This is a genomic window from Actinomadura soli, assembly GCF_005889715.1.
GTDB lineage: Bacteria > Actinomycetota > Actinomycetes > Streptosporangiales > Streptosporangiaceae > Spirillospora > Spirillospora soli.
The window spans coordinates 1-46,625 of sequence record NZ_VCKW01000036.1 but is presented as its reverse complement, the minus strand read 5'-3'; the positions used below and the strand labels follow the sequence as shown (position 1 = coordinate 46,625).

43 protein-coding genes and 1 tRNA gene are annotated in these 46,625 nt (G+C 71.2%); 31 read left to right on the top strand and 13 right to left on the bottom strand.

Going from position 1 to position 46,625, the window contains the following annotated elements:
- The 5 genes from ETD83_RS09845 to ETD83_RS09820 form a co-directional block, all read left to right on the top strand.
- Positions 1 to 156, top strand: a 156-nt coding sequence (locus ETD83_RS09845; protein ID WP_138644753.1) for an integrase core domain-containing protein, incomplete at its 5' end; no start/stop codon positions are given.
- Between the two features lie 173 nt (positions 157 to 329).
- On the top strand, positions 330 to 779 hold the full coding sequence (locus ETD83_RS09835) for an RHS repeat domain-containing protein (RefSeq protein WP_171064111.1): 450 nt from the start codon (positions 330 to 332) through the stop codon (positions 777 to 779).
- A gap of 816 nt (positions 780 to 1,595) precedes the next feature.
- Positions 1,596 to 1,763: an RHS repeat-associated core domain-containing protein gene (locus ETD83_RS45915; RefSeq protein ID WP_138644751.1), complete on the top strand. Its 168-nt coding sequence runs from the start codon at positions 1,596 to 1,598 to the stop codon at positions 1,761 to 1,763.
- Positions 1,764 to 1,768: 5 nt separating this feature from the next.
- On the top strand, positions 1,769 to 1,990 hold the full coding sequence (locus tag ETD83_RS45910) for an RNase A-like domain-containing protein (RefSeq protein ID WP_171064110.1): 222 nt from the start codon (positions 1,769 to 1,771) through the stop codon (positions 1,988 to 1,990).
- A gap of 59 nt (positions 1,991 to 2,049) precedes the next feature.
- The gene (locus tag ETD83_RS09820) at positions 2,050 to 2,397 is read left to right on the top strand and encodes a hypothetical protein (RefSeq protein ID WP_138644750.1); all 348 of its coding nucleotides are present in this window, start codon (positions 2,050 to 2,052) and stop codon (positions 2,395 to 2,397) included.
- A 258-nt stretch (positions 2,398 to 2,655) separates the two neighbouring features.
- Here the strand turns inward: ETD83_RS09820 and ETD83_RS09815 are convergent, their stop codons facing one another.
- Both ETD83_RS09815 and moeZ read right to left on the bottom strand, forming a co-directional pair.
- Positions 2,656 to 3,051 (bottom strand): nuclear transport factor 2 family protein, encoded by a 396-nt coding sequence (locus ETD83_RS09815; protein WP_171064109.1) that lies wholly within the window; start codon positions 3,049 to 3,051, stop codon positions 2,656 to 2,658.
- A 68-nt stretch (positions 3,052 to 3,119) separates the two neighbouring features.
- Entirely contained in the window at positions 3,120 to 4,301 is a 1,182-nt protein-coding gene (gene moeZ / locus ETD83_RS09810) for an adenylyltransferase/sulfurtransferase MoeZ (RefSeq protein ID WP_138644749.1), read from the bottom strand.
- A gap of 359 nt (positions 4,302 to 4,660) precedes the next feature.
- Between moeZ and ETD83_RS09805 the strand changes: the two genes are divergently transcribed.
- The 7 genes from ETD83_RS09805 to ETD83_RS09775 all read left to right on the top strand — a co-directional run bounded on the left by ETD83_RS09805 (position 4,661) and on the right by ETD83_RS09775 (position 15,586).
- On the top strand, positions 4,661 to 5,440 hold the full coding sequence (locus ETD83_RS09805) for a hypothetical protein (RefSeq protein ID WP_171064108.1): 780 nt from the start codon (positions 4,661 to 4,663) through the stop codon (positions 5,438 to 5,440).
- 11 nt (positions 5,441 to 5,451) lie between these two features.
- On the top strand, positions 5,452 to 7,017 hold the full coding sequence (locus tag ETD83_RS09800) for a S8 family serine peptidase (protein WP_230420794.1): 1,566 nt from the start codon (positions 5,452 to 5,454) through the stop codon (positions 7,015 to 7,017).
- Positions 7,018 to 7,035: 18 nt separating this feature from the next.
- Entirely contained in the window at positions 7,036 to 7,386 is a 351-nt protein-coding gene (locus tag ETD83_RS09795) for an MGMT family protein (protein ID WP_138644747.1), read from the top strand.
- A 93-nt stretch (positions 7,387 to 7,479) separates the two neighbouring features.
- Positions 7,480 to 10,653: an ATP-dependent helicase gene (locus ETD83_RS09790; protein WP_138644746.1), complete on the top strand. Its 3,174-nt coding sequence runs from the start codon at positions 7,480 to 7,482 to the stop codon at positions 10,651 to 10,653.
- A 151-nt stretch (positions 10,654 to 10,804) separates the two neighbouring features.
- A complete protein-coding gene (locus ETD83_RS09785; protein WP_138644745.1) occupies positions 10,805 to 14,245 on the top strand; it encodes an ATP-dependent helicase in 3,441 nt (1,146 codons plus the stop codon).
- Positions 14,246 to 14,403: 158 nt separating this feature from the next.
- On the top strand, positions 14,404 to 15,183 hold the full coding sequence (locus tag ETD83_RS09780; RefSeq protein ID WP_138644744.1) for a class I SAM-dependent methyltransferase: 780 nt from the start codon (positions 14,404 to 14,406) through the stop codon (positions 15,181 to 15,183).
- A 94-nt stretch (positions 15,184 to 15,277) separates the two neighbouring features.
- Complete coding sequence (locus ETD83_RS09775; protein ID WP_138644743.1) at positions 15,278 to 15,586, top strand: hypothetical protein; 309 nt, start codon at positions 15,278 to 15,280, stop codon at positions 15,584 to 15,586.
- Positions 15,587 to 15,675: 89 nt separating this feature from the next.
- Here ETD83_RS09775 and ETD83_RS09770 read toward each other — a convergent pair whose 3' ends face one another.
- Entirely contained in the window at positions 15,676 to 17,286 is a 1,611-nt protein-coding gene (locus tag ETD83_RS09770; RefSeq protein ID WP_230420793.1) for an AMP-binding protein, read from the bottom strand.
- A 145-nt stretch (positions 17,287 to 17,431) separates the two neighbouring features.
- Here ETD83_RS09770 and ETD83_RS09765 point away from each other — a divergent pair, with 145 nt between their 5' ends.
- The gene (locus tag ETD83_RS09765) at positions 17,432 to 18,079 is read left to right on the top strand and encodes a DinB family protein (RefSeq protein WP_138644742.1); all 648 of its coding nucleotides are present in this window, start codon (positions 17,432 to 17,434) and stop codon (positions 18,077 to 18,079) included.
- Entirely contained in the window at positions 18,076 to 18,438 is a 363-nt protein-coding gene (locus tag ETD83_RS09760; protein ID WP_138644741.1) for a hypothetical protein, read from the top strand. The genes ETD83_RS09765 and ETD83_RS09760 overlap by 4 nt, the downstream gene beginning before the upstream one ends.
- Here the strand turns inward: ETD83_RS09760 and ETD83_RS09755 are convergent.
- The 4 genes from ETD83_RS09755 to ETD83_RS09740 all read right to left on the bottom strand — a co-directional run bounded on the left by ETD83_RS09755 (position 18,426) and on the right by ETD83_RS09740 (position 23,846).
- Positions 18,426 to 19,502: an alanine racemase gene (locus ETD83_RS09755; protein ID WP_138644740.1), complete on the bottom strand. Its 1,077-nt coding sequence runs from the start codon at positions 19,500 to 19,502 to the stop codon at positions 18,426 to 18,428. The genes ETD83_RS09760 and ETD83_RS09755 overlap by 13 nt on opposite strands.
- Positions 19,499 to 20,953 (bottom strand): IucA/IucC family protein, encoded by a 1,455-nt coding sequence (locus tag ETD83_RS09750; RefSeq protein WP_230420792.1) that lies wholly within the window; start codon positions 20,951 to 20,953, stop codon positions 19,499 to 19,501. Before ETD83_RS09750 ends, ETD83_RS09755 begins: the two co-directional genes overlap by 4 nt.
- A 182-nt stretch (positions 20,954 to 21,135) precedes the next feature.
- Positions 21,136 to 22,725, bottom strand: coding sequence for an IucA/IucC family protein (locus tag ETD83_RS09745; RefSeq protein ID WP_138644738.1), 1,590 nt, complete (start codon positions 22,723 to 22,725; stop codon positions 21,136 to 21,138).
- Entirely contained in the window at positions 22,722 to 23,846 is a 1,125-nt protein-coding gene (locus ETD83_RS09740) for an ATP-grasp domain-containing protein (protein ID WP_230420791.1), read from the bottom strand. The genes ETD83_RS09745 and ETD83_RS09740 overlap by 4 nt, the downstream gene beginning before the upstream one ends.
- Before the next feature lie 211 nt (positions 23,847 to 24,057).
- On the opposite strand from ETD83_RS09740, the gene ETD83_RS09735 reads away from it, so the two are divergent.
- The 3 genes from ETD83_RS09735 to nudC all read left to right on the top strand — a co-directional run bounded on the left by ETD83_RS09735 (position 24,058) and on the right by nudC (position 27,233).
- A complete protein-coding gene (locus ETD83_RS09735) occupies positions 24,058 to 24,669 on the top strand; it encodes an HD domain-containing protein (protein WP_138644737.1) in 612 nt (203 codons plus the stop codon).
- A gap of 141 nt (positions 24,670 to 24,810) precedes the next feature.
- Positions 24,811 to 26,196 (top strand): dipeptidase, encoded by a 1,386-nt coding sequence (locus ETD83_RS09730; protein WP_230420790.1) that lies wholly within the window; start codon positions 24,811 to 24,813, stop codon positions 26,194 to 26,196.
- A gap of 122 nt (positions 26,197 to 26,318) precedes the next feature.
- Positions 26,319 to 27,233, top strand: coding sequence for an NAD(+) diphosphatase (gene nudC, locus ETD83_RS09725; RefSeq protein WP_138644758.1), 915 nt, complete (start codon positions 26,319 to 26,321; stop codon positions 27,231 to 27,233).
- Positions 27,234 to 27,261: 28 nt separating this feature from the next.
- Here the strand turns inward: nudC and ETD83_RS09720 are convergent, their stop codons facing one another.
- A complete protein-coding gene (locus ETD83_RS09720; protein WP_138644735.1) occupies positions 27,262 to 27,543 on the bottom strand; it encodes a mycoredoxin in 282 nt (93 codons plus the stop codon).
- Positions 27,544 to 27,675: 132 nt separating this feature from the next.
- Between ETD83_RS09720 and ETD83_RS09715 the strand changes: the two genes are divergently transcribed.
- The 6 genes from ETD83_RS09715 (at position 27,676) to ETD83_RS09690 (ending at position 34,117) form a co-directional block, all read left to right on the top strand.
- Positions 27,676 to 29,742: an ATP-dependent DNA helicase UvrD2 gene (locus tag ETD83_RS09715; RefSeq protein ID WP_138644734.1), complete on the top strand. Its 2,067-nt coding sequence runs from the start codon at positions 27,676 to 27,678 to the stop codon at positions 29,740 to 29,742.
- A 76-nt stretch (positions 29,743 to 29,818) separates the two neighbouring features.
- The gene (gene tesB, locus ETD83_RS09710; protein WP_138644733.1) at positions 29,819 to 30,682 is read left to right on the top strand and encodes an acyl-CoA thioesterase II; all 864 of its coding nucleotides are present in this window, start codon (positions 29,819 to 29,821) and stop codon (positions 30,680 to 30,682) included.
- A 243-nt stretch (positions 30,683 to 30,925) separates the two neighbouring features.
- Positions 30,926 to 32,737 carry an alpha/beta hydrolase gene (locus ETD83_RS09705; protein ID WP_138644732.1) on the top strand — a complete coding sequence of 604 codons (1,812 nt, stop codon included), beginning with the start codon at positions 30,926 to 30,928 and terminating at the stop codon, positions 32,735 to 32,737.
- A gap of 380 nt (positions 32,738 to 33,117) precedes the next feature.
- On the top strand, positions 33,118 to 33,426 hold the full coding sequence (locus ETD83_RS09700) for a hypothetical protein (RefSeq protein ID WP_138644731.1): 309 nt from the start codon (positions 33,118 to 33,120) through the stop codon (positions 33,424 to 33,426).
- Positions 33,427 to 33,548: 122 nt separating this feature from the next.
- A complete protein-coding gene (locus ETD83_RS09695; protein WP_131877072.1) occupies positions 33,549 to 33,827 on the top strand; it encodes a WhiB family transcriptional regulator in 279 nt (92 codons plus the stop codon).
- Positions 33,828 to 33,928: 101 nt separating this feature from the next.
- Positions 33,929 to 34,117 (top strand): hypothetical protein, encoded by a 189-nt coding sequence (locus ETD83_RS09690; RefSeq protein ID WP_138644730.1) that lies wholly within the window; start codon positions 33,929 to 33,931, stop codon positions 34,115 to 34,117.
- A gap of 195 nt (positions 34,118 to 34,312) precedes the next feature.
- Here the strand turns inward: ETD83_RS09690 and ETD83_RS09685 are convergent, their stop codons facing one another.
- Positions 34,313 to 35,644, bottom strand: a complete 1,332-nt coding sequence (locus tag ETD83_RS09685; RefSeq protein ID WP_230420789.1) for an ABC1 kinase family protein — start codon at positions 35,642 to 35,644, stop codon at positions 34,313 to 34,315.
- 175 nt (positions 35,645 to 35,819) lie between these two features.
- On the opposite strand from ETD83_RS09685, the gene ETD83_RS09680 reads away from it, so the two are divergent.
- From ETD83_RS09680 to ETD83_RS09670, 3 genes are all read left to right on the top strand, one after another.
- Positions 35,820 to 36,608, top strand: a complete 789-nt coding sequence (locus tag ETD83_RS09680; RefSeq protein ID WP_138644729.1) for an enoyl-CoA hydratase/isomerase family protein — start codon at positions 35,820 to 35,822, stop codon at positions 36,606 to 36,608.
- A gap of 133 nt (positions 36,609 to 36,741) precedes the next feature.
- The gene (locus ETD83_RS09675; RefSeq protein ID WP_138644728.1) at positions 36,742 to 37,275 is read left to right on the top strand and encodes a M48 metallopeptidase family protein; all 534 of its coding nucleotides are present in this window, start codon (positions 36,742 to 36,744) and stop codon (positions 37,273 to 37,275) included.
- Positions 37,272 to 37,940 carry a nucleotidyltransferase family protein gene (locus ETD83_RS09670; protein WP_230420788.1) on the top strand — a complete coding sequence of 223 codons (669 nt, stop codon included), beginning with the start codon at positions 37,272 to 37,274 and terminating at the stop codon, positions 37,938 to 37,940. Before ETD83_RS09675 ends, ETD83_RS09670 begins: the two co-directional genes overlap by 4 nt.
- Here ETD83_RS09670 and ETD83_RS09665 read toward each other — a convergent pair.
- The 3 genes from ETD83_RS09665 to ETD83_RS09655 are packed head-to-tail and all read right to left on the bottom strand — an operon-like array spanning position 37,922 to position 40,106.
- Positions 37,922 to 38,473 (bottom strand): NUDIX hydrolase, encoded by a 552-nt coding sequence (locus ETD83_RS09665; protein WP_230420787.1) that lies wholly within the window; start codon positions 38,471 to 38,473, stop codon positions 37,922 to 37,924. The genes ETD83_RS09670 and ETD83_RS09665 overlap by 19 nt on opposite strands.
- Positions 38,474 to 38,481: 8 nt before the next feature.
- Positions 38,482 to 38,676 (bottom strand): hypothetical protein, encoded by a 195-nt coding sequence (locus ETD83_RS09660; protein ID WP_138644727.1) that lies wholly within the window; start codon positions 38,674 to 38,676, stop codon positions 38,482 to 38,484.
- Positions 38,673 to 40,106 carry a zinc-dependent metalloprotease gene (locus ETD83_RS09655; protein WP_138644726.1) on the bottom strand — a complete coding sequence of 478 codons (1,434 nt, stop codon included), beginning with the start codon at positions 40,104 to 40,106 and terminating at the stop codon, positions 38,673 to 38,675. The genes ETD83_RS09660 and ETD83_RS09655 overlap by 4 nt, the downstream gene beginning before the upstream one ends.
- Before the next feature lie 89 nt (positions 40,107 to 40,195).
- Here ETD83_RS09655 and ETD83_RS09650 point away from each other — a divergent pair, with 89 nt between their 5' ends.
- Positions 40,196 to 41,278 carry an NAD-dependent epimerase/dehydratase family protein gene (locus tag ETD83_RS09650; protein WP_138644725.1) on the top strand — a complete coding sequence of 361 codons (1,083 nt, stop codon included), beginning with the start codon at positions 40,196 to 40,198 and terminating at the stop codon, positions 41,276 to 41,278.
- 33 nt (positions 41,279 to 41,311) lie between these two features.
- Here ETD83_RS09650 and ETD83_RS09645 read toward each other — a convergent pair whose 3' ends face one another.
- Entirely contained in the window at positions 41,312 to 44,254 is a 2,943-nt protein-coding gene (locus ETD83_RS09645; protein ID WP_138644724.1) for a UPF0182 family membrane protein, read from the bottom strand.
- A gap of 109 nt (positions 44,255 to 44,363) precedes the next feature.
- Here ETD83_RS09645 and ETD83_RS09640 point away from each other — a divergent pair, with 109 nt between their 5' ends.
- The 4 genes from ETD83_RS09640 (at position 44,364) to ETD83_RS09625 (ending at position 46,540) form a co-directional block, all read left to right on the top strand.
- Entirely contained in the window at positions 44,364 to 44,900 is a 537-nt protein-coding gene (locus tag ETD83_RS09640) for a PPA1309 family protein (protein ID WP_138644723.1), read from the top strand.
- 10 nt (positions 44,901 to 44,910) lie between these two features.
- Positions 44,911 to 45,342, top strand: coding sequence for a molybdenum cofactor biosynthesis protein MoaE (locus ETD83_RS09635; RefSeq protein WP_230420786.1), 432 nt, complete (start codon positions 44,911 to 44,913; stop codon positions 45,340 to 45,342).
- Positions 45,343 to 45,369: 27 nt separating this feature from the next.
- Positions 45,370 to 46,416 (top strand): YlbL family protein, encoded by a 1,047-nt coding sequence (locus tag ETD83_RS09630; RefSeq protein ID WP_138644722.1) that lies wholly within the window; start codon positions 45,370 to 45,372, stop codon positions 46,414 to 46,416.
- Positions 46,417 to 46,466: 50 nt separating this feature from the next.
- Positions 46,467 to 46,540 (top strand) — tRNA-Met (locus ETD83_RS09625).
- Positions 46,541 to 46,625: the final 85 nt, after the last annotated feature.

The following is a 46,625-nucleotide window of genomic DNA, read 5'->3' as shown; positions in this document are numbered from 1 at the left end:
ATGGATGTGACGATGGCCACCATGGAATGGGTTGCTTGGTACAATTCTGAAAGGCTACATTCTTACTGCGGGAACGTCCCTCCGGCCGAGTACGAGGAGACGTTCCACCGATCGCCCGCCGGCACTGACCTGGCGATCGAGGACCAAGCGATCTAGCCTCCAACTTCGCCGGGGCGGTCCAACCAGCTACGCGCCCGCGACGCCGGCCACAACGCCGCCCTCCGCCAGGTCGGCAACCGGCTCGTCGGCATCCTGCACGACTGCCTCAAAACCGGCACCAACTACAACCAGGCAACCGCATGGTCGCATCGTCAACACGACCTCGCCGCTTGACATCCAAGCTCCAGGGATGTCTAACCCTCACCTCCCACGGCGGCTACACCCTCGCCGACCCGTATTCGGCCCGGACTCTGCATTTCCCGGCGCCGGGTGAGGAGACGGGCTGGTCGCGGTTGCCGTTGACTGCGGTCACCGACCGGAACGGCAACCGCATCGACCTGGTATACGAGGACCAGATCCTGACCGAGGTGCGCCATTCCGGCGGCTACCGGATCCTTGTCGACACCGCCCCGACCGATACCGGCGACCGCCGCATCACCGCGCTGCGTACCCCGGACGGGACGGTCCTGGTCCGGTTCGGCTACGACGACGCCGGTGACTTGACCGAGGTCTACGACTCCTCGAACGTCCCACAGCGCTTCAGCTACGACGACGAGCATCGGCTTACCGGTTGGGTGGACCGTAAGGGGCACGCTGCATCGGCACCACCACAGCCCTGAGCCAGCAATGGGACCCGGCGAGCCGCCTCACGGCGCAGACCCTCTGGGCAGCCCCCACTCCGGGCACCGACCAGGCCCGGCTCCTGCAGCACCGCACTTACACCTACCGCCCGGACGGCAACCTGACCGGCATCACCGACCGCCTTACCGGCAACCGCGCCTACACCCTCGACACCCGCGGACGCCTCACCGGCGTCACCGCCCAGGGCTGGACCGAACGCTACGCCTACGACGACACCGGCAACCTGACCCACGCGGACTATCCCGACCCGCAGGGCACCGCCGAAACCGGCGCCCGCGAACACACCGGAACCATCATCCGCGCCGCCGGGCGCACCCGCTATGAACACGACGCCCAAGGCCGCGTCGTCCTACGCGAACGCGTCACACTCTCGGGCAAACGCCGCACCTGGCGGTTCCACTGGGACGCCGACGACCGCCTGATCACCCTCGACGTCCCTGGTGGCGCGCGATGGCGATACCAGTACGACCCGCTCGGCCGCCGCATCGCCAAGCACCAGTACGACCGTGACGGGACCCGCGTCCAGAGCTACACCTACAGGTGGGACGGCACCCGCCTCGCCGAACAAACCCACCAAATCCATGCGCAAGACCACGCCCCCCGCACGACGACCTGGACCTACCAGCCCGGCACTCCCACACCGCTCACCCAAACCGAGCGTGTTCCCGCCGCAACGGCTCCGCAGGAATGGATCGACCGGCAGTTCCACGCCATCGTCACCGACCTGATCGGCGCCCCCGCCGAACTCATCGACCCGAACGGCGCCATCGCCACGACCAGGACCAACCCGTGGGGTGCGCCCACCTCCGGCGGTTCTCCTTGCCCTGAGACTCCCCGGCCAATACCACGACCCCGAATCCGGCCTTCACTACAACTACCACCGCTACTACGACCCGGTGACGGGCGGTTTCATCAGCCCTGACCCCTTGGGCCTGACACCTCAACCCAATCCTCATGCCTAATCTCGTTGCAGGCGAATCAGGCCAAAGTCGACGCATTCCTCGCCGACCCGGCGGCGAAGCAGGTCACCCTGTATGGTCCGATAGACAGCGGAGCCGGGAGAGTGTTCAATCCAAGTACCAATGAGTTCGTCACTCCCACTAATAGCTTGACCATCCTCAAAAAGGTTCCGGATTCCCCGACCGGCTACCGGATTTTCAACTCATACCCTGCTTATAATGTGAGATGAGAGCGCCGAGGGTTATCTTACCGGCCGCGCATGATTTCCATTGTGGTACTGTCTGAGACATGAGTGCAGCAGGGCGAATTCAGGAGTTGCTCGGCCCGCTGGGCGACGACGAAAACGCGTATCTTCGCGTTCGGGTCGGGAGCGATCCCGAACTATCTCCCGCTGAACTCCTGTATCCCATGATATTTGATCCTTCATTCGACCGGGGCCCTCATGTGCATCTTGAGCCGTCACCGCCGGGAACTCTGGAGGAGCTGGCCGGAGCGCTGCGCCCCGTTCAGGTGAGCGCACAACAGATGGCCTCGTTCCTGGTGTACGTGTGTACGACGGACATCGCCTATCGTGCAGATCGCGGGCCATGGACGCCGGAAACCGCTCGACCGGTTCTTGAGAGCGTCATCCGTTAGCTGCAGCCCAACGTTCAGTGGTGGAGCAACGTTAACTATTCGGCAAGCGCCTGGGAAGAAGGCGAGTTCCTCTATGAGAGCTTCTCGTCGACTCCGGTCACCGGGCACATGCTCGATTGCGCATTGATCGGTATTGCCGCGAGGCAACGGTGGTCTTCCTCGCCTACGGTGATTCTTAGTTGGCGGTCTGAGGCGCCGTACCGGGGCGAGTGAGGTGCTGCGGCTGTTCATGCTGGTTCAGGAGGACGGCGAGGTCTCCTAGTGGAGGGTGAAGACCTCGGATAGGGCTTCGGGGTCGTAGCCGTCCACGTGGAACCAGGCTTCGGCGATCTTGCCCTCGGTGATGCGGTAGATGGCGATCTCGTTGCCTGCCACGTGGGTTTCGCCTCGGCTGGCTGACCAGCGGATCTTGGCTACCACGTGCTCGTGGGTCGTTAGGAAGCCCGTGGGTGCGAGGGTGAAGGTTCCGTTGGTTGCGCGCTGGAGGTCGTCCAGCAACGTGAGTACGGTTTCGCGGCCTTGGTGAGTGCCTGAGTAGTCCTCGTCGCCTGGTTCGTGCCAGCGGACGTCTAGGGCGAGCAGGTCGCGGAGGGTATGGGTGTCGCCGTTGCTGCGGGCTGTGTAGAACGAGCGGATTACGTCGTCGTGGGCCACGTCGTCCCTGCCGGGGTGTGGGAAGGCCCCGAACCCGGTGCGTGGCGGGTTCGGGGCCTCGGGTGGGCTTAGTAGGTGGGCTGGGACGGGTCTATCTGGTTGACCCAGGCCAGGACGCCGCCGCCTACGTGGACGGCGTCGGAGAAGCCCGCGTTCTTGACCACGGCCAGGGCCTCGGCGGAGCGGGCGCCTGACTTGCAGTGCAGGACGATCTTCTTGTCCTGTGGGAGGCGCTCCAGGGCCGAGCCGTTCAGGAAATCGCCCTTCGGGATGAGCGTCGCGCCGGGGATCGAGACGATCTCGTACTCGTTGGGCTCGCGGACGTCCACCAGGAAGATGTCGTCCTTGCGGTCCTGCATGGCCTTGAGGTCGATGACGGTGATGGTGGAGTTCTGCGCGGCCTCGGTGGCCTCTTCGGAGATGGCGCCGCAGAACGCCTCGTAGTCTTCGAGGAGCTCGGTCTGCGTCGGGTTCTTGCCGCACAGGGGGCACTCCGGGTCCTTGCGGACCTTGACGGAGCGGTACGTCATCTCCAGGGCGTCGTAGATCATCAAGCGGCCGACGAGGGGCTCGCCGATGCCGGTGAGGAGCTTGATGGCCTCGTTCACCTGGATGGAGCCGATCGACGCGCAAAGGACGCCCAGGACGCCGCCCTCGGCGCAGGACGGGACCATGCCCGGCGGCGGCGGCTCCGGGTAGAGGCAGCGGTAGCACGGGCCGTGCTCGGCCCAGAAGACCGAAGCCTGGCCGTCGAAGCGGTAGATCGAACCCCAGACGTACGGCTTGCCCAGGAGGACGGCGGCGTCGTTCACCATGTAGCGGGTGGCGAAGTTGTCGGTGCCGTCCACGATCAGGTCGTAGCCGGAGAAGATGTCCATGATGTTGTCGCGGTCGAGTGCGGTGTTGTGCACGACCACGTCGATCAGCGGGTTGATCTCACGGACGGTCTCGGCGGCGGACTCCACCTTCGGCTTGCCCAGCGACGACTGGCGGTGGATGATCTGCCGCTGCAGGTTGGACTCGTCGACGACGTCGAAGTCGATGACGCCGAGCGTCCCCACGCCGGCGGCGGCGAGGTAGAGGAGGGCGGGGGAGCCGAGTCCGCCCGCGCCCACGACCAGGACTTTGGCGTTCTTGAGGCGCTTCTGCCCGGACATGCCCACATCGGGGATGATCAGGTGCCGCGAGTAGCGGTTGACCTCGTCGCGGGTGAGCTCCGCTGCGGGCTCGACCAAAGGTGGCAACGACACGGTGGGTGCTCCTGTGCTGACGCGTGTTAGGGCGGGGACGTCTTCGTCCTCTTCACCGCACAACCTTGCCATGCGCTGCGGCATTCCCGCGCTTCCGGCGCCCCGGACGGTCTCCTCACTGGAATGTCAGGGCGGAATGTCGTGAAGCAACGATAATCTTGGCTGTTGTGGCGTTCCTGCCCCCCTCCCAGCAGCCGCACCCGCCGCGGCCCCCGCACCAGCCCGGCATGCCCGCCGGGCGTCCGCCCGGCATGCCTGCCGGTGGTCCCGTTGGTATGCCTGACGGGCGTCCCGGCATGCCCCCTGGCGGGCCTTCCGGGATGCGCGGCGGGCCTGCTCGGCCTCCGGGCATGCCTTTCATGGGGCCGCCGGGTCCGCCGGGGCCGCCGCCTGTGACGGTGCTCGGCCTGCGCGGACGGCAGTGGATGATCGTCGCGTTCGCCGTCGCCTGCTGCTACCTGATCACCACCGGCATCTCGCTCACCGGCGCATGGACGACCCTCAACCGCGACCCCACCAACGCCGAGCTGCAACTGGCCGCGAACAAAGAGGTGGCGCGCCGCTGGCAGGCATGGCCCGCGGGACGCATCTTCCCCGAACAGGTCAGCTACCGCCCGGAGACGGGCCAGAGCGAGTACGCCACCAGGACGGGCATCGTCCCCGACATCGCCTGCGCGCAGGCCGTCGACGAGGAGATCGCGACGACGATCGGCAGGCACGGATGCCGGGCCGTGCTGCGCGCCACGTACGTTGATCAGTTGCAGGGCGTCGTCGTCACGGTCGGCGTGGTGGCGTTCGCCGATCCGTGGAAGGCCGACAAGGCGTACAAGGAACTGCCCGGTTCGCAGGGGCCTGACGGGCAGGGCGGGGTGCGTCCGGCGCTGCACGCGGCGGCGTTCCCCGGGACGGCGTCCGCCCGGTTCAACGACGAGGCCCGGCAGGACCGGACCATCGACCGCGGCGGTCCCTACGTCGTGCTGACGACATCGGGACAGGCCGACGGGCGTCCCGCCGCGGCGCTCAAGAAGGCGCGGCCGGGCGCGCCGTTCGCCCTCGCGCCGCAGGTCGGGCACGCGATCGCGCGGTCGCTGGCCGCGAAGTCCCTGCCCGACTGCGACGAACCCGAGTGGGAATGCTGACGGGAGCGCGGATGCCAGGGCGCCGGGCGCGGGTGGTGGCGGCGGTGTTCGCGGCGGCGTTGGGCGGGACGTGGCTGATGCCCGTGCCCGCGCAGGCCGACATCGTCCGCGACCGGCAGAAGCCCATCCTGAACATGCTCGGCATGGACGCCGCGTGGCGGATCACCAAGGGCAAGGGTGTGACGGTCGCGGTCGTCGACTCGGGCGTCGACGCGGGGCAGGCCGATCTCGTCGGCTCGGTGACCACCGGGCCCAACATGCTCGCCGAGGTCGACGCCGGGACGAAGCCGGTCCGGCGGCACGGCACCGGGATGGCGTCCCTGATCGCGGGCCATGGCCACGGCGCCGGAGGCGGTTCCGGTGTCATCGGGGTCGCGCCGGAGTCCCGCATCCTCGCGATCCGGGCGATCGGCGAGCCGGAGGACGCGAGCTACCGCCGCTACCGGACGTCCGAGCGGGCCGACACCGCCGTGGCGCGCGGCATCCGCTACGCCGCCGACCACGGCGCCGACGTCATCAACCTCTCGCTCGGCAAGGACGAGGAGGTCCCGGAGGAGCGCGCCGCCATCGGGTACGCCGTCGGCAGGGGCGTCGTCGTGGTCTCCGCGGTCGGCAACGACGGCGACGACCCGGGCGCCCTCGACGGCGACGGGTACGCGCCGTACTCCTACCCGGCGTCCTATCCGGGCGTCATCGCGGTCGCCGCGACCGAGCCCGGGCACGCCCGCGCGCCGTTCTCCAACCGCAACTACTCGGTGCTGCTGTCCGCGCCCGGCGTGGACGTTCCCGTCGCGTCCCCCGGCGGAAAGTACTTCTCCAGCGGCGGGACGAGCGACTCCAGCGCCCTCGTGTCCGGGATCGCCGCGCTGATCCGCGCGAAGCACCCGAAGATGGCGCCGACGCTGGTCTCGCAGGCGCTGATCCAGAGCGCCCGGCACGCGCCGTCCGGCGGCTACAACGCCGACATCGGGTTCGGCGAGGTCCACGCGGGCCGCGCGCTGTCGGCGGCCGATGCGCTGGCCTCCTCCGGCGGGTCGGGCAAGCGCGCCGGAAAGCCGTCCGGCCGGCGGTTCGGGGCGGAGGACCCGGGGCCGGTCGAGGTCATCGAGCGTCCCGGCTGGGTCCAGCCGCTGATCATCGGGTTGCTGCTCGCCGGCATCGGCGGGACGGTCACGGCCGGCGCGATCGCGATCACGTTCCGCCGCCGCCATCCCCGCCTCGCCGGTGGTCCGCCGCTCGGCCCGGGGCCTGCGATGGGTTTCCCCATGGGTGGCGGTCCCCGGTCGTTCCCGCCCCTGGGACGGACGCAGGCTGGTGGCCCGCCGCCGCATTCTCCGCCGTACGGCGCGCCCGGCGCGATGGCGCCGCCTGGACGAAGCGGTCCGCCACCCCGGCCGAATGGTCCGCCACCCCGGCCGAATGGTCCGCCGCCTGGGGCGGGTGGTCCGCCACCCCGGCCGAGCGGACCGCCGCCTGGGGAGGGCGGGCCGTCTGGGCCGCCGCCGTGGGCGTCCGGGTCGCGGCCGGGGGCGTCCGGGCCGCCGCCGGGGGCGTTGCCGCCCCTGCCGCCCCCTTGAGACCGCGAGAATCACCGGATGTGGTCTGAACCCGATGAGTACGCCGAGGCCGTCCTGGACGCGGTGGAGCGGATCCCGCCGGGCCGTGTCCTCGCCTACGGCGACGTCGCCGAACTGGTCGGACGGGGCGGCCCCCGCCAGGTCGGGCGCGTGATGTCCCTGTACGGGGGCGCCGTGCCGTGGTGGCGGGTGCTCCGCGCGGACGGCAGCCCGCCGAGCGGCCACGAGATCGAGGCGCACGAGCACTACCGCGCCGAGGGCACGCCGCTGCGCCCGGACGGCCGCCGCGTCGACATGTCCCGCGCCCGCTGGACGGGGCCGGAGACCGGGGCGGACGCGGGAACGCGGCCGGGCGCGGAGCCGTCCTGATTCCCTTCCGCCGCCTCCTGCCGCGGCGTTTCTTGGGCGACATGCGTGCGTTGTGGTCAGAACCGCCCCGGTGATCTGTTCCAATGAACTGTTGTGCCGTCTGCTTCCTACCGTCTCGTGCGCCGCGCGGGTCCCGCGCGGGCCGTCCCGCCCGTGCTCGACGAGCAGCAGCGGCGGGTGGTGGAGCATGCCGGCGGGCCGATGCTCGTGCTGGCGGGGCCGGGCACCGGGAAGACGACCACGATCGTCGAGGCCGTCGTCGACCGCATCGAGAACCGCGGCGTGGACCCGGAGCGCGTCCTCGTCCTGACGTTCAGCCGCAAGGCCGCGGGGGAGTTGCGGCAGCGCATCACCGGCCGCCTGCACCGGACGACGCGCACGCCGCTGGCCCTCACCTTCCACAGCTACGCCTATGCGCTGCTCCGCCGGGACGCCGTCCTCGACGAGGAGCCCGCGCCTCGGCTGCTGTCGGGGCCGGAGCAGCTTCTGGAGGTTCGGCGGTTCCTGGAGGGCGAACTGGCGGACGGTGCCCGTGGCTGGCCGGAACGGTTGAGGGCCGCTCTGGCGACACGCGGGTTCGCCGAAGAACTGCGTGACTTCACCTTGCGCGCGGCAGAGCGGGATGTCTTCGGCGACGACCTCGTTGCGCTCGGACGTGTGCGCGGGCGTGACGACTGGCCCGCGATAGGCGAATTCATGGAACGGTATGCGGATCGGTTCGCGCTCGATCCCGTCCCTACGTACGACTACGGCGAGCTGATTCACGTGGCCGCCCGCATGCTCGCGGACGAGGAAGTCCGGATCCGGGAGCAGGACGCCTACGACATCGTGTTCGTGGACGAATATCAGGACACCGACCCCGCGCAGGAAGCCCTCCTGCATCTCCTCGCCGGCGACGGCCGCGACCTCATCGTCGTCGGCGACCCCGATCAGTCCATCTACGGGTTCCGTGGTGCCGACGTGCGGGGCATCCAAGAGTTCCCGAACCGATTCCGGACATTGGACGGCGAGCCTGCGTCCGTCGTGGCGCTGCAGACGTGCCGCCGGATGGGGCCCGAGATCCTGGCGGCCTCACGGCGGATCGCCCGGCGCCTGCCCGCCGGGTCGGCGGGGGCCGCCGAGCACCGCGCGCTGCGCCCCCTGGAGGAGCTGGAGGACGGCGAAGTGCGTGCCGTGATCGCCGACTCCGAGAGCCAGGAGTCGGCGCTCGTCGCGGACGAGTTGCGCCGCGCGCACCTCCTGGACGGCATTCCCTGGTCGCGGATGGCGGTTCTCGTGCGCAGCGCCGTCCGTCAGGTTCCGGTGCTGCGGCGTGCGCTGGCCCAGGCAGGTGTGCCCGTGGTGGTGGCGGGTGACGAGGTTCCCCTCATCGGTGAGCCCGCCGTTCGTCCATTCCTTGTTCTGCTACGGGCAGCGTTGAAGAAAGGCTTCCTGGACGACGTCGTCGCAGAAGACCTGTTGACGGGTCCGCTAGGCGGCGCCGACGCGCTGGCCATGCGTCGCCTGAAGCGGGCATTGCGCGACCTGGAGGAATTGTCGGGAGGGCAGCGTCCGCTAGGGGAGCTTCTGGTCGCGGCGGTGAACGACCCGCGCGAGCTTGTTCTCGTCCACGAAAGGGTGCGAGCGCCTGCCGAACGGGTCGCGCACCTCATCGATGTGGCGCGGCGCAGTGTCCACGACGGCGGTAGTGCCGAGGACGTGCTGTGGGCCGTATGGCAGGAGAGCGGGCAAGCCGATGTGCTGCTGGAGCAGAGCGCCAAGGGCGGGACGCGCGGCGCGGCGGCCGACCGCGACCTCGACGCCGTCGTGGCGCTGTTCGACCATGCGGCGCGGTTCGTCGACCGGCTTCCCCAGGCGGGGCCGGAATTGTTCGTCGACAACATCGCGTCCCAGGAAATCGCCGGTGACACCCTTGCCGAACAGTCGCCGGAGGGCGAAGCCGTCCGGATCCTCACTGCGCACCGCTCCAAGGGACTGGAATGGGACGTGGTCGTGGTGGCCGGTGTCCAGGAGGGCGTCTGGCCAGATGTGCGGCTCGGTGGGTCGCTGCTCGGTATCGAAGAACTGGTGGAGCACGCCGCCGGGGCCGAGCCAGAAGGAGACGCTGCGGCCGGTGCGTCCATGGCCGCCAAAATGCTGGACGAGGAACGGCGTCTGTTCTACGTCGCCGTAACACGAGCCCGGAAACGGCTCGTGGTGACGGCCGTAGGTGGCGACGACACCGAGGAACGGCCGTCACGGTTCCTGAACGAACTGCTCCCAGGGGCCATCGAACAATCGCAACTGGACGAGAAGACTCGGTGGCTTTCGCTGTCCGCGCTGGTGGCGGACCTCCGTTCCGTGGTCGCGGACCCGTCCCGTCCGGAACCGCTGCGGCGCGCCGCCGCCGGACACCTGGCGCGGCTAGCGCGCGCGGGCGTGCGCGGAGCGAGACCGGAGAACTGGTACGCCATCACCGCCCTTTCTGACTCCGGGCCCGCGTTCGCCGAGGACGAGCCCATCACGATCTCCCCGTCCCAGGTCGAGGCGTTCACGACGTGCGGGCTGCGCTGGCTGCTCGCGTCCGCGGTAGGCGCGCAGGAGGGCGGGCCGAACGAGTACAGCACCATGGGCAAGGTCATCCACGCGGTCGCCGAGCTCGCCGGCGCGGACGACGGCATCAGCGAGGTCCACGTCGCCGAACGGCTCGACGAGCTCTGGAACGACCTGGAGTTCCGCAGCTCCTGGTACTCCGAGAAGCAGCGCGAGCAGGCCGGCCGGATGGTCGACAAGTTCCTCGCCTGGCACCGCGACAACCCCAACGAGGTCGTCGCGCTGGAGGAGTCGTTCAAGGTCGACCTCGGCCGCGTCGTCATCAAGGGCCGCATCGACCGCGCCGAACGCGACGAGGACGGCCGCGCCGTCATCATCGACATCAAGACGTCCTCGACCGCCGTCCCCAAGGACGACCTGGCCCGCCACCCGCAGCTCGGCGTCTACCAGTACGCGGTGATGCTCGGCGCGTTCGAGCGGCACGGGCTGATCGAGCCCGGCGGCGCCAAGCTCGTCCAGGTCGGCAAGGCCGCGTTCACCGCCAAGGCGCGCGAGCAGGAGCAGCCGCCTCCGTCGGAGGACGACGACCCCGAATGGCCCAAGAAGCTCGTCGAGATCGTCGCGACCGGCATGGCCGGAGACGTCTTCCAGGCGAGGGCCAACGACAAGTGTCGGACGTGCCCCGTACGCTCCTGCTGCCCGGTCCACGACGAAGGTGGCCAGGTCGGGGACTAGCCGCCCGTCGGCCGTCCGGCGCGCCGGGCGTGCGGCGCGTCGCCGTATGGGCGCGCGATGGCGAGCCGTGTTCTGTACGCTCCTGCTGGCCCCGTCGTCCTGGGCGAGGCCGGGCAGGATGTTCGTCGCGGAGTAGCTCGGGGGGAGTGGGGTGATCACGCCGGGAGAGCTGGCCCGGCTGCTGGAGATCCCGGAGCCGACGGAGGAGCAGGCCCGGGTGATCGAGGCGCCGATGGCGCCCATGGCGGTGATCGCGGGCGCCGGGTCCGGCAAGAGCGAGACGATGGCCGCGCGCGTGGTGTGGCTGGTCGCGAACGGGTTCGTCCGGCCCGAGCGCGTGCTCGGCCTCACGTTCACGCGGAAGGCCGCCGCCGAGCTGGGCGTCCGCGTCCGGAAACGGCTCGACAAGCTGCGCGAGGTGCTTCCCGGAGACGAGCTGGACCGGCTCGGCGGCGAAGCGCTGTTCGACGGCGAGCCGATGGTGTCGACGTACCACTCGTACGCGGCCCGGCTCTTCGGCGACCACGCCCTGCGCGAAGCGCTCGAACCGACGATGCGGCTGATCTCACCGGCCGTCGCCTGGCAGCTCTGCTCGCGCGCCGTCGACGCCTACCACGGGCCGATGGACCGCGTCGAATGGCAGCCCGACACTGTGACGAAGGCCGTCATGGAACTCGCCGGAGACCTGTCGGAGCATCTGCGGACGGCCGACGACGTCCGCAAGGTCGGGACATGGCTGGACGAACGGTTCGCCGTGGTGAAGAAGCCGCTCAAGGCGCAGCGCGACATCCTCGCCAAGCAGGCCGTCCGGGAGCAGCTCATGCCGCTGATCGAGGCGTACGGGCGCGCCAAGGCCGACCGTGAGGTCATGGACCACGGCGACCAGATGGCCCTGGCGGCGCGGATCGCCTACAAGCATCCCGAGGTCGGGATGATCGAGCGGTCACGGTTCTCGGTCGTCCTGCTGGACGAGTACCAGGACACCTCGCAGGCGCAGCTCGTCCTGCTGAAGTCGCTGTTCACGGGCGGGCACCCGGTGACGGCGGTGGGCGACCCGTGCCAGTCCATCTACGGGTGGCGCGGCGCGAGCGCGGGGAACCTGCTGCGGTTCGCGTACGACTTTCCTCTGCAGCCCGGCATTGCCGGGGGGCGTCCGGTGCCCGCGCCGGTCGTCCAGCTCAGCCGGTCGTTCCGCAACGGCGAGCAGATCCTGGACGCGGCCGCCAAGATCCAGGAGGAGCTGCGGGCGGAGACGAAGTCCGTGCCGCGGCTCATCCCCGGCGCGGGACGGGAAGGCCGCGGACGCGTCGAATGCGCGCTGTTCGACACCGTCGAGGACGAGGCCGAACGCATCGCCGCCCGCATCGCCGGCCTCATGGCCGCCGACCCCGAAACGGCCCCGGACGGCGGCCCGCCGCCCGGCCGGCACCCGGGCGCCGCGGCGCTGGAGTACTCCGACATCGCCGTCCTCGCGCGGAAGCGGTCGCAGTTCCCGCTGATCAGGCGGGCGCTGGAGGCGCGCGGCATCCCGGTCGAGGTCGTCGGGCTCGGCGGGCTCCTCACCGTCCCCGAGGTGCAGGACGTCGTCGCCACGATGCGGGTCATGCACGACCCGACGGCGGGCGCGTCCCTCGCCCGGCTGCTCACCGGCCCGCGCTGGCGCCTCGGCCCGCGCGACCTCGTCGCCCTCGGCCGCCGGGCCCGCACCCTCGCCCAGGACGCCGCCCGCGACATCACACCGCCGGAGAAGGAGCAGCTGGAGCAGACCCCGCCGGACGGCGCTCCGCCAGAAACCGGCGGCACGGAGGAGAACAGCGAAACCGGCGAAACCGGCGAAACCGGCGCGACCGGCGACGATCCGCTGCGGCAGCTCGTCAGCGAGCTGAACCAGGAGACCGGGAGCCTCGTCGACGCGCTCGACGACCTCGGCCCGCCGGACGCCTACTCGCCCGAAGGCCGCGCGCGGCTCCGCCGCCTCCGCGACGAGCTCCGCACGCTCCGCGGGCAGGTCGGGCTCCCGCTGCCCGACCTCGTCAGCGAGGTGGAACGCGCGCTCGGGCTCGACATCGAGGTCGCCGCGCGGTCCGGGCTCGACCCCGTCACCGCCCGCGCCGACCTCGACGCCTTCATCGACGCCGCCGCCACGTTCGCCGGCGACGCCGAGGACCCGACGCTCGGCGCGTTCCTCGCCTACCTCAAGGCCGCCGAGACGGAGGAGTTCGGGCTGGAGGCCGGGCGGGTCGGCGAGACCAACAGCGTCAAGCTGCTCACCGTCCACGCGTCCAAGGGGCTGGAATGGCCGGTGGTCGTCGTTCCCGGGCTGTCGTCCGTCCCGCAGAAGAACGGCGCCCCGGCCAAAGGGTCGATCTTCCCGTCGCCGCCGCAGAACGCCACCCGCTGGACCGCGAACCCGCGCGTCCTGCCGTTCATGCTGCGCGGCGACCGCGCCGACCTGCCGCCGCTGAACGGGCTGGAGAAGGACGACCTCGCCGCCTTCGACGACGCGTGCGCCGAGCGCGACCTGCGTGAGGAACGGCGGCTCGCCTACGTCGCGGTGACGCGCGCGTCCAGCCTGCTCATCGCCACCGGCTACTGGTGGGGGTCGTCAGGACGCCCGCTGGGGCCGTCGCCGTTCCTGGACGAGATCCGCGCGGTCTGCACGGCGGGCGCGGGATCTGTCGCCGTGTGGGCCGACCCACCCGAGGAGGGAACCGCCAACCCGCTGCTCGCCGACCCCGACGAGGCGGCCTGGCCCGTCGCGCCCGGCGACCGCGGCGGCTCCGACGTCACGTCCCGCGAACGGTACGAGGCCGTGGTCGAGGCCGCCCGCATGGTCGAGGACGAGATGTCCGGCCGGACGCGGCACTGGGCCGGGCACGCCGGGCTGTCCGACGCCGACCGGGGCCGCATGACCGCGTGGGCGCGCGACGTCGAGCTGCTGCTCGCCGAGCGCGACCGGGGGCGCGGCGGCGACGGGCTCCTCGTCGAGCTGCCGCCGCACCTGTCGGTGTCGTCGCTGGTGTCGCTGGCCCGCGACCCGGCCGCGCTGGCCCGGCAGATCCGCCGCCCGATGCCGCGTCCACCCGCCCCCTACGTGCGGCGCGGCACCGCGTTCCACGCCTGGCTGGAGAGCCGCTGGGGGCAGCAGCGGCTCCTCGACCCGGACGAGCTCCCCGGCGCGGCCGACGAAGGCGCCGCCGACGACGCGCAGCTCGCGCGGCTCCGCTCCCGGTTCGAGGAGTCGGAGTGGGCGTCGCGGGAGCCGCTCGACATCGAGGTGCCGTTCGAGACCATCATCGGCGACCGGCTGATCCGCGGGCGCATGGACGCCGTGTTCCGGTCGCGGTCGGGCGACGGCGGCTACGAGGTCGTCGACTGGAAGACCGGCTCGCCGCCGTCCGGGGAGGAGGCCCGGTTCGCGTCCGTGCAGCTCGCCGCGTACCGGATGGCGTGGGCGGAACTCGCGGGAGTGGACGTCGGCCAGGTCAGCGCGGCCTTCCACTACGTCGGCGCCAACGTCACCGTCCGCCCGGCGGACCTGCTGGACGCGGAGGGGCTCGCCGCCCTCCTGGAGACCGTCCCCGCCGCCTGACGCCGGGGATGTGTCACGCTGACCCCTGTTCACCGTTCGTGCTTTCGGGGATGATCCGGGCAACCATTCGAGGAGGCCCGATGACCCCAGCGAAGCGAGGATCTTCGGACCTCCCCTCCCAGGGGGTCTGGGGGTCGCCCCCAGAAAGGCAAGGCGACGTGACGGTGACGCATGACGACAAGGTCGTACGGGAGTTCTCCGCACAGGCCGCGGGATTCGCAGACCCCGGGCTGAACACCGCGTTCACCCGCCATCTGGACCGGCTCGTCCGGTTCATGGAACCGGAACTCGACCTTGAGGACGTCGTGCTGGAGGTCGCCGCCGGCACCGGGATCGTCTCCCGGGCGATCGCCCCCCGCGTCCGCCACGTGACGGCCTTCGACCTCACCCCGGCCATGCTCGCCGAAGGCAAGCGCGACGCCGACCACGCCGGTCTCACGAACGTCACCTTCACGCGCGGCGACGCCGCCGCGCTGCCCTACGTCGACCGGTCGTTCACGCTCGTCGTCACCCGCTTCTCGCTGCACCAGGTCGCGGACCCGGAGGCCGTCGTGGCGGAGATGGTCCGGGTCAGCCGGCCGGGCGCCGCGCTGATCATCGCCGATCTCGTCCGCCCGGACGGGCTGGCCGGCGACCCCGACCGGATCGAGCGGCTCCGCGACCCGTCGCACGGCACCGTGCTCACCGAGGCGCGGATCGCGGACCTCGTCACGGCGGCGGGCGCCGAGGTGAAGCGCGCCGAGCGGTTCGACCACGTCCGGCCGCTCGATCCGTGGCTGGAGTTCTCGCGGACGCCCGACGACGTCGCCGCGCGGATCAGGCGGGAGCTGGAGGACGAGCTGGCGGGCGGACCGGCGACCGGGATGCGTCCCAGCAAGCCGGACGGCGTCCTGCATTTCACGCACTCCCACCTCTTCCAGCAGGCGATCGCCGGGTAACGGCGTCCCGCGCGGTTCGCCCATACCGGTTCGCCTCATACCGGTTCGATCAAACGTTCGACGAGTGTCGCCCGTGTGGTCTAGGTTGTCGAACATGGGTTCTAAGAACGTGCGCTCCCTCGAACGCGAACCGGCCGCGCTGGCGATGCGCATCGGCGTCGTGGCGGCCGAGGCCGCCCTCGCCACCTTCGCCCGCAACCTCGACGTGGACGACCTTGAGGACGGCATCGACTTCCAGGGCGCCATCGGCCCCGCCGAATGGCCCGTGTTCTCCCTGGTCATCGACACCCTCGCCGAGGCGGGCCCGGGCGACCGCCGCTCCCTGGACGAACGCCGCGCCGACGCCCTCAACGACCTCGCCCGCATCTGCATGGCCGCCAAGAACCGCGCCGGCGCCGCCTGACCAGCCCGCCCGACCTCGCCCGGTGTGTCGGGGGCGTGCGGCCCCGTCCCCGAACCCCGTCGGAGCCCCGCCCAGGACCTCGCGCTTCGTCAGGTGCCGCTCAGGGCGTTCGCTTTCACCTTGCCGGTGCTGGTGCGCGGGAGTTCCTCGACGAACCTGACGTCTCGCGGGACCTTGTAGCGGGCCAGGCGCTCCCGCACGTGCGCCCTGACGTCGTCCTCGGTGATCCGCGACCCGGGAGTGCGGACGATGTGCGCGGCGAGCCGCTGGCCGAACCTCTCGTCGTCCACGCCGGTCACCGACACCTCGGCGATGCCCGGATGACCGCCGAGCAGGCTCTCGACCTCGCCGGGGAACACGTTCTCCCCGCCCGAGATGATCATGTCGTCGGCGCGGCCGTCGATGAACAGCCGTCCCGCCCCATCGAAATGCCCGAGATCGCCGGTGCCCGTCAGGCCGTTCCGCACCCGCTTGCCGCCGCCGCCCGTGTACCCCGCGAACCGCAGGCCGCCCCCGGTGTAGATCTCGCCGGTCTCCCCGGCGGGCAGTTCGCGCCCGTTCTCGTCCAGGATCTTGACGGTGAGGCGGAAGGACGGTCTCCCCACCGTTCCGGGCGCGTCTCTCAGGTCGCCGGGGGTCGCGATCGTGGCCCACCCCGTCTCCGTCGCCCCGTACACGTTGATGAGGACCTCGCCGAACCTGTCCATGAACGCGTCCGACACGTGGGGATGCAGCGCCGAACCGCCGCACACGACGACGCGGAGAGACGGCGTTCCCGGCGCCTCCTCCAGGTCCAGGACGCGCTGGAGCATCACCGGGACCGCGACGAGCGTCTCCGCCTCGCAGGCGGCGATCGTGTCCAGCGTCTCCCGCGCGTCGAAGCGCCGCGACAGGACGAGTGGCATGCCCATGCCAAGCCCGACCGTCGCATAGGCGAAACCCAGAATGTGGAAAAGCGGCGGCGCGATCACGATGGGCGCGCCCGACCGCACCGGAACGCGCATGAGGTGGCTCAGCGCCACAGGCAGCAACGACGAAATCGACAGATCGTGCCGCGCGCCTTTCGGAGTTCCGGTGGTCCCGGACGTCATGACGATGATGCGGCTGGTCCGCGCTGGGGCGATCGGCTCCGATTCCGTATCGGCCATCAGGGCGTCGATCGTCTCGGAGGCGTCGTCCGGCTCACCGTCCGTCCAGGCGAGGAGGCGTCGTCCAGGGAATCCGGAGCCGTCGACCGTCGAGCCGAACTCCTCATCGTGGACGAGCAGCCCGATGCCCTCACGTTCGGCGACGCGGCCGAGCTGCGCGGCGGAGAAGTCCGTGTTGAGCAGCACCACGTCGTTGCCCAGGCGGGAGGCGGCGAGGACCGTCTCGATGAATCCCCGGTGATTGCGGCACAGGACCCCGACCCGGTCACCGCCCGCGCGGTCGCGGAGCGCGGTGGCGAGTGCCGCCGCCCGCCGCTCGAGCTCCCGGTACGACAGCGTTCCGCGTTCGTCGATCAGCGCCGTCCGGCCGGGGAAGCGCAGCGCCGCCATCGCGCCGACCGTCGCGGGAACGGGGCCGAAGCGCAGGTACGCAAGCGGCAGGCGCACAGCCCTGTCCGGCCGCACCGGGCGCATGACGCCGACATCGCGGACGGCGCGGGCCGCCCGCAGTCCAAGACTCGTGAAACTCCGCATCTGGTCGAGCAGCAGCACAGCGTCCGTCTCTCCTCCGAAGACCCATCGTCCGCGTGGACGAGTCCCGGCACACGGCATACCCGGCTTACCGTGGCATAAATGGGCGGTGGTGCCCCTGATTAATGAATTCCGGGCAGGTGAACCCGCTGGGTAGTGTCGGATCATGCCGCGCCCATCCGATGCCGTCGACGACGTCACCGCGGACGATCTCGACCTGGCCGTCCAGCTCGCCGTCGCCGCCCTGCGGAAGGCGCCCCCGGAGGCATGGGACGCCAAGGCCGGAACCCTCGAATGGGACTGCTGGGAGACCGTGGAGCATCTGAGCGACGATCTCTTCGCGTACGCGGCGCAGCTGGGGCCGAAGACGCCGCCGATGGACGGCGAGGTGCCGTTCGTGTGGGAGAGCCGGAGGCCCGGCGGGCCCGCGAACGCCCTCCACGCGGACCGCGAGGCCGGGCCCGACGGGCTTCTTCAGGTACTGGAGGCGTGCGGCGGGCTGCTCATCGCCATGGTGCGCGGCACGGCGCCGGACGTCCGCGCCCATCACGGGTTCGGGGCGTCCGACCCGGAGGGTTTCGCCGCGATGGGCGTGGTGGAGACCCTCGTCCACACGCATGACTTGGCGGAGGGCCTCGGCCTGGCGTGGGAGCCGCCCGCCGGGCTGTGCGCGCGTGTGCTCGGACGGCTGTTCCCGGACGCTCCGCGCGACACCGGCCCGTGGCCGACGCTGCTCTGGGCCACCGGCCGCGCCGAACTGCCCGGCCGTCCGCGCCTCACGTCCTGGCGCTGGCACGGGGAGCCGCGCGGATGAGCGCCTGGCTCGGCCCGCCCATCAAGCGGGCAATGCCGCACACCATGCGGAACATTCCAGCCCCTGAGGGTGCGGTCATTTCAGTCGTCATCACCGGGTTCGGCAGTTGGGCCTGCGTCCGCGGCAATGAGCGGTGGGAACTGCGGCGGTCAGAGCCGGGGCCAGCGATAGGCGGCACGCCCGATGTGCTGATCGGACTCGACCCTGACACGGCTTGGCGGCTGTGCACCCGCGGCATCACGCCCGCCCGCGCCATCGAGCGCGCTCGAATCGAGGGAGACCGGGCGCTCGGAGAGGCGGCGCTGCAGATCGTGTCCATCATCCACCCCGGCGATGACGCTCCGGATCAGCGGATGTAGTGGAATGCCGGCTTGGGGTGCATGAGGAAATCGTGGTGGGAGATGTTCCAGGCATAGGCCCCGGCCATGGTGAACGCGATGATGTCCCCCGGGATCAGGGGCGGGGCGAGGACGTTGCGCGCGAAGACGTCCTTCGGGGTGCACAGCTGGCCGACCAGGGTGACCGGGATTTTCATGCCGCTTGCGGTGAGGGCCAGAAAGGGCTGGTCGTGCCCTTTCGTCACCGGGGTTCTCAGGTGGTGGGTGCCGCCGCGCAGGATGGCATAGGTCTCGCCGCGGGTCGTTTTCACGTCCAGGACGTCGGTGACGTACCAGCCGTGGTAGGCGGTTATGGCACGGCCGGGTTCGATGCGGACCTTGGCTGGGATGAGACTCAGGCCGGTCCCGTAGGTCTGCCAGTCGAAGCGGGAATCGGGGGAGCTGTAGTCGACGGCCATGCCGCCGCCCACGTTCAGTTCGGGATTGTTCACTCCCAGGGATTTCAGCCAGGGGAGAGCCCATTCGGTTATCTGGGCGGCTAGGCCGAGCATGGTGGGAGCGTCCAGGCCCGAGGCCAGGTGGGCGTGGATGCCGCGAAGGGTGAGTTGCGGATTGTCCGCCAGCATGTAGGCGCATTCGTTGAGCGTGTCCTCGTCCATGCCGAACGGGCCGTTCATGGTCAGGGCGGCGTCCGGTGTGGTCAGCGGGAGGTTCGCGCGCAGGAGGATGTTCGCGAAGCCTTCGCCTGCGAGGCGGGTCAGCTCGCTCGGGCTCTCCACGTGGACGCGGTCGGCATGGAGGGCAAGGGACAGTTCTTGAGGAGTTTTTCCTGGCCCTCCGAAGGCAATGCGCGTCTTGGGCAAGGTTTCGCGGACGTGGGTGAGTTCGCCGCCGGACGAGACCTCGACACCGTCCACATGGGATGCGAGGGTCCGCAGAATCTCGGCGTCGGGATTGGCCTTGGCGGCGTAGAAGAGCTCCGTCGGCCCGAGGGCGGCGCGAATGGATTTGACATGCGCTTCCAGGCCGGCGAGATCGTAGATGTAGGCCGGGTACCTGTCGAGGTTGAGGGCGTGTTCCTTCATAGCGGTCGGGGCGCGGCGAGCGGGTTGGGAACGGTGACATAGGTCGCGCCGCGGTCGGCCGAGCGGGACCAGCGGGTCCGGAGGTTCGCCTTGGCGGGCAGCGGCACTCCGGCCAGCAGGGCCCTCATTTGGGGATGGCGGTCATGGACGGCGAAATGTTTTCTCGCTGTCCGCCAAAGCGCTTTCTCCAGCCGCGGGTGCAGATCGGCTATCGCTGCTGCGATCTCGGTCAGATGATTGACGAAAAGGCAGTAGACGACACGGTTCCAGCCACGGTCGGGGGCATAGGTGAGGCTTTCCGCGACGCGCGATGGAAGGTGTGTCAGGTCCCAGCTGCCTGCGGTGAGCTTCGTGCCCTCCAGATCGCGGAACGCGGTGTGGATGGGCATGCCGTCGCCGTCCACGCAGATGAGGACGTTCTGAAGGTGGGGTTCCAAGACGATCCCGTGGTCGAGGTAGGCGCTCAGGACCGGCGGTGCCACGTGCGCCACGTAGGCGTCCCACCAGGCTTGGGCGCCGTCCGGGGTCGATAGGGCGGGCAGATCTGCGAGGAACGTGTTGTAGGGGTCGGCTAGGGCGCCCGCAAGGATTGGTGTCCCGGGAAGGGTTCTGACGCCGTCGCGGAGGATCACCCCCAAGCCCTCGTACAGGCGGCGATCGGCGAGAGTGACGCTGCGGTACGCGGGCTCTGCGAGAAGCGTGGAGTTCAGCTTTCTGAAGATGGGCGGCAGCAGGTCGTTCAGGGCTATCGCGCTGGACAGCTCGTACCAGGCGTTCTTACGGACGCAGTTGGTGATGCGCACGTCCAGGCTGAACTTGCAGAAAACGTCGGCGTCCGGCAGATACGCCGTCCGGACGGACGACGTCGGCACCGCCTCGGCATCGGACGGACCGAGATTGAGCAACAAGCCCCGCGCAAGAGCCTCCCGCAGGACCGGATTGCCCGCCAGCAAGGAGAACTGCCACGGATGGACGGGAAGCAGCTTCCGTCCCTGCGGAATGCGGGGGCCGTAGGTCTCCAGACCAGCGAATGCCTCAAGCGTTCCCTCTTCGGCGATGAGATGCTCGGGGACGGCCAGCCACAACGGACGAAAACGGGCCCTGGCCTCTGGCGCGTATTGCAACCAATCTGTCGGCGAACCCTGGCGGGACTTCGGCGACGGATGGAACCGGTGACCCGCCACCAGAGACTGTTCAGAGTCGATGTAGGGATCGTATGAAGGTTCCCGTCGCGCGGCGATGATCGCTTCCAAGGCGGTGTGGCTGCCGTCCACCTGGACGAGGAATTCGGGGTTCGGACGGCCGGTCGCCAGTTCCAGCTCACCCGCCACCAGATTCGACAGCCTGCCCCAGGAGAGCGGGATCCAGCCGTCCCCGCGCTGCTCCTCGTACGGCGGCGCCAGCCGGTAGGTCGCGCCCACCGGTGGACGGGCCAGCCCCGTGCGCAGCACGACTCCCGCACGGGGCAGACGCGCGACGAGCTGGGCGCCGTCCTGCCAGACCTGCTGCTCAGGTGCGCAGACCTCCCGGATCAGGCAGTTGAGCAGAGCGGTGGAGGTGACGTCTCCTGCGGAGAGGATGGAGCTGACGGAGCCGGTAGAGCCGGCGGTGACGGCGGTGGGTGCGGTTCCGATTACGGGCAAGTCGCGTCCAGTAGGTAGTTGGGGCCCGGCGGGCCGTAGTGCTTGTTGATGTCGGCCGCGCCTGTCCTTGCCTTGTCGACGAGGGTTCCGGCGGTGACCATGGCCTTGCCCGGGAGGGCGTCGGCGTCCAGCGTGCGGGAGCGCAGGAAGGCGTCGCCCGGGCCGAGCGCACCGTCCAGCCGTTCGCGGATCAGCGTGAGACCGGTGCGCCAGGGCAGCAGCCCGCGCTCGGCCAGGCCGAAGGCGGGCGCCGCGGCGCACAGATGCAGCGTGATGGTGACGAAGACGCGCGCGAGCGCCTCGTCGTCGCTGGTCGTCATACGGCGGTCGATGAGGTCGCGCGGGTCCGCGCCGGGGGACGGGGTGAGCCGCTCGCGGAGCCTGGACGTGTTGATGAGTGCACCGTCGTTGTCCTTGACCAGAAGCCGAGGCGGGGCATGTTCCAAGCTCTCGTCCAAGACAAGCGCCACGTTCTGCTGGTGCGCCTCCAGCGCGATGCCGTAGCGGAACAGCGCGACGTTCCAGGAGAACAGCGCCGACAGGTAGGCGTCGAAAAGAGCCTCGACGTCCCACCGTTCGACCACGTAACCAGTGTCGGGAGCCTCGGCCAGAAGCGCCGCTATGGGGACGACGTGCGCGCGTGCGGTTTCGGGCGGGAAGCGCCGCACGAGGTAACCGAGAAGAGGGTCCTGCGCGTGGCCGTACGTCTGCTCATCGGCGAGAAGGACGGGGAGCGCCGGTTCCCGCCGCAGGACGTCACGCAGGAGGCGTTCGACGAGCGCGCCGTCGGGGAGCGTGCCGGGCGTGATCGTGCGGCGGTTGCGGAGGCCCAGCGTGGCGGTCGGCAACGGCATCTTCAGATGGTCGAGCGGCGCGGCGGCGACGGTCCGCATCGAGAGAGTGGGGGTGACCTGGAGGTACGGGTCGGGTGCGAGGGTCGCTCCGGGGTGCTCGCGCACCTGCCGCACCGCCAGCGGGTGGACGGGGAACAGCGCGCCGCCGCCCGGGGGCAGGCCGACGTCGGACCGGCTCGGCCACCACCCGGGCGGCGGCCCCGCGAGCTCCGGGTTCCGCACCGCCGCCCAGCGCAGCGGGAACGACGGCGCGAACTCGGGCGCGTAGCGGCTCAGATCGGCCATGGAGAGCCCGGCGCGGCTCCTCCCGGTCGGATGTACCGGATGGTCGTTGTAGGCCGCCAGCGTCTCGTAGAACGTCCCGGGGCCGGTGCGCAGCTCGTCCGGCAGCCGCGCCAGCCGCCGGTGCACCGCCGGCCGCGCGTCGAGATGGAGCTTGGTCGTCGCCAGCGCGTCCAGGCATTCCCGCTCGAACGCGGCCGTGTCGTCGCACGGATCCGCCACGGCGTGGACGGCGGTGAAGACGTCGCTCAGCCTGAGGCGCTGCGACGGGTCCACGACGAGCTTGGACAGGAACGCGGGACGCGCCCGCAGGAGCCGCACCGAACGATGGGGAAGCCGCAGAGCGCCTTGTTCGATGAAGCGGCCTAGGCCCGCATAGTTCTCGCGCAGGAGCGCGTCCAGAATCCGGGCCGCCAATGAGCTCTCGATGTCATGGCCGGTCACGTGATCGTCCAGTCATGGGCGTCGCGGAAGCGGGCCAAGGCGGCGTTCACCTCGTCCGGCCCGGGGCCGATGGCGCGGACGGTGCCGAGGTAATCGCGGTTCGTGCGGGTGACCGCGACGGCATCACCCACCGCGCGCTGAGGGCGATAGGAGAGCCGCACTGGGCCGTCGTCCAACTGCAGTGGGCCGGGAGCGGCCGTCAGCTTGCCAGAGCGGTCGGCAATGACCGGCTCAGCGATGGCATGCCGGTGATTCAGCCCGCCCTGGCCGCCGTCCAAGGCGCTGCCCCAGTCGGCGAGACGTCCGCCCAGGTGGACGGTCAGGATCTGCTCGAACAGCGGCACATCCAACAGGTCGGCTAAGAGGAAGTCACAGTGGTCGCCGATCAGCCTGTAGTTGACCTCGATGATGTGCGCGCGTCCCTCGTGGACGACGAATTCCGTGTGGCAGGCACCGAAACCGATGCCCAGCGCGTCGAGCTGCTCAAGGACCTGTGCGGTTTCTGGCGGCGGGGCAGTCCATTCAAGGCGCTCTTCGACGAAGAAGGGCGGCGGAGAGAGCGTCGTCCGGAACGAGCCAAGGACGCGCAGTTCCCGCCCATCCCCGAGCGTTTCGAGCGTGTGGAGACGGCCCGGAAGGTATTCCTCGGCCACCAGCGGGTCGTCCCGGCGCGCAGCGATTTCGTCAACGCGCGAGGCCAATTCCAAGGCGTCCCGCACGAGGAACACGTCTTCGCTGGCGACGCCCTCGCGCGGCTTCAGGACGAGTGGATACGGCGCGTCCTCCGGCACACGGCGGGCGTCCGCCGAGAAGACCGGGTCAATGGACGCCAGATGGCGGCGCATCAGAGCCTTGTTCTTCGCACGGGTCGCCGCGCGCCAGTCCTTGGCCGGGAGCCCGTGATAGGCGGCGGCCAGTGCGGCGGGCGCCTGCAGGAAGTCGCTGTTGGTGAAGATGGCCGCAGGCGCGCCGTCGACCGCGGCGACGATCTCCCGGAAGTCGAAGACGTCGCACTGGACGATCGGTCCGTCGTGCGTCCCGGCATGGGCGGCCGGGCGGTCGGTGAGCAGCGTCACGTCCAGGCCCAGACGCGCGGCGGCGGGCAGGAAGCCGTGCGTCACCGAGTCGGTCGTCTTCCCGGCGGCCAGGTAGAGAGAGGCGGCCACGGATCGGCCTTTCCAGTGCATGGACCACAACAGTCAGTGAGGTAAGGCTTGCCTAACTCGCAGAAACCATAGTGGCGGGGCCGGTCCGCAGGGGCAAGGACGGTGACATCGCGTGTCCCGGCCCGGGCCGGGATAGGACAAGACGCCGATCGGTCAGGATGGGGCCATGGATCTCGTCGACCGGTGGGTCGCGCTCGCCGGACCTCACACCCGGCATATCGGGTCGGAGCTGAACGACCGCTACGGCGAGCCGCATCGCCGCTACCACACGCGCGAGCACCTCACCGCCGTCCTCGACCTCGTGGACGAGCTCGCCGGCCACGCCGACACCCCCGACACCGTCCGCCTCGCGGCCTGGTTCCACGACGCCGTCTACGACCCCGAGCGCGCCGACAACGAGGAGCGCAGCGCCCGCCTCGCCGCCCGCATGCTCGCCGACACCGACCTCCCGGCACCGGACGTCGGGCAGGTCGTGCGCCTCGTCGAGCTGACCGCCACGCACGCCCCCGCCGGCGACGACCGCGACGGCCAGGTCCTATGCGACGCGGACCTCGCGATCCTCGGCGCGGACCCCGCCCAGTACGCCGCCTACGCCGCCGCCGTCCGCGAGGAGTACGCGTTCGTCCCCGAGGAGTTCTTCCAAGCCGGACGTGCCGAAGTGCTCAACGGTCTGCTCGCCCTACCGAAACTTTTTCGCACGCCCACAGCCCACGAACGCTACGAACAACGCGCACGCAATAACATCCGCACAGAACTGATGCTTCTGAACGGTCAATGATGATCAAGGCGGCCCCGCGACCCGGGCAACGGGATCCTTTACTGTGAGTTTCCCGTCCCCTGGAAGCCCGGACACCGGCGCGATCAGGAACCCCGGACGGAAGACTCTGCCTGACGGTACGACGTGCGAAGGGGCATGCAGGTGAACGACGTAGTGGCGTACATCCAGGCCGGCAGGGACCGGTTCGTCGCCGACCTCAAGGAGTGGCTGACGATCCCGTCCATCTCCGCGGACCCGGCCTACGCCGGGGACGTCCGGAGGTCGGCCGGGTGGCTCGCCGACTACCTCCGCGCCCAGGGCTTCCCCACCGTCGAGGTCTGGGAGACCCCGGGCCTTCCGGCCGTGTACGCCGAATGGCCCGCAGAGGACCCGGACGCCCCCGCCGTCGTCGTCTACGGGCACCACGACGTCCAGCCCGTCGAGCCGCTGGACGAGTGGGACACCGACCCCTTCGAGCCCGTGGAGACCGGCGACCGGCTCATCGGGCGCGGCGCGTCCGACGACAAGGGGCAGATCTTCTTCCACACGCTCGGGCTCCGCGCCGGGCTCGCCGCGTCCGGCCGCCCGGCCCCGCCCGTCACGATCAAACTGCTCGTCGAGGGCGAGGAGGAATCGGGCTCGGTGCATTTCGCGGAACTGCTCCGGGACCATCGGGAGCGGCTCGCCTGCGACGCCGTCGTCATCAGCGACACCACCATGTGGGACGCGGACGTCCCGTCGATGTGCACCGGCATGCGCGGCCTCACCGAGGTCGAGGTAACCCTGCGCGGCCCGTCGCGCGACCTGCACTCCGGCTCGTTCGGCGGCGCCGTGCCGAACCCGCTCCACGCCATGGCGGAACTGCTCGCCGCGCTGCACGACGCCGACGGCCGCGTCACCCTCCCCGGGTTCTACGACGACGTCGTCCCGCTGAGGGACGAGGAACGCGAACTCTTCGCGCGCCTCCCGTTCGACGAGGACGCCTGGCTGCGCACCGCCGGCGACAGCCGCGTCGCGCACGGCGAGAAGGGCTACACCACCCTCGAACGGATCTGGGCGCGGCCCACCGCCGAGATCAACGGCATGTGGGGCGGGCACACCGGACCCGGCGGCAAGACGATCGTCCCCGGCCAGGCCCACGCCAAGATCTCGTTCCGGCTCGTCGCGGGCCAGGACCCGCGCAAGGTCCAGATGGCGTTCGAGGCGTGGGTCGCCGAGCACGTCCCGCCCGGCATCGAGGCCGAGATCCCCGTCGCCGGCGGCGGCGTCCGGCCGTGCTTCTCGCCGATCGACTCCGCCGGCGTCGCGGCCGCGCGCCGCGCCATGGAACGGGCGTTCGGCACCCAGGTGCTGTTCACCCGCGAGGGCGGCAGCGGCCCCGAGGCCGACCTCGCCGACATCCTCGAAGCGCCGCTGGTCTTCGTCGCCGTCGGGCTGAACGGCGACCGCATCCACGCGCCGAACGAGAAGGTCGAGATCCCGCTGCTCCTCAAGGGCGCCGAAGCCGCCGCGTACCTCTGGGAAGAACTCGCGACCGCGCTGCGCTGAAAGCCGCGCCGAACAGGTGGCCGGAGAACGGGCCGCCGCGAGAACGGGTTGCCGGAGAAGGCCGGGGTGGACGATGCTCCCTGGAACGGCTGGTGACGACGAGTGATCGGGGGACGGGGCGCATGGTGGACGACGGTCCCCTGGAGTGGCTGGCGCTCGGGCGCGGAACGCTCGACCGGGTCGCCCTGAACCGCCGCGACGACGCCTGGCTGGACGCCGCCTGGGCCGACCCCGGGACCCGCGTCGTCGTCGTCCAGGACGGCAAGTCGCTCGTGACGTACGAGCCGAGCCCCGCGCTCGTCTTCGTCCCGCCCGCGCAGGCGCCGGACGGCGACCGCTGGCTCCTCGGCGAGGACGAGTCAGGCACCGTGTACTTCGGGACGTCCGGCCCGCTGCCCGCGATCGAGGGGACGGAACCGGCCGGGCTCCGCCGCGTCGGCGCGCTCCTCGGCGACCGCGACTCCGGCCTGATCACGCACGTCGTGGCGCTGGAGCACTGGCACGACACCCACCGGCACTGCCCGCGCTGCGGAGCCGGGACGCGGGTGGCGTCCGCCGGGCACATGCGCGTCTGCCCCGAGGACGGCTCCCAGCACTTCCCCCGCGTCGACCCCGCCGTGATCATGCTGGTGACCGATGACGCCGACCGGATCCTGCTCGCCCGCGGCCCGCGGTGGCCCGAGAACCGCCGCTCGATCCTCGCCGGCTTCGTCGAGCCCGGTGAATCCCTGGAGCAGGCCGTCGCGCGGGAGGTGAAGGAGGAGGTCGGGCTGCCCGTACGGGACGTCCGCTACCTGGGCAGCCAGCCCTGGCCGCTGCCGCAGAGCCTCATGCTCGGCTTCACCGCCAGGACGGACGGCGACGTCCCGCTGCGTCCCGACCCGGAGGAGATCCTGGACGCCGCCTGGTACACCCGCGACGAGCTCCGCGCGGCCATGGACGCCGGTGACCTGGTGGCCCCCGGCCCCCTGTCGATAGCCGCGCAGATCATCATGCGCTGGTACGGCGGCGACCTCCCGAACATGCCGCCCTTCTGACAAGCGGCACATCCGACAGGCGCCAGGGTCAGGCGAGCGACGCGAGCTTCGCCTTGACCGCCTTGGCGCTCGGGTTGGTGACGGCCGTGCCATCAGGGAAGACGACGGTCGGGACGGTCTGGTTCCCGCCGTTGACGCTCATGACGAAGTCGGCGGCGGCGGGGTCGCGCTCGATGTCGACCTCCAGCATCTCGATGCCGTCACGGGCGAGCTGCCGCTTGAGCCGCCGGCAGAAACCGCACCAGGACGTCGTGTACATGGTGAGCTGGCCGGTCGGGTCTTTGGCCCGGTCGGTCGTCGGCGTCGCCATCGCTGGGTCGTCTCCCTCTGTCGCTCGTCCGATCCGCTTATCGCTGAACAGCGGGCGGGCGTTGCGCATTCCTCGTTATCCACAGGCGGAGGTATTGGCGATACGGGTGGGGCGGGCTGCGAGTATGGGGGGATGTCGACTGAGGCGGTGCTGGAGGGACTCGACCCCGAACAGCGGGCGGTCGCCGAGGCGGTGCAGGGGCCGGTCTGCGTGCTGGCGGGCGCGGGAACGGGCAAGACCAGGGCCATCACGCACCGCATCGCCTACGCCACGCTGACCGGCGTCGTGTCCCCGCAGCGGGTGCTCGCCGTGACGTTCACCACGCGGGCCGCGGGGGAGCTGCGGAGCCGCCTCCGGCTGCTCGGCGCGCCGGGCGTCCAGGCGCGGACGTTCCACGCGGCGGCGCTGCGCCAGCTCACCTACTTCTGGCCGCGCGTCGTCGGCGGCGAGCCCCCCAAGATCATCGAGTCGAAGATCGGGCTGGTGGCGGACGCGGCGCGGGCGTGCCGGCTGTCGCTCGGGCGGACGGAGCTGCGCGACGTCGCGAGCGAGATCGAATGGGCGAAGGTCACCCAGCACCGCCCCGAGGACTACCCGGCCGCCGCCGTCAAGGCCGGCCGGCGGGCCCCCGCCGAGGTCGTCGACGTGGCCCGCGTCTACGCGATGTACGAGCAGCTCCGCCGCGAGCGCAACCTGCTCGACTTCGAGGGGATGCTGGAGCTGACCGCGGCCGTCCTCACCGAGCACCGGGAGGTCGCGAACCAGGTCCGCGAGCAGTACCGGCACTTCGTCGTCGACGAGTTCCAGGACGTCAACCCCCTCCAGAAGATGCTGCTCGACACCTGGCTCGGCGACCGCGACGACCTGTGCGTCGTCGGCGACCCGAACCAGACGATCTACTCGTTCACCGGCGCGTCCCCGTCGCACCTGCTCGACTTCACCCGCGAGCATCCGGACGCGAAGGTCGTCCGGCTCGTCCGCGACTACCGGTCGACGCCGCAGGTCGTCCGGCTGGCGAACGGGGTGATGGAGCAGGCGAAGAGCGGGCGGCACCGGCTGGAGCTGGTCGCGCAGCGCGAGGCCGGGCCCGAGCCGGTGTTCAACGAGTACGACGACGAGGTCGCCGAGGCCGACGACGCGGCGCGGCGGGCCCGCAAGCTCATCGACGAGGGCGTCCCGGCGCGGGAGATCGCGATCCTGTACCGGATCAACGCCCAGTCGGAGACGTACGAGGCGGCGCTGGCGGCGGCGGGCGTGCCGTACGTCCTGCGCGGCGCCGAGCGGTTCTTCGAGCGGCCCGAGGTGCGCGAGGCGGTGGTCCGGCTGCGCGGCGCGGCGCGGGCGGGCGCCGACGCGGAGACGGACGGCACGGGTTTGATCCTGACCGTCCGGCACGTCCTGTCCGGCGCCGGGTTCTCCGACCAGCCGCCCGAGGGCGCGGGCGCGGCCCGCGCCCGCTGGGAGTCGCTGGCCGCGCTGGCGCAGCTCGCCGAGGACATGGCCGCCGACGACCCGAAGGCCGCCCTCGCCGACTTCGTCGCCGAACTGGAGGAACGTGCCGCCGCGCAGCACGCGCCTCCGCTGGAGGGCGTCACGCTGGCGTCGCTGCACGCGGCCAAGGGCCTGGAGTGGGAAGCGGTGTTCCTCGTGGGGCTCGTCGACGGGACGCTCCCGATCATCTACGCCGAGAAGCCCGCCCAGATCGAGGAGGAGCGGCGGCTGCTGTACGTCGGGGTCACGCGGGCGCGCGTGCATCTGTCGCTGTCGTGGGCGCTGTCGCGGTCGCCGGGCGGGGCGCGGCACCGCAGGCCCTCCCGCTTCCTGAGCGGCCTGACGGGCAAGACCGCCACGCCCACCCCGGTCCGCGCCGACCGGACCAAGCGCCGCGCCGCCAAGGGCCCGCAGCCGTGCCGGGTGTGCGGGCGCCCGCTGACCGCCGCCGTCGAGCGCAAGCTCGGCCGCTGCGAAGACTGCCCGTCCGAGCTGAACGAGGAGCTGCTCATCGCGCTGAAGGAGTGGCGCGCCCAGGTGTCGGCCGAGCAGAAGGTCCCCGCCTACGTCGTGTTCACCGACGCGACCCTCCAGGCGATCGCCGAGCACGGCCCCGAGTCCATGGAGGAGCTCGCCCGGATCCCCGGCATCGGCAAGGTGAAACTCGACCGCTACGGCGACGCCGTCCTGACCCTGTGCGGCGGCTGAGCCGCCCGGCCGCCGGGCCCGCGGGTGAGACCCTGATCATGCGCACGGACAGGGCGGATAGGGAAGACTGGCCGCCGTGAGGGAATCGCTGAAGGCGCTGCTGGACCTGCTGGATCTCGAACAGATCGAGAACGACATCTTCCGCGGACGCACGTCCGACGAGCGCCGCCAGCGGGTCTTCGGAGGGCAGGTGGCGGCGCAGGCGCTCGTCGCCGCCGGGCGCACCGTCCCGGTGAACCGGCCCGTCCATTCGCTGCACGCCTACTTCATCCGTCCGGGCGACCCGCTCGTCCCGATCGTCTACACCGTCGACCGGGTCCGCGACGGGCGCTCCTTCACCACGCGGCGCGTCGTGGCCGTCCAGCACGGCAAGGCGATCTTCACCCTGTCCGCTTCGTTCCAGATCGTCGAGGACGGGCCCGCCCACCAGGCCGCGATGCCCGGCGCACCCGACCCCGAGACCCTGCCGGACGGCCTGACCCGCATGACACCGCTGTTCGGCGAGGTCGCCGCGCGCGAGTTCGTCACCCGGCGGCCGTTCGACATCCGGCACGCGACGCCGCTGTCCTGGGAGGCGGCGAAGGACCCGTCGCTCGTCACCCCCGAGTCGAAGGTCTGGCTGAAGGTGGACGGCGAGCTGCCCGCCGACCCGCTGCTGCACGTGTGCCTGATGACGTACGCCTCGGACATGACGCTGCTCGACACCGTCCTGCTCAACCACGGGCTGACCTGGGGCGACAAGCGGACGATGGGCGCCAGCCTCGACCACGCGATGTGGTTCCACCGGCCGTTCCGGGCCGACGAGTGGCTGCTGTACTACCAGGACACGCCGTTCGCCGGCGGGGCCCGCGGCCTCGCCCGCGGGCAGGTGTTCACCCGCTCCGGGGAGCTGGTCGTCTCCGTCATGCAGGAGGGCCTGATCCGGGTCACCGACGCCTGACCGGAACAGGACACGCCCCGGGCACGGCTCCGGACCCGCCTGCGGCGGCCGCGCCGCACGGCGCGCGGCCGCCGGGCCTGGCGAACCAGTGATCACGGCGCGCGTCAATCCTCCTGGGGTTTGATCTACGGGACCAGATGAGTGGTCCGCCGGTGGATCACGTCGCGAGAGGCGCGGCACCAAGATCAGGGGACCATTTCGCCCTGTGCGCGGAATGGCACTGATCTCCCAGAAGGGAAGCGCATGCGCCTGAGAAGCAGGATTCTCGCCGTCGCCGCCGCCGCGGCGCTCGTGCCCGCCCTGGCGGGCACCGCCCTCGCCGAGCCCGGGGTGCCCGGCGTCCGGGCCGCGCCCGCCGGCGACACGACGAGCCCGGCCGAGAAGAAACGCGTCGACGCCGTGCCCACGCCGAAACTCGGCTGGTACGCGTGCTACGGCCACGCCGAGTGCGCGACCGTCCGGCTGCCGCTGGACTACGACGCCCCGAAGGGCGCGACGACCGAGATCGCCGTCCTGCGGGTGAAGGCCCGCGACGCCAAGAAGCGGATCGGCAGCCTGTTCGTCAACCCGGGCGGGCCCGGCGGGCAGGGCACCGCCATGGCCTACCAGGCGGGGGACTTCCTCGGCCCGGACGTCCTCGACCGCTTCGACGTCGTCGGCTTCGACCCGCGCGGCATCGGCTACAGCGACAACGTCGCCTGCTTCAAGTCCGCCAAGGACCAGGCGCTCGCGCTGGTGGGGCTGAGCGTGGCGTTCCCCATCGGCGCCAAGCAGGAGTCGGCCTACGTCAAGTCCGCGAAGGCCCTCGGCAAGGGCTGCTCCACCACCGGCAAGAAGCTGGCGGGCGCGATGTCCACGGCGGAGGCCGCGCGCGACATGGACGTCCTGCGCCGCGCGGTCGGCGACAAGAAGCTGACCTACCTGGGCTTCAGCTACGGCTCGGCGCTCGGCCAGTACTACGCCAACATGTTCCCCGACCGGCTGCGCGCCGTGGCCGTGGACGGCATTCTCAACCCGGTCTCCTGGACGGGCACCAAGAAGACCGAGAACGAGATCCTCGACGACCGGCTGCGATCCGCAGACGGCGCCTACAAGGCGTTGAAGGAGATCCTCGTCCGCTGCGGCAAGGCGGGCAAGCCGGCGTGCGCGTTCGCGGAGTTCGGCGACCCGGTCAAGAACTTCGACGTCCTCGCCGGGCGGCTGAAGGCGAAGCCCGCCGACATAGACGGCCGGAAGGTCACCTACGCCGACCTCGTCGGCGGCATGCTCGGCGAGCTGTACTACCCGGACGGCTACTTCTTCATCGACGCGGCGCTCACCGACCTGTGGAAGGCGACCTCACCCGCCTCGACGGCCGCGCAGGCGGCCGCGGCGCGCAAGGCCCTCGCCGCACGCATGGCGGCGCGCCGCGCCAAGGTCGAGCAGCAGCAGGACGCCGCCGGGAAGATCCTCGCCAAGGGCTTCCCCTACGACAACGGGCTCGACGCGTTCAGCGGCGTGGTCTGCACCGACGGACGGCACCCCAAGAAGGCCGGGAACTGGCCCGCGCTGACGGCGGCGTCCGACAAGCGCGCGCCCTACTTCGGGCGGGCATGGGGCTGGGCCAGCGTCCAGTGCGCCGGTGACTCCTGGACGGTCCGCGACGAGGACGCCTACACCGGCCCCTTCAACCGGCGGACGAACACCCCCGTCCTGATCGTCGGGAACTACTACGACCCGGCCACGAACTACGACGACGCGGTGTCGTCCAGCAAGCTGCTGCCCGGCAGCCGGCTGCTGTCCAGCAACAGCTGGGGGCACACGGCCTACGGCAGCTCCGCGTGCGCGACGGACGCCGTGAACGGCTACCTCGCCAGCGGCGCCCTGCCGCCCGCCGGCACGGTGTGCGTGGGCGACATCCAGCCGTTCGAGCCGGAGCCCGAACTGGCGCTCGACACCAGGGGGCCCGCGGACGCGGGCGCGATGGCGACCCGGCCGGGCGCCGCCGGGCGGCCCACCGAGCTGCCGCCGGTGGCGACGCGGGTGCCGTCGTCCACCCTGCTCGGAACCCGGTGACCCCTGCTCGGGACCCGGTCCGGATGCGGAACCGGTGACCTGAGCGACCGCGACGCCGGGCGGGCCGACACGGCCCGCCCGGCGCCGGCGCCCTCGACGCTGGCGGCCGGATCCGGCCCGCCGCCGTCCGGGCGCGAGCGATCCCGGGCGGGTAAAATGATCATTTCGTACGGGACTCCCAGGAGTCCCCGACGCTCGCCAGGCGTCGCGGGTTCCGCGGGAAAAGGGTGAAGTCACCCACAAAACCGCAGGTCAAAAATACCTTGCTTGATTCGGCGGAAGCCCCGTACGCTCGATCGCGAACATTCAACCGGCCCGCCGGTGCGGATCATGGATCCGCCGGTGCGGCCCGAGGAGCCAGGAAGGTGGTGTGCAGTCCGGTGAGCAACACGTTGATCAAATCCGCGTCGTCCTGGACCGCCGCATGCCCTGGCCTCTTCGTTCCAGACATGGCGTCCGCCTATGCGGACGCGCCCGGCCAGCGACCGCGCGACCCGCGCGGCACGCGCGGCCTGAATTGGCGTGAACTGCGCGAACTGCGCTCCGAGCAGCGAATCCAGGACCAGGGGCGGAGTGTCTTCGGCCACCTTCTCGAGGACATGACCGTCCAGGCTCCGGCCACGGCCCACGTGGGCGTCACCGTCACGGGTGACGTGTCGGGTCCGTACCCCTGGAGGCCACCGGTTTAGCACCACACCGGCAAGCCCCCAGGCCGCGGATCCGCACACCGGATCCGCGGCCTTCTTATTTGCCCAGGACAACCCACCGACACGCCCGTTGAGATCCAACGAGAGGAACAAGGGTGACTGTGATGCAGGGGGCACTCGCAGTAAGCGAGGAGGACCTCACTCTTCCGTGCCGGACCGACCCGGAGCTGTTCTTCGCCGAGGCTCCCGCCGACGTCGAGCTCGCCAAGGCCCTGTGCCTGGAGTGCCCGCTCCGCAAGGAGTGCCTCGCCGGGGCGCTCGAGCGCAAGGAGCCCTGGGGCGTCTGGGGCGGCGAGCTGTTCGTCCGCGGCGTGATCGTCCCGCGCAAGCGGCCGCGTGGCCGCCCGCGCAAGCACCCGCGGCCCGACGAAGTGACCGTCTGATGCCGGCTCCGCCGGCTCCCGTCGACCCCGGAGGCGCGGCCCCCGCACAGGGACCGCGCCTCCGGGCCGCCGGAGCGAACCCGTCCATCCGATCCCGCGACATGCCCGACGACCTGGCCGTCCGCGTGCGCGCGCTGCGGCGCGCGCGCCGCGACGCGCAGACGAGGGCTTCGCGCGTGCGGCGCGTCCTGCTCGCGCCGACCGCGCCGTCCGCCACCAGCGTGCATTTCCCGAACACCGCGCCCGCCGAAACGTACCTGCAGACGTCGACGTCGCTGCAACGGAACTGAAACCCCGGCTTACCGGCCAGATAGTCGCCCGCACCGGTCGCAGGCCGCCGCCCGCCCTTCTTGGATGGTATGGCGGACGAGCGCGCCTCCCGGCGGGCGCCTGGAGCGCGTCCCAGGTGGCCCACTCACCCGGACGCGCGAAAAGCGAGGCCCCGCGCATCCCATCAATGCGCGGGGCCTCGCTGAGCCTTCCCGTCAGCTCGAAATGAGCTCGCCGTCCTCGTCGTCGGCGAATCCCGGCACCCACCTCAGCGACTCGGCGCGGGCCGGGATCTCGCAGTCCAGCTGGCACAGCACGCCGGTGCCCGCCGACAGCACCCGGTGGATGATCACATACTCGGGCGGCAGGTTGAGCTGCCGGACGACATTGCCCGGACGCAGGTCCGTCACCCTGGCGGCCATGTCGCGCAGCCACTCGCGGCTGAACCTGAACGTCTCGGTCACGAACGGCTCGGTGATCGGCGCGAGGAACGCCTGCAGCGAGTCGGCGTCGATCTCCACGCCCTCGCGGATGAAGTCCTCGCGGCGCAGCGCCTCCTCGATCTCGTCGATGTCGGCCATCGTGCCGATGCGCAGCAGCAGGCCGAGCCGCCGCTGGAAGCCGCCGGGGATGCGGTCGACCGCGCCGAAGTCGAGGACGCCGAGCCGGCCGTCCGCCAGCAGCCGGAAGTTGCCGGGATGCGGGTCGCCGTGCAGTATCCCGCACCGTTTCGGCCCCGAGAGCAGGAAGCGGCAGTACAGCAGGGCCGCGTGGTTCCGCGTCTCCTGATCACCCTCGCTGATGATCTTCGAGAGGGGGGTGCCGTCCATCCACTCGCTGATCAGGATGTTCCCGTTCTGCGCGATGACCTCGGGGATGTGGAAGTCGGGGTCGTCGCCGTAGGCGTCCCGGAAGATCGTCTGGGATTCGGCCTCGATCGTGTAGTCGAGCTCCTCGACCACCCGCTCCTTCAGCTCCGCGAGCATCGACTTGACGTCCAGGCCCGGCATCAGCACGCCGAACAGCCGGCCGAGGCGGGCGAGCTGGTTGAAGTCGCTGATCAGCGCCTTCCCTGCGCCCGGGTACTGCACCTTGACGGCGACGTGCCGCCCGTCGTGCCAGACGGCGCGGTGCACCTGGCCGATGGACGCGGCCGCCGCCGGCCGGTCGTCGAACGACTCGAAGTAGTCGCGCCAGTCGTCCCCGAGGAACTCGGCGAGCACCGTGTGGACGGTCGCCGCCGGCAGCGGGGGAGCGGCCTCCTGCAGCCTGGTCAGCGTGGCGCGGTACGGTCCGGCGATCTCCGGCGGCAGCGCCGCCTCGAAGATCGACAGCATCTGGCCGAGCTTCATCGCCCCGCCCTTGAGCTCGCCGAGCACCTTGAACAGCTGCTCGGCGGTCCGCGTCTGGATCTCCATCGCCACGGTCTCGGCCGGGCGGCCGAACGTCCGCTTCCCCATGCCGAGCGCGGTGCGCCCCGCGAAGCCGATGGGGAGGGACGCCAGCTTTGCTGACCGCGTCACCGCGCGGCGGGGAAGATCGCTCACGCGGACCATTGTCGGTGATCGACCGTCGTTCACGCCATAACCATCCGTAAGTAACGCGGGAGCCGGCCACCGTGCGGCGACCTGACCTGCGGTGACACGGTAAGTGTGCGCTTTCTCACGCCCCTGGCGGGGGCTGTGGCCCGGGCCCGGCGGGCGGCGCGGTACGGTGCGGGCCATGCCCGAACCGCTGCTCGCCGAACGCCGCCCCGGCGGGATCGCCGTCCTGACGCTGAACGACCCCGCCCGCCGCAACGCGATGTCGGACGAGATGACCGCGGCCTGGCAGAGCGCGATCGAGGACCTGCGCGGCGACACCGGCGTCCGCTGCGTCGTCGTGACCGGCACCGGCAGCGCTTTCAGCTCCGGAGGCGACCTCTCCTGGCTCGCCGGCACGGGCGACGTCGCCGTCCCCGCGCTCCGCGACCGGATGCTCGCCTTCTACCGGGCCTGGCTGACGATCCGCGGCCTGGAGGTCCCGACGATCGCCGCCGTCAACGGGCACGCCGTCGGCGCCGGGCTGTGCCTCGCGCTGGCCTGCGACCTGCGGTACGCGGCGTCCGACGCCAAGCTCCTCGCCCCCTTCACCGCGCTCGGGCTGCACCCCGGCATGGCCGCGACCTGGCTGCTCCCCGAGGTCGCCGGGCTGCCGCTGGCCCGCGAGATGCTCCTGGCCGGACGGGTCGTCACCGGCGCCGAGGCCGAGCGATACGGCCTGGTCAACAAGGCCGTCCCCGGCGAGCAGGTCCTGGACGAGGCGCTCACCGTCGCCGGCCGGGTCGCCGCGCAGGCGCCCATCGCCACCCGGCTCACCAAGGCCGCCCTGTCCGGCGGCGGGCACGGCGGCATGGAGGCGGCGCTGCGCTGGGAGTCGCTCGCGCAGCCCGTCACGATGTCGTCCAGGGACATGCTGGAAGGGCTCGCGGCCCAGCGGGACAAGCGCGTCCCGCGGTTCACCGGTGAATGAACGACTGTCAAAAACAGGGCTTCTGACCTGCGACAACGTCAAACACCCCCTGTGGTGGAGGCAAATTTTCGAGTACGGTTCAGGCGTGCCCCCTAACGTTGAGGTCCGTCGCAGCGCGAGGCGTCGGCGAACCGTGTCCGCCTACCGCGACGGCGACAAGGTGGTGGTGATGGTTCCGTCCAGGCTGAGCAAGGCCGAAGAGGAACAGTGGATCGCGACCATCCTGGAGCGGCTCGAAGAGAGGGAACGCCGCCGGCGGCCCAGCGACGCCGATCTCCAGTCGCGGGCCAGGGAGCTGTCCCGCCGCTACCTGGACGGACGCGCCGACCCCGTCAGCGTCCGCTGGGTCGCGAACCAGCGCACCCGCTGGGGATCGTGCACCCCCGACGACGGAACGATCCGGTTGTCCACCCGCCTGCGCGGCATGCCCGGGTGGGTCGTCGACTACGTCCTGGTCCACGAGCTGGCGCACCTGCTCATCCCGGGGCACGGCGCCGACTTCTGGGACCTGGTCGGCAACTACCCGAAGGCCGACCGGGCCCGCGGCTACCTGGAGGGCGTCGCCGCCGCCGCGCACCTGCCCCTCGAGGCGGACGCGCCGGACGACGAGATCGCCGGCGACGGCGTCCACCACGGGGACGACTTCCCGCACGAGGTCGCCGGGTGACCCACCCGCCGGGGCCGGGTGCTCCGGCGCGGTTCGCCGCGGTGCTCTCCCTTCCCGGCCGTCCGCTGGACGTCCCGCCGGGCATCGACCCCCGCGCGTTCCGGCTCGCGCTGCTCGAAGACACCTACGAGGTCGTCGCCGGGCTCGAACTGGTGACGTCCGCGCTCGTCCTCGACCCGCCCGACCAGCCGGACGCCGAGGCCGTGACCTGGCCCGGCACTCCGATCGTCCGGGAGCCGACGCTCGCGGGCGCGTTCGCGGCGCTGCACGCGCTCGGCGCCGCCACCGCCGCGCTGGTCGCGCCGGACGCCCCCGACCTGCCGCCGCTGCTGATCGGCAAGCTGTTCCGCGCCCTCGGCCACGCCCCGTCCGCCGCCTGCGCCGTCCAATCGGACGATCATGCCGACGGCCGCGCCGGGCTCGTCGCGCTCGCCGCCCGGCTGCCGCTGCCCGGCTGGCTCGCGACGGCCCTGCGGGACGTCGATCTCGACACGCCGGACGCGCTGGCCCGGCTGCGCGCCGCCGCGCCGCGGCCCGGCTTCGTCCCGCAGGGGCCCGGCTGGCATCGCCTCCGCACCGTCCGCGACCTGCGGTTCCTCGACCCGGGCCTGGAGGGCTGGGAGAACACCCGCGCCCTCCTCGAAGGTCACCCGCTGAGCTCCTGACAGCGCGCCACGAGCCGCCGGAGGGCGTCGTCGGTGGGCTCGGGGAGGCCGTCCAACGGGAACCAGGCGAGGGCGTCCGACTCGTCGCTCACCGTGTGCCGCGCGTCCTCGGGGGCGATCGCGGCGTACTGGACGTCCAGATGCCACGTCCCGTCCGGGTGGCAGCGGACCGCGTGCCGGTCGAGCTGGACGGGCCCGGGCAGCAGCCGCAGATCCCCGATGCCGGACTCCTCCGTCGCCTCCCGCAGTGCCACCCCCGCGAGCGTGACGTCGCCGGGCTCGCAATGCCCGCCGAGCTGGAACCACAGCTTGAACTTCGCGTGCAGGGTCAGCAGCACGCGGCCGCGGGACGCGTCGAGAACGGCGGTGCTGGCGGTGATGTGCCCCGCCGCGCACTCCCGCCACATCCCGTCCGCCGGGTACTCCTCCAGGTGCCGCAGGAAACCGAGGCGGACGTCCTCCTGCCCGGCGTCGGGCGCCTCCCACGACGACAGGACCCGCACGGCGTCCTCGTACAGGGTGCCCCGCGGCACGCCCTCCGTCACGTGCGGCCCACGCGCGGGTAACGGGAGTTGACGGGATTGCGGCGCCGTCGCTCGTGATCGACGGGCCGTTGCCAGCACAGGCTCGCCCGCGCGACGCGGCGCCTGATCGCGTTCGTGGACGACGCCGCCGCGTACCGGCAGCCGTTCACCCGCGACACCGGCGACCCGGACGACTCACGCGACACGCTCATGCGCGGGGCCCCTCGCCGCCTGGACCCTCGCCCGAGCCACCGCCGCCATCGCCGCCGCCCTCGTCGTCCGGCTTCTCGTCAGGCTTTTCGTCCGGCTTCTCGTCTGCCTTCTTGGCTTCGCCCTCGTCCGGCGCCTTGGTGAGGTTCGACAGGTCCAGGTCGGACAGGCCCTCGATCTCGTCGCGGCCGTGGACGAACCCGTCCGGGTCGTCGAGGTCGCCGGACGTCGGGAGCAGGTCGGGGTGGTCCCAGATCGCGTCCCGGCCCTGCGTGCCGCGCACCTGCGTGAGCGTCCGCCACAGCGCCGCCGCCTCGCGCAGCCGCCGCGGCCGCAGCTCCAGGCCGACCAGCGTCGCGAACGTCCGCTCCGCCGGGCCGCCCGTCGCGCGGCGCCGCCGCACCGCCTCGGCCAGCTTCACCGAACCGGGCAGCCGCCCCTCCGCCGCCTCGTTGACCACCGTGTCGACCCAGCCCTCGACCAGCGCGAGCGTCGTCTCCAGCCGGGCCAGCGCCGCCTTCTGCCGCGGCGTCTCCTCCGGCTGGAGCTGGATCTCGCCGCCGAGCGCCTCCTGGATCGCCTCCGGGTTTGACAGATCGAGACCCTGGACGGCCTGCTCGATGCCCGACAGGTCGACGGTGATGCCCCGCGCGTACTCCTCCACCGCGCCCAGCAGATGCGAGCGCAGCCACGGGACGTGCGCGAAGAGCCGCTGGTGGGCGGCCTCCCGAAGGGCCAGATACAGGCGGACCTCGTCGCCGGAGACCTCCAGGCCCGAGCCGAACGCCGCGACGCCCGCGGGCAGCAGTGCGCCGACGCCGTCCGGCGCGAGCGGCAGGCCCACGTCGGCGGAGCCGGTCACCTCGCGGGCCAGCCCACCGAGCGCCTGCCCGGCCTGGCCGCCGACCATCGCGCCCGCCATCTGCTTGACCATCCCGATCAGCGGGCCGGCCATCGCCTGCATGTCGGCGGGAATGTCGCCGCCGGAGCCGCCGAGCGCCCCGCCCATCGACTCGACCATGCGCGCCGCGATCGGGTCGCACACCTTCGCCCACACCGGGAGCGTCTGCTCGATCCACTCGGACCGGCTCCACGCCTGCGGCGTCCGGATCCCGGCGGGCAGCGTCGTCTTGTCGTCCAGCCACAGGTCGGCCAGGCGCAGCGCCTCCTCCACCTGGCGCCGCTCGCTGTCGACGACCGAGGGGTCGCCCTGCTCCACCACCTGGTGCCGCGCGATGTTCTTGGCCAGATCCCAGTTCAGGGGGCCGCCGCCGGCGCCGCCCATGCCCTGGCCGCCGATCATGTCGGCGAACCGGTGCAGCATGTCGGCGAACTGCGCCATGTCGCCGCCCATGCCTTTGAATGGATCCTGGGGCCGGTCGTCGTCGTCACCGTCGCCGGGACGATTGAAGCCGAAGGGAGTGTTGCTCATCGGATCGCCCCTGGGATGCATGATGGGCTCATATCCGCAACGTTAGCCGGTCCTGGCAAGGTCGCGTACACAAGGAAGGGGGCACCCCCGTGGCAACGGGCAAGGTTCGCCCTCGGCGTAGCAAGGGCCCGGTCGTCGCCGTCACCGGCGCCGCCTCCGGTGCGGGGCGGCTGCTGGCCGCCAGGCTCGCCGAGCGGCAGGAGATCCGCAAGGTCGTCGCCATCGACGGGCACCGCGGCGATGTGCCCGGGGTCACCTGGCGTGTCGTCGACATCCGCGACCCGCTGCTGTCCAACCGGCTGTCGGACGTCGACGTGATCGTCAACCTGGACGTCGAGCACTCCCCGGACGTCGACCCCCGCGACCGCCGCACCCACAACGTCCGCGGCGCCCAGACCGTCGTCACCGCGGCCGCCGCCGCCCGCGTCCGCCGTGTGGTCCTCGTCACGTCCGCGATGGTGTACGGGGCGGAATCCGGCAACGAGGTCCCGCTGCACGAGGACGCGCCGCTGCTCGCCGAGGCCAGCACGTCCATCGCCGGGGACTACCTGGAGATGGAGGAGCTGGCCGCGACCGCGCCCGTCACCCACCCCGGGCTGGACGTCACCGTCGTCCGCCCCGCCGCGCTCGCCGGGCCCGGCGTCGACACCGTCGTCACCCGGCACTTCGAGGCGCCCCGGCTGCTGTCGGTCAAGGGCAGCACGCCCGGCTGGCAGTTCTGCCACATCGAGGACCTCGCGTCCGCGCTGGACGTCGTCGTCACCGAGGACGTCACCGGCCCCCTGGCGGTCGGCTGCGAGGGGTGGCTCGGCCCCGACGAGGTCACCGAGGTCACCGGGAAGCGGAGCTTCGAGCTGCCCGCCGCGCTCACCTTCGGGATGGCGCAGCGGCTGCACCGGCTCGGGATGACCCCAGCGCCCGCCACCGACCTGCACTACGTCGCCTACCCGTGGGTCGTGGACTGCGCCCGGCTCCGCGCCGCCGGCTGGAAGCCCCTGTACGACAACGTCGCCGCGCTGCGCGCCGTGATGGAGGAGACCGCCGGGCGGCACGCCGTCGTCGGACGCCGCGTCGGCGGCAAGGAGGCCACCATGGCGACCGCCGCGGGCGCCACCGTCGCCGCGATCGGCGCGGCCGCCGCCATCCGCCGCGCCCGCAAACGCCGCCGCTGACCCCTGACCCCGCCCGGCCCGGCCCGGGCAGGGTCAACTGGTCGACGGCGCGGCGGACGGCGACCCGGACGGGCTGGGCGAACCCGACGGCGACCCGGACGGGCTCGGCGACGGGCTCGGCTGCGCCGCCGGCGGGCCCTGGCCCGCCGACCACAGCGCCGCCTCCGCCGCCTTGATCGCCTTCCAAGCCTCGCCCATCTTCGTGTAGTCGCCCTGCTTCTGGGCGGCCTCGAACTCCTGCAGCGCCTTGCGCAGGTTGGCGCGGGCCTGCTGCAGCTCGGGGCTGAGCTGCCCGCTCGTCGGCGGCGTCCCTGTCGGCGGCGCCGCGCCGGCGCCGGTGCCGCCTAGGAGCTGCCGCAGCGCGTCCTCCAGCGTGTCCGCCGCGACGATGCTGTTGCCGTACCGGACCAGGATCTTGCCGAGGATCGGATACGGCTGGTTCTCCTTGCCGCCCGCCGCCTTCGTGTACATCGGCTCGACGTACAGCAGGCTCCCGCCGAACGGGATCGTCAGCAGGTTGCCCGGCACGGTCTTCGTCCCGCCCTGCCGCAGCGTGAACAGGTCGCCCTTCACCTTCTGGTCCGTCTCGAACGAGTTCTGCACCTGGCCGGGCCCTGGCGGCTGCGCGTTGCGCGGCATCTGCAGGACCTGGATCTGCCCGTAGTCGCGTCCCGGCGTCGACCCGACCGACATGAACGCGGCGAGCTGCGGGTTGGTGCGCGTGTTGCCGCCCGGGGTGAACACCGTCGTCAGCGAGAACGACTCGGCGTCCTGGCCCGGCATCCGCAGGCTCTGGTAGTACGGCGGCTGCCGCTTGCCCTTCGCGGACGGGTCCTCCGGCACCTCCCAGAAGCCCTCGCCGTTGTAGAACGCACCCGGGTCCGTCACGTGGTACTGGGTGAGGATCTTCCGCTGCACCTTGAACATGTCCTGCGGGTACCGGAAATGGGACTCGAGCTCCGGCGGGATCGACGACCGCGGCTGGACGGTGTCGTCGAACACCTTCATCCACGTCTTCGTGATCGGGTCGTTCTCGTCCCACTGGTACAGGTGCACGGAGCCGTCATAGGCGTCCACCGTCGCCTTGACCGAGTTCCGCATGTAGTTGATGTGGTCGTCGGCCTGCCGCGCCACCGCCGACCGCGTGTCGGTGATGGTGTCGCGGGTCGCGTCGCCGAGGCTCATCTCCTCCGAGTACGGGTAGCCGTTGGACGTCGTGTAGCCGTCCACGATCCACAGGATCCGGCCGTTCACCACCGCCGGGTACGGGTCGCCGTCCAGCGTCAGCCAGGGCGCCGCCTTCTGCACCATCTGCCGCGGCGACCGGTCGTAGAGGATCTTGGCGTTCCGGTTGATCGCGCCGGACAGCAGGAGGTTCTTGTCCTGGAACTTCGCCGAGTACAGCAGCTTGTTCAGGAACGAGTCGATGGGGACGCCGCCGTCCCCGTCATAGGTGCTGCTCTGCTGGCCCTTCTCGCTGTTGTCCGGGTAGTTCAGCTCCTGCTGGCCCTGCCCCCCGACCACCGAGTACCGCGCCGACCGCTCCCCGAAGTAGATCTCCGGCTTCGCCACCTTGATCTTCTGGTCGGGGGACACCGGCATGTTCTTGGTGATGAACTCCGGCACGTTGCCCTCGGCGAACCGGTCCCCGTACGCGGACACGAAACCGTAGCCGTGCGTGTAGACGAGATGGTCCTTGACCCAGCTCCGCTGCTCCGCCGGCGCCCCGGACAGCTCCCGCAGCGCCACGATCGTGTCGACCTGCTTGCCGTCGACCTGGTAGCGGTCGACGTCCAGCGTGTCGGGGAACTGGTAGAACGGCCTGATCTGCTGGAACTGCCGGAACGTCTCGCCCACCACCGCCGGGTCGAGGACGCGGACGCCGCCGAGCGAGTCGGCCTCCTCCTGCAGCTTCTTCTTGTCGGTCACCGGCTGCGACCCGTACTGGACGACCTTCGCGCCGTCCACGCCGTACGCCTGCCGGGTGAACTCGATGTTGCGCTGGATGTACGTGCGCTCCTTGGCCAGCTCGTCCGGCTTCACCTGGAACTGCTGGATCAGCAGCGGATACACCCCGCCCAGCAGGATCGCCGACAGCACCAGCAGCGTGAACCCGACGCCCGGCAGCATCATCCCGCGCCGCAGCAGGTTGCTGAAGAACATCACCGCGCACAGCAGCGCGATGATCATGAGGATCGTCTTCGCGGGCAGCAGCGCGTTGACGTCCGCGTAGGACGCGCCCGTCCGCACGCCCCGCTCCGAATGCACCAGGCCGTACCGGTCGAACCAGTACGCGACCGCCTTCATCAGGATGAACAGCCCGAACAGCACCGACAGATGGGCGCGCGCGGGCGGGGACGCCTTGTCGCCCGGCCCCTGCAGCCGCAGCCCCCCGTACAGGTAGTGCACCATCACCGCGGCCAGGATCGACAGGATCACCGTCGCGAAGATCACACCGATGATGAGCCGCAGGAACGGATACGTGAAGACGTAGAACGACACGTCCTTGTGGAACTGCGGGTCCTTCACGCCGAACGACGTCCGGTTCAGGAACGCCAGCCACACCGGCCACTGGCCCGCCACCGACGAGCCCGTCAGCACCCCGAGCAGCCCCAGCAGCGACCACGCGATCAGCCGCCGCCGCGGATCGATCACCGCCCGGTACCGCTCCAGGCCCTGCTGCTCCACCGACAGCGGCCGGTACGCGGGACGCAGCCGGTACGCCACCGCCACGTTCGCGCCCACCACCAGCGTCATCAGCAGCCCCGCCCCGAAGAACAGCACCACCTTCGCCTGGATCTGCGTCGTGTAGACCTTCTGGAAGCCGATGGAGTCGTACCACAGCAGGTTCGTGTAGGTCGCCGTGAAGACCATGAACGCGATCAGGAGCACGGCCAACGTCACCAGCGCGGGCAGCACCAGCCGCGTCCGCCCGGTACCGAGCCGGCGCCCGAAGCCGGGAGTCCGGAAGGTCACTGACCCCTCCGATCGAGATCTCGCCACCGGCGGCCCCGCCGGTGCTGTAGAAGCAACTTACCGACTGGCGCGGGGGTTCCCGCATGTCCATGCGCCGAAAGGGGGAAAGATGGGCCCCGTGAGCCTCCTCGAAGAAGTCGTCCTGGACCTCGAACGCCATTCGGCGCAGGAAGGGTGGGACGCCGCGCCCCGCCTGTACGCCCTCGTCCGCAGCGCCGAACTCCGCCAGGCCGAGCCCGACCTCGCCGACCAGCTCGGCCTGCCCGCGGACGCCGACACCCTCGCCGCGCTCGAACAGCCCGCTCTCCCCGATCGCGACGCCGTCGAGGACGCCCTAGCCACCATCGCCTGGCCCGAAACCGTCGAAGGCTGCGCCCTCATCATGGAACGCGTCGTCCTGCCGCCCGAAGCCGAGGCCGACATCCCCGAGGACGACGCCGAGGCCGCCGCGTTCGCCGCGTCCCACCCCGGACGCGAGGACGTCCGCATGATCGTCGGCGTGCTCCGCGACGGCGCCCGGCACTCCGCCCTCCGGCTGCGCCGCCACGACACCGACGACGAGGTCCTCACCGGCCCCGACCTCGTCCCCGCCCTCGCCGAGGCCCTCGCCGCCACCTTCGAACCGGACGAGCCGGGCGACGGGTAACCTGCGGAACGTGAGCCACGACAGCGTGATCAGGCTGATCGGCGTCCGCGACGAGCCCCTCTCCGTGGACGAGGTCCTCGCCGCCGTCGCCGCGCCGGGCGCCGGCGGCACCGCCCTCTTCATCGGCACCGTCCGCGACCACGACCACGCCCGGACCGTCACCGGCCTCGGCTACAGCGCCCACCCCAGCGCCGAACAGCAGCTCCGCGCCGTCATGGAGAAGGTCGCCGCCGACCATCCCGTCCACGGGCTCGCCGCCGTCCACCGCGTCGGTGACCTGCGCGTAGGCGACCTCGCCGTCATCGCCGCCGCGTCCTGCGCGCACCGGGCCGAGGCGTTCGCCGCCTGCCGCCGGCTCATCGACGACCTCAAGGCGAACGTGCCCATCTGGAAACACCAGACCTTCGCCGACGGCGGCGACGAATGGGTCGGCGCGTGCTGAGCGTCCCGACCGCATAGGGTTTCGGACATGTCCCGTCGTGCCGCCACGCTCACCGCCGCGAGCGTGATAGTGATCGTGCTCGCCATCATCGGCTCCGCCATGCCGGTCCCGTACGTCGCGCTGATGCCCGGTCCGACGAGCAACACCCTCGGCACCAACGACAAAGGCCAGCCCCTCATCAGGATCGACGGCCGCCAGACCTACCCCGACGGCGGCCACCTCAACTTCACCACCGTCACCTACCGCGGCGGTCCCGGCGGCCGCATCGACCTCTTCACCGCCCTCCGCGGCTGGATCGCCGGCGACACCGCCATCGTCCCCGAAGAGACGATCTTCCCGGAGGACGAGTCGCCCAAGAAGGTCGACGAAGAGAACACCCGCCAGATGCAGGACTCCCAGCAGAGCGCCGAAGCCGCCGCCCTCCACGAACTCGGCATCCCCGTCACCACCCGCGTCGTCGTCGACGGCATCCAGAAAGGCCGCCCCGCCGACGGCGTCCTCAAGACCGGCGACGAGATCACCGCCGTCGACGGCGCCAAGGTCACCAACGTCGCCGAGGTCACCGGCACCATGGCCAAACACAAGATCGGCGACAGCGTCACCCTCGGCTACACCCGCGCCGGCAAGGCCGCCACCACCACCCTCAAGACCGTCGCCACCCCCAGCGGAGACCGCGCCGCCGTCGGCGTCGTCATCTCCGACCAGTACAAGTTCCCGTTCAAGATCGACATCAGCGTCGGCGACATCGGCGGCCCCTCCGCCGGCCTCATGTTCTCCCTCGCCATCATCGACAAACTCACCCCCGGCTCACTCACCCGGGGCACCTTCATCGCCGGCACCGGCACCATCACCGCCAAAGGCGAAGTCGGCCCCATCGGCGGCATCCAGCAGAAGATGATCGCCGCCCGCAAGGCCGGCGCCACCGTCTTCCTCACCCCCAAGGACAACTGCCCCGACGCCGCCGCCTCCCGCCCCGGCGGCCTCCGCCTCGTCCGCGCCGACACCCTCCACGGCACCGTCCAGGCCCTCAACGCCCTCACCACCGGCAAAGGCGACGTCCCCACCTGCGAATGACCCGGTTCGTACGCAGCACCCCGCCCCATGCCATAGACTCGAAACATCACCGCGGGGTGGAGCAGTTCGGTAGCTCGCTGGGCTCATAACCCAGAGGTCGCAGGTTCAAATCCTGCCCCCGCTACGGATCTGGGGTCCCCTGGTCGCCGCGTTTGCGGCTTCCTGGGGATCCTTCGCTTTGCCCGGGGGGTCGACCCCCCGGAGCCCCC

Coding starts and splice junctions, on each gene's coding strand:
- ETD83_RS09820 (WP_138644750.1), top strand. CDS start 2,050: ATGAGTGCAGCAGGGCGAATTCAGGAGTTGCTCGGCCCGCTGGGCGAC.
- ETD83_RS09805 (WP_171064108.1), top strand. CDS start 4,661: ATGGGGCCGCCGGGTCCGCCGGGGCCGCCGCCTGTGACGGTGCTCGGC.
- ETD83_RS09800 (WP_230420794.1), top strand. CDS start 5,452: ATGCCAGGGCGCCGGGCGCGGGTGGTGGCGGCGGTGTTCGCGGCGGCG.
- ETD83_RS09795 (WP_138644747.1), top strand. CDS start 7,036: ATGTGGTCTGAACCCGATGAGTACGCCGAGGCCGTCCTGGACGCGGTG.
- ETD83_RS09775 (WP_138644743.1), top strand. CDS start 15,278: ATGGGTTCTAAGAACGTGCGCTCCCTCGAACGCGAACCGGCCGCGCTG.
- ETD83_RS09765 (WP_138644742.1), top strand. CDS start 17,432: ATGCCGCGCCCATCCGATGCCGTCGACGACGTCACCGCGGACGATCTC.
- ETD83_RS09760 (WP_138644741.1), top strand. CDS start 18,076: ATGAGCGCCTGGCTCGGCCCGCCCATCAAGCGGGCAATGCCGCACACC.
- ETD83_RS09755 (WP_138644740.1), bottom strand. CDS start 19,502: ATGAAGGAACACGCCCTCAACCTCGACAGGTACCCGGCCTACATCTAC.
- ETD83_RS09735 (WP_138644737.1), top strand. CDS start 24,058: ATGGATCTCGTCGACCGGTGGGTCGCGCTCGCCGGACCTCACACCCGG.
- nudC (WP_138644758.1), top strand. CDS start 26,319: ATGGTGGACGACGGTCCCCTGGAGTGGCTGGCGCTCGGGCGCGGAACG.
- ETD83_RS09720 (WP_138644735.1), bottom strand. CDS start 27,543: ATGGCGACGCCGACGACCGACCGGGCCAAAGACCCGACCGGCCAGCTC.
- ETD83_RS09715 (WP_138644734.1), top strand. CDS start 27,676: ATGTCGACTGAGGCGGTGCTGGAGGGACTCGACCCCGAACAGCGGGCG.
- ETD83_RS09705 (WP_138644732.1), top strand. CDS start 30,926: ATGCGCCTGAGAAGCAGGATTCTCGCCGTCGCCGCCGCCGCGGCGCTC.
- ETD83_RS09695 (WP_131877072.1), top strand. CDS start 33,549: ATGCAGGGGGCACTCGCAGTAAGCGAGGAGGACCTCACTCTTCCGTGC.
- ETD83_RS09690 (WP_138644730.1), top strand. CDS start 33,929: ATGCCCGACGACCTGGCCGTCCGCGTGCGCGCGCTGCGGCGCGCGCGC.
- ETD83_RS09680 (WP_138644729.1), top strand. CDS start 35,820: ATGCCCGAACCGCTGCTCGCCGAACGCCGCCCCGGCGGGATCGCCGTC.
- ETD83_RS09660 (WP_138644727.1), bottom strand. CDS start 38,676: ATGAGCGTGTCGCGTGAGTCGTCCGGGTCGCCGGTGTCGCGGGTGAAC.
- ETD83_RS09655 (WP_138644726.1), bottom strand. CDS start 40,106: ATGAGCAACACTCCCTTCGGCTTCAATCGTCCCGGCGACGGTGACGAC.
- ETD83_RS09640 (WP_138644723.1), top strand. CDS start 44,364: ATGGGCCCCGTGAGCCTCCTCGAAGAAGTCGTCCTGGACCTCGAACGC.
- ETD83_RS09630 (WP_138644722.1), top strand. CDS start 45,370: ATGTCCCGTCGTGCCGCCACGCTCACCGCCGCGAGCGTGATAGTGATC.